Genomic DNA, 55565 nt, shown 5'->3' with positions numbered 1-55565 from the left:
AAAAGCGGTGCAGGCGGTGGCCTCGGGCGCGGTGACGTTCGTGCCGGAAAACTGGGTCAACACCTACAACCAGTGGATGAACAACCTGCAAGACTGGTGCATCAGCCGCCAGCTCTGGTGGGGTCATCAAATTCCGGCCTGGTACGACGAAGACGGTCGCGTTTACGTCGCGCGCAGCCAAGCGCAGGCGCAGGAACAGGCCCCCGGGCGGGAGCTTCGGCGCGACCCGGACGTGCTCGACACCTGGTACTCGTCGGCGCTGGTACCCTTCTCCACCATGGGCTGGCCGCAAGCTGCAGAAGCGGCGCAAGCCGCCACCAGCGCGCCGGGCTTGAGCGACTACGATCTCTACCTGCCATCGAGCGTGCTGGTGACCGGCTACGACATCATCTTCTTCTGGGTTGCGCGCATGATCATGATGACGACCCACTTCACCGGTCGCGTGCCTTTCAAGCAGGTCTACATCCACGGCCTGGTGCTCGACGCGCAGGGCAAGAAAATGAGCAAAAGCGAAGGCAATGTGCTCGACCCGGTGGATCTGATCGACGGCATCGCCCTGCCCGCTCTGCTGGACAAGCGCAGTGCCGGGCTGCGCAAACCAGAGACCGCGCCCCGGGTGCGGCGCGAGACCGAGAAAGAGTTCCCGAACGGCATACCCGCTTACGGCGCGGACGCGCTGCGCCTGACCTTTGCCGCGCTGGCTTCGCTCGGCCGCAGCATCAATTTCGACAGCAAGCGCTGCGAGGGCTACCGCAATTTCTGCAACAAGCTCTGGAACGCCACCCGCTTCACGCTGATGAATTGCGAAGGGCAGGACTGCGGCTTGCAAGAGCACGCCAGCGAGTCCTGCCTGCCCGGCGGCTATCTGGAATTCAGCCAGCCCGACCGCTGGATCGTCTCGCGCCTGCAGCGCGTCGAAACCGCCGTGGCGCAGGGTTTTGCCGACTACCGGCTCGACCTGGTGGCCAACGCCATTTACGACTTGGTCTGGAACGAGTTCTGCGACTGGTACCTGGAAATCGCCAAGGTGCAAATCAACCAAGGCAACGCAGCGCAGCAGCGTGGCACGCGCCGCACCCTGATTCGCACCCTGGAGACGCTGCTGCGGCTGGCGCATCCCCTCATTCCGTTCATCACCGAAGAGCTTTGGCAGAAGGTGGCCCCGGTTGCCGGGCGCAGCGGCACGCTGATTGGCGTGGCCGCCTACCCGCAGGCACAGACCGAACGCCTGGACCCTGGCGCTGAAACGTACATGGCCCAGCTCAAGGCCGTGGTAGACGCCTGCCGCAACCTGCGCGGCGAAATGGGCGTCTCACCGGCCACCCGGCTGCCGCTCTATGTGCTGGGTGATGCCGCCTTCCTGCAAGCCAGCGCGCCGGTGTTGCAGTCGCTGGCCAAACTGAGCGAAGTCAGGCTGTTCGACGACGAAGCGATCTGGGCCAGCGCGGCGCAGGCGGCACCGGTGGCGCTGGTTGGCAGCGGTTCCCAAGCCATTCGGCTGTGCTTGTTCATGCAGATCGACCTGGCGGCCGAGCAAGCACGCCTGTCCAAAGAGGCAGCGCGCCTGGCGGGTGAAATCAGCAAGGCGCGCGCCAAGCTGGACAACCCGGCCTTTGTGGCCAAGGCGCCGGCCAGCGTGCTCGAGCAGGAGCACAAGCGTCTGAATGACTTCAGCGCCACGCTGGCCAAGCTGCACGAACAACAGGCGCGGCTGGGCTGAGAGGCCTCCTCAACGCCGCTTGAGCACGCTGATGTGCTCGCCGGCGGCGCTGCTTTGCTCTATCAGTTCGTTGCCGGTTTGCCTGGCAAAAGCCTGAAAGTCGCGCATAGACCCGGCGTCGGTGCAAACCACGCGCAGGGTCTGGCCGCTGTGCATATCAGCCAGCGCTTTCTTGGCTTTCAAAATGGGCAGCGGACAATTCAGACCGCGGGCATCGAGTTCTTTGTCGGCATTCATGAGGGGAAGGGGTGGAACATCCTGGGCAGGCGCCGATTGTAAGCCGCGCTGCGCCGCACGACCGATGACCGCTCCATGGGCGCTTGGCCTTCAGACCGGGAACACGCCTGTCGAAAGGTAGCGGTCGCCGCGGTCGCAAACGACAAAAACGATGGTGGCGTTTTCCACCTCGCGCGCAATCTGCAGCGCCACCCAGCAAGCGCCTGCGGCCGAGATGCCAGCAAAAATGCCTTCTTCGCGCGCCAGCCGGCGGCACAGGTGTTCGGCGTCGGCCTGGCTGACGTAGCGCAGCTCATCAACCGCCGCCGGATCGTAGATTTTCGGCAGGTATTCGACGGGCCACTTGCGAATGCCCGCAATGCGCGAACCTTCGCTGGGCTGGACGCCGATGATGCGCAACGCCGGGTTTTTTTCCTTCAAAAAACGCGAGACGCCGGTGATGGTGCCGGTGGTTCCCATGGCGCTGACAAAGTGGCTGATGCGTCCGCCGGTCTGCTGCCACAGCTCGGGGCCGGTGGTCTCGAAGTGAATGCGCGGGTTGTCGGCGTTGGCAAACTGATCCAGCACGCGCCCCTTGCCCTCGGCCTGCATTTTTTCTGCCAGATCGCGCGCCGACTCCATGCCGCCGCTCTTGGGCGTGAGAATGAGTTCAGCGCCAAAAGCCTTCATGGTCTGGGCGCGCTCGATCGACAGGTCTTCCGGCATGATGAGCAGCAGCCGGTAGCCCTTGATGGCCGCCGCCATCGCCAGCGCAATGCCGGTATTGCCCGAAGTGGCCTCGATCAAGGTGTCGCCGGGGCGGATCTCGCCGCGCTCTTCGGCGCGCCGAATCATGGACAGCGCCGGTCTGTCCTTGACCGATCCGGCCGGGTTGTTGCCTTCGAGCTTGCCCAGAATCACATTGCCGCGCGCGGCGCATTCCTCTGCACCGATGCGCTGCAGCGCCACCAGCGGCGTCTGCCCAATCGTGTCTTCGATGGTCGGATAGTTCATGGGCCACACTGTGCCATAATTTGCCGCTTGCCGACCCTGCCCGGGTGGTGAAATTGGTAGACGCAGGGGACTCAAAATCCCCCGCCAGAGATGGCGTGCCGGTTCGATTCCGGCCCCGGGCACCAGACCGATCATCAGATCGAACTGCCGCGCGATGCCAGCCCCGCCTACCCAGCCTGCCGCTCAAGACCGACATGCTTTTTCCATCTCTAGCCATTTTGCTTGGCTTGGCCTTGCTGGTCTGGAGCGCCGACCGCTTCGTCGACAGCGCCGCCGCCGTGGCGCGGCACTTCTCGGTTCCCCCGCTGCTGGTGGGCATGGTGATCATCGGTTTTGGCACCTCAGCGCCCGAAATGGTGGTTTCGGCCATGGCCGCCGGACAGGGCAACCCGGGCTTGGCGCTGGGCAACGCCTGGGGCTCCAACATCGTCAACATCGCCCTGATCTTGGGCATCACGGCGCTGATCAACCCGATCACGGTGCACTCGCTGGTGCTGCGCAAGGAATTGCCGCTGCTGGCGGTCATCACGGCCTTGGCGGGTTATCTGGCCTGGGACGGCCTGATCAGCCGCGGCAACGCCGGTCTGCTGCTGGTGGTGTTTGCCCTCATCATGGTCTGGTCGATCGTGCAAGGCATGCGCAACAAGGCCGACGCCCTCGGCCTGGATGTCACCGCCGACCAGCCCGTCGAAGTCATGCCGCTGCGCAGCGCCTACCTGGGGCTGGCGCTTGGCCTGCTGGTGCTGGTGGGCGCTTCGCGCCTGCTGGTCTGGGGCGCGGTGGCGCTGGCTCAGTCGCTGGGCGTGAGCGACCTCGTGATCGGGCTGACGATTGTCGCCATCGGCACCTCGCTGCCCGAGCTGGCCTCCTGCGTGGCAGCGGCGCGCAAGCGTGAGCACGACCTGGCACTGGGAAACATCCTGGGCTCCAACCTGTTCAACACCCTGGCCGTGGTCGGCATTGCCGGCCTGATCGCGCCCATCTCGGTGGCCGCTGAAGTGCTGACGCGCGACTTTGCCGTCATGGCCGGCTTGACGCTGCTGCTGTTCTTCATGGGCTGGGGTTTTCGCGCGCCTGGGCGCATCAACCGCTTCGAGGGCGCAGCCCTGCTGATGGCCTACCTGGCCTACACCTTGCTTCTGATGCGCTCGATCGACCTGATCTGAAACGCCGGGCGGCTCAGCCCCTCAGGCCGACGACGCACCCGCACATAAACCATCGGCAACGGTGGGGTAGCGCAACACCAGGCGCAGCTCGCGCTTCATGCGCCGGTTGTGCAGCCGGCGCGACTCGCTCATGAAGCTCAGTTGCAGCGCCGACAACTGCGTCGCCGCCGCCGCGCGCTCGATGCGCGGCGCGCGCGCCAAGCCGTAGCTATCGGCCGCGAAGTCGAAATAGTCGCCCATTTTGAGTTGCGTGTCGTCGCACACGTTAATTTTGCGCTGGGCCCGGCCGCGCCACAGCGCCAGCACGCAGGCGCGCGCCAAGTCATCAGCGTGAATGTGGTTGGTGTAGACGTCGTCTTCGTCGCGCAGCACCGGCGTGCCGCGCAGCAGACGCTGCCGTGGCGTGCCGCCTGCGCGGTCGGGGGCGTAAATGCCGGGAATGCGCAGCACCGTGCTGCGCACGCCGCTGATCCGGCCCAGGCGCAGCAGCGCCATTTCCGCATCCAGCCGACGCCAGGCGCGCGCCGTGCCAGGCCGCGCCGCCGTGACTTCGCTTACCCAGCGGCCTTGGCAGTCGCCATACACCCCGCTGGTCGATCCATAGACCAGCGCGGCTGCTGGCGTGCGCCGCACCAGCGCCTGCACCAGGGCGCGGCTGCGCGGATCGGTTCGCGCAGCAGCCGCCCCGCACGACGGCGGTGGTGCCAGGTGCAGCACGCGCGTGGCCAAACCAGCCAGACGACGCAGGCTGTGGGACTGATCCAGGTTGCCCTGCAGCGGCAGCACACCCTGGGCACGCAGCTCGGGCACACGCTGCGGGGTCGATGTAAGCGCCAGCACGCGCACGCGCGACCCGCCCGCCAGCAAGCGCGCCGCACGCAGACCCACGTCACCACAACCGACGATCAAGACCCGCTCACGCCTGAAACGGGCCGGCAAAGCACCCAACAGGTTCATGCGAAATTTTAATTTGAGAGAATCGACAAACGCTTCGACAAACGCTTCGACAAACGCTTCGACAAACGCTTCGACAAACGCTTGCAACCAAGCCTAACAGCCTGCAACTTCTGCGCTTCTGTTTTTTTGATTATGACATTCACCATCACCGTCTTGCCCAGCGGGCGCAGCTTCAACGCCGAGCCCGAAGAAACCCTGCTCGCTGCCGGCATCCGCCAGGGCGTCGGCCTGCCCTACGGCTGCAAAGACGGCGCCTGTGGCTCATGCAAATGCAAGCTGCTCAGCGGCCGGGTGCTGCACGGCCCGCACCAGAGCAAGGCGCTGAGTGCCGAGGAAGAAGCCAAGGGCTGGGTGCTGACTTGCAGCGCGCTGGCGCACAGCGACCTGGTGATCGAGGCACGCCAGGTCAGCCAGGCGGGTGCCTTGCCGATCAAGAAAATGCCGGTGCGCGTGAGCGCGATCGAGCGCGCCGCCAGCGACGTGCTGCTGCTGCGCCTGCAACTGCCGGCGGCCGAACGCTTTCAGTATCTGGCCGGCCAGTACGTCGATTTTCTGCTGCGCGACGGTGTGCGTCGCAGCTACTCGATCGCCAACGCGCCGCACACCCAGGAGCTGCAACCCAGCATCGAGCTGCACCTGCGCCACATGCCCGGCGGCCTGTTTACCGAGCACGCCTTCAATGCGCTGAAAGAGAAAGACATACTTCGCATCGAAGGCCCTTACGGCAGTTTTTTTCTGCGCGAAGACAGCGACAAGCCAGTGATTTTGCTCGCCTCTGGCACCGGTTTTGCACCGATGAAGGCCATTGTGCAGCACCTGCTGCACCTGGGCAGCCGCCGCCCGGTGACGCTGTACTGGGGCGCACGCCGCCCGGCCGATCTGTATCAGAGCGACTGGGTACGCGAGCAGCAGGCCTTGCTGCCCAGCCTGAAATTCGTACCGGTGGTGTCAGACGCGCTGCCAGAGGACGGCTGGGACGGGCGCAGCGGCTTCGTGCATCACGCCGTGCTGCAAGACTTCCCCGACCTCAGCGGCCACCAGGTCTACGCCTGCGGTGCGCCTATCGTGGTCGATTCGGCGCGCACCGACTTCGTGGCCCAAGCCGGCCTGCCCAAAGACGATTTCTTTGCCGACGCCTTCACCAGCGCGGCGGATCAGAAATAATCGGAATCTGACCCCAATTACGCCGGATCAGCGGCGCCAGAACTGGGTGGTGAACAGCACCAGCACCGCCAGCAGCTCCAGCCGTCCGAGCAACATGGCAAAGCTGAGCACCCAGAGCTGAAAGTGGCTCAGCACGCCGTAGTTACTGGCCGGGCCCACCAGACCCAGGCCGGGGCCGATGTTGTTGAGCGTGGCCACCACGGCCGAAAAAGCGGTCACGATGTCCAAGCCGGTGAACAGCAGCAGCATGGTCAGGCCCATGGTGGCCGCACCGTAGATCAGCATGAAACCAAAGGTGGCGGTCATGACCGACATCGGCAGCACGCCGCCCCCCAGCGTGACCGGATTGACCACGCGCGGATGGACGATGCGCACCAGTTCGCGCCGCGCCTGCTTGACCAACAACACCATGCGCACCATCTTGATGCCGCCGCCGGTGGAGCCGGCGCAGGAAACGAAACAGCCCAGAAACATCAGCAGCACCGGGGCAAATACCGGCCACGCGGCGTAGTCGGTGGACGAGTAGCCGGTGGTGGTGGCCAAGGAGACGACGTGAAAGGCGCTGGTGAGCAAACCATCGGCAAAGCTGTCGTAAATGCCGTGTGTGGCCAACATGCCCGATACCAGCACAATGGCGACCAGCAGCACCAGCGCGTAGCTGCGGATTTCGCGGTCGTTGAGCAGGGGGCCCAGCGAGCGGCTGCGCAGCACGATGAAGTAGCGCATGAAGCTGACACCCGCCAGTACCATGAAAAGGGTCGCCACCAGTTCCACCTGGGCCGACTCGAAGTGACCAATGCTGGCGTCGTAAGGCGAAAACCCGCCCAGACCCATGGTGGTGCACATGTGCATGAAGGCGTCGGCCCAGCTCATGCCAGCCCAGCGGTAAGCCAGCAGACAAGCGACCGAAAAGCCCGCGTAAACCACCCACAGACCACGCGCCGTCTCGGCAATGCGCGGCGTGAACTTGGCATCTTTCATCGGGCCTGGTGTCTCGGCCCGATAAAGCTGCACGCCGCCCAGACCGAGCATGGGCAGTATCGCCACCACCAGCAGCATGATGCCCAGGCCGCCCACCAGTTGCAAAAAACAGCGCCAGATGTTGACCGACAGCGGCAAATAATCCAGACCGGACAAGGCGGTGGCGCCGGTGGCGGTGAGCGCGCTCATGGACTCGAAGTAGGCCACGGTCCAACTGATGTCGGGCACGCTGAACATCAGGGGCACGGCGGCGTAGGCCGGCAGCACGGTCCAGACCAGGTTGACCAGCAAGAAGCCGTCGCGCGCCTGCAACTCGCGCTGGTAGCGGCGGGTGGCGGCCAGCAGCACCAGCCCGCTGACGGCCGCCAAAACGAACGCGCCCCCCCAGATGAGACGCAAATACTCGTGGTCGGCGCCCCAGGCCCAGGCCAGCGGCACCAAAAAGGCAAAGGCAAAGGCCAGCAGGATGCGCGAAAAAACGTTCAGAACCGGCAACAGGGTCAGCATGAAAATTTCAGCGCCAAGGCGATGGATCAACCGGACAATCAACCAAAAAAGGTCGCACCGACCTGAAACAGCTTTTCCACCTCGCGCACCAGGCGCTTGTTGGGAATGAAGATGATGACGCGATCATCGACCTTGATCAGCGTATCGTGGTGCGGCATCAGGACTTCGGCGCTGCGGCCCTCGCCGCGCACGATGGCGCCAATGCGCGCGCCCTGCGGCAGCTTGATCTGCTCGACCCGCCGCCCCACCAGCTTGCTGGTTTTGACGTCGCCGCGTGCAATGCCTTCCAGCGCCTCGGCTGCGCCGCGGCGCAGGCTGTGCACCGCCACCACGTCGCCGCGCCGCAAATGCGTCAGCAACTCGCCGATGACGGTTTGCGCCGGCGAAATGGCGATGTCGATCGCGCTGCCCTGCATCATGTCGGCGTAGGCGCGGCGGTTGATCAGCGCCATCACACGCCCGGCGCCCAGGCGCTTGGCCAGCATGGACGACATGATGTTGTCCTCGTCGTCATTGGTCAGCGCCAGAAACAAGTCCATCTGGCCGACGTTTTCCTCCAGCAGCAAATCTTCGTCGGCACCGTCGCCGTGCAGCACCAGCATGTCCGACGGCAACTGACTGGCCAGGTACTCGCAACGTTTTTTGTCCTGCTCGATGATCTTGACCGCGCACTGCCCGACCAGGCTGCGCGCCAGCCGCAGGCCGACCTTGCCGCCGCCGGCAATCATCAGGCGCTGCACCGGTTTGTCGATGTTGTGGATCGCCCCCAGCACGTAGCGGATTTTTTGCACATCGGCCAGCACGAACACCTCGTCGCCGGCCAGAATGCGGGTCTGGCGGGTGGCCTCCATCTCGGTGTCGAGCCGGTACAGCGCCACCACCCGCATTTCGGCGTGCGGAAAGCGCTCGCGGAATTCGCCAATGGTGTGACCCACCAGCGGCCCGCCGTAGACGGCACGCATGGCGATCAGGGCGGCGCGTCCTTCGGCAAACTCCAGCACCTGCAGCGCTTCCGGGTAGCTGATGAGCTGGTGAATGTGGCGCGTGACCGATTCTTCCGGGCAGATCACGTGATCGACCGCAAAGCCGTTCTTGCCCAACAACTCGTCGCCCTCTTTGAACTCGGGCGAGCGCAGCCGCGCAATGGTGCTGGGGACGTTGAAGATGTCGTGCGCCACCTTGCAAATGACCAGATTCGATTCGTCGCTGGCGGCGCAGGCAATCACCATGTCGGCGTCTTTGGCGCCGGCCTCGCGCAGCACCGATGGCTGGATGCCGTTGCCGACCACACAGCGCAGATCGAGCCGCTCTTGCAGCAGGCGAACACGCTCCGGGTCCTGGTCGATGATGGTGATGTCGTTCTGCTCCGACAGCAGACTCTCGGCCACGCTCTCGCCGACGCGACCAGCCCCCAGAATGATGATTTTCATGACCGGCGATCTTACGCCTGCGCGCTCGGCCCGGCGCCGCCGCACGCAGCGCTCAAGCCAGGGCGCGCCGGATGATGATTTTCTGCACCTCGGAGCTGCCCTCGCAAAGCTGGCAGACGCGCACGATCTGGGTTGAACAACACGGTCAGAGCAGCTCCAGCGCCAGCGCGGTGGCTTCGCCGCCGCCAATGCACAGCGCGGCCACGCCACGCGCCAGGCCGCGCGCGCGCAGCGCGTGCAGCAATGTGACCAGAATGCGCGCGCCGCTGGCGCCAATCGGATGCCCGAGCGCGCAGGCACCCCCATTGACGTTGACCCGCTCGTGCGGGATCGACAGCTCGGTCATCAGCGCCATCGGCACCACGGCAAAGGCTTCGTTGATCTCCCACAGATCGACATCACCCGTGGCCCAGCCGGTTTTTTCCAGCAACTTTTGCGTCGCGCCCACCGGCGCGGTGGTAAAGCGGCTGGGGTGCTGGGCATGCGTTGCATGTGCGACGATGCGCGCCAGTGCTGTCAGGCCCTGCGCCTGCGCGCTCGACTGGCGCATCAGCAGCAGCGCGGCCGCGCCGTCGTTGATCGACGACGACGAAGCCGCGGTGATGGTGCCGTCCTTTTTGAACGCCGGCTTGAGCAAACCGATCTGGTCGAGTCTGGCCTTGCCCGGGCCTTCGTCGACGCCGATCAAGCGCTCGCCGCTGCGCTCTTGCACCGCCACCGGCGCGATCTCCTGGGAAAACGCGCCGCTGTCGATAGCTGCCCTGGCGCGTGTTACCGATGCAAGGGCAAACGCATCTTGCTGCTCGCGCGTAAAGCCGTACTGGGCGGCGCAGTCTTCGCCAAAAGTACCCATCGAGCGGCCCGGCTCGTAAGCGTCTTCCAGGCCATCAAGCATCATGTGGTCGTAAATTTTGTCGTGTCCCATGCGATAGCCGCCGCGGCCCTTGAGCATCAGGTAGGGTGCGTTGCTCATGCTCTCCATGCCGCCGGCCACCAGCACACGGGCGCTGCCAGCCAGCAGCATGTCGTGCGCCAGCATGGCGGCCTTCATGCCCGAGCCGCACATTTTGGACAGCGTGACCGCGCCGGCCGACAAGGGCAGCCCGGCTTTGAGCGCGGCCTGGCGAGCCGGCGCCTGGCCCTGGCCAGCCAGCAAGCAGTTGCCCAGCAGCACCTCGTCGATCAGCGCGGCGTCGACGCCGCTGCGCTCGACCGCGGCCCGGATCGCCACGCCGCCGAGGTCGTGCGCGGACAGGGCGGCGAAATCGCCCTGGAATGATCCCATGGGGGTGCGGGCGGCGCCGACGACGACGACCGGATCAGACCGATTGAGCATGGCGAGTCTCCTGAGAGTCAGTGAATATTGATTGATGGCCCCAGCTTCATCTTGCCGTATCGGCACCGCCTGCGGCCGTCGCGCGTTCGTGCTGTGCGATGTGCCGAATATAGGCCTGAAAGTCGGGGTCTTCACCGCGCAGCAACTGGGGCAGCGCAGCGTGGAAGTCATCGCGGCGGCACCATTCGCGCATGTAGTCGTCCCAACTGTTCCAGCGCCGCGCCTCGGTTTCGCTCATGCGCGGCTTGTAGGCCACCAGATAGGCGCGCTCAAACAGTGAAATCAGCAAGTCAAAAATCACCAGCATGCGTTCGCGCTGCTCGCTGCTGGGGCTGTGCAGGGGTTCGTTGCTGCGCAGGCGCAGGTCCGGGTTGTCGAGCACCAGGCGCAGGAAATCGATGTAAGCGTCCGACAGCAATTGGTACGCCTCTTCCTCCTCGTTGTCGCGCTGCTTGCGCTGCTCCCAGATGAAAAAGGCAATCGCCACCGGCAGCCCGAGCGCGGTCACCACGTAGCTGGCCAGCGCCCAGAATTCAAGCATGGCCACCGAGTGCGTCGGCGCTCTGCGCGATGCGGTGCGCAAAACGCCGCTCGCGTTCATATGGAAACACGTCGTGCACGTGACCCGCGGCAATGCGTTCCTTGTTCAACTGCCAAAACTCCGGCTCCAGCAAATCGGCATGGTGCTTCATGAATTCATCGCGCACCAGCGGGTTGGACAGCAAGAAGGGGCCAAAGGTTTGCGGAAACACGTCGTGCTTGCCGACGCTGTACCAGACCTCGCCCGACATCTCGTCTTCCTCGTTGCGCGGCACGGGCACGCGGCGGAAGTTGCAATCGGTGATGTACTCGATTTCGTCGTAGTCGTAAAACACCACCTTGCCGTGGCGCGTGATGCCAAAGTTCTTCCACAGCATGTCGCCGGGAAAGATATTGGCCGCCACCAAGTCCTTGATGGCGTTGCCGTATTCGAACACCGCGCGCGCGAGTTGGGCGCGCGCGGTGCTGAGCGCCAAATCGGACACGCTGTGCGCGGCATACAGCGTGTCGAACGCTTCTTGCAGGTAGATGTTGAGCGGGATCATGCGCCGCTCGATGTAGACGTGTTTCAAAATCACTTCGGTGTTGCCATCGCCGTCACGGTCGCTGATCTCCAGCAGGCTGGGGGCAAACTTCTGAATTTCGGCGATCAGCTCGTCGGTGAAACGCACGCGCGGAAAACCCACGTCGGAAAATTCCAGCGTATCGGCCATGCGGCCAGCCCGGTCGTGCTGCTTGACCAACTGGTATTTGCCGCGAATCTGCTCGCGCGTGGTGTCTTTTTGCGGCGGGTAGTAGTCCTTGATGAGCTTGAAGACGAACGGAAAGCTCGGCAGATCAAACACCAGCATGACCATGCCCTTGATGCCGGGCGCGATGCGGAATTTGTCGGTTGAATGCCGCAGGTGAAACAGAAAGTCGCGGTAAAACAGCGTCTTGCCCTGTTTGGCCAGACCGAGCGCGTTGTAAAACTCGGCGCGCGGCTTTCTCGGCATCATGCTGCGCAAGAACTGCACGTAGGCGCTCGGAATCTCCATGTCGACCATGAAGTAGGCGCGCGCAAAGCTGAACAGAATCAGCAAATCGTCTTCGCCGAACAGCGCAGCGTCGACCACCAGGCGGCCATTGTCGTGATGCAGAATCGGCAGCGCGAACGGCACCTCCTGGAATCCGTTGATGATCTTGCCGACCACGTAGGCGCCCTTGTTGCGTAAAAACAAACCGGAGAGCACCTGAAACTGAAAATTGGCGCGCAGCTTGACGTGGTCAAAGTGCAGCTTCATGGCCGCCAGCACCAAGGCGGCGTCGCGCTCTTGGTCTTCAAACGGCACGCGCAGGTCAAAGTCGGCAATCATGCGCAGCACCTCGGCCTGCATGTTCTGCGCCGTCGGGTAATAACAGCGGTAGGTCGGCCTGGCTTGGGGCTCCTCGTTTTCGATGTACTCGGTCGAGACCGCCGGACGCACGAAAATGAAGTCGTTCTGGAAGTAGGCGCGCTGCAGAATTTTGGTACTGACCGAGTTAAAGAAGGTCTCGGCCAGCTCGGGCTGGTGGTGGTTGACCAGCAGGCCGATGTAGTGCAGCTTGACCTGCTCCCAAACCTCCATCGGCTGGCGTTCGGCGTGAAATTCTTTCATCAGCCGCAGCACGCATTCGTTGACGCGCAGGTCGTAGAACTCGATGCGCTCGCGCTGCGCGCGCTGCTGGCCGCGCCAGTCGCAGGTCTCGAAGCGGTGTTTGGCGCGCGCCGATTCGCTGCGAAACAAGCGGTAGTGGCGGTTGAATCCGTCCATCATGGCCTTGGCAATGTCGTAGGCCACGCTGGAGTCGAGTCGCTGGGGAAACATGGGGCCGGCGTCCTTGGGTTGTGAGTGGCCACATTATCGCCAGCAATCCGGGCTCGCCTCAACCCAACCGCTCGCCCTGAGCAAACCGCTCGCCCTGAGCAAACCGCTCGCCCTGAGCAAACCGTTCGCCCTGAGCTTGTCGAAGGGAGGCGCGTGCGATCTGGACTTCGACAGGCTCAGTCCGAACGGGAACGAGAGTTGCTCTGACCAACCGCTCGCCCTGAGCTTGTCGAAGGGCCTGTCCTGAGCCTGTCGAAGGGCCTGTCCTGAGCCTGTCGAAGGGAGCCTGTCGAAGGGAGCCTGTCGAAGGGAGCCTGCGGGCGCACCAGCAGGCAGCCGCATCAGGCGTCGGGGTGGACCCAGTGGCGCGCGGCGGCGTAAACCGCGTTGGGGTAGACATCGCGGCCGCGGCTGCCGTTGTAGCGGCCCAGCGCCATGAAGGTGTTGCCGCGCTCGCGGTCTAGGTAGTGGCGCAGAATGACGCAGCCAAAACGCAAATTGATCTGGGTGTTGAACAATCCCCCCACATCTCCGTCGCCGATCAGCCGCGACCAAAACGGCATGATTTGCATATAGCCGCGCGCGCCCACGCGCGAGATGGCAAATTTGCGAAACGCGCTCTCGACCTGTATCAGCCCCATCACCAAGGTGGTGTCGAGCCCGGCGCGACGGGTTTCATACCAGACGGTTTGCAAAAACTCGATCCGGCTGCGAAAGTCGGGCTTGCGGCGGCGCAAACGATCGCTCATGTCAGTCAGCCAGCGCAGATAGGCCAGGCGCGCTGCGGTACTGCTGAAGACCGGCAGCGGTGGCTCGCTGCTGGCAATCGCCGCCCGCAGCGCCAGCCGCACCGGGTCGGCCAGTGGCTCTTCCAACTGGCCGGCGCGTGCGGCCAGCGGCCAGCCGCAAAAGCCAAGGCCCAGACCGGCTGCGCCAGCAGCCAGCAGCCAGGCACGGCGGGTCGGATCGCTTGCGCGCGACGTCTGTGCTGACGCCAGGCAAGACCGCGTCATCCTCAAAGCACCCGTCTGGCGCGCAGGAATTCGAGCACATCAGTCGCCGCCAGCGCGGTCGCGGCCGCATCGCGCCGGTGCTGGTATTCGATCTGGCCCGTCTTGAGGCCGCGTTCGCCTAGGGTCAGGCGGTGTGGTACGCCAATCAGCTCCCAGTCTGCAAACATGGCGCCCGGGCGTTCGCCCCGGTCGTCCAGAATGACGTCGACGCCGGCTGCCAGCAGTTGCTGGTACAAGTGCTCGGCCGCCTCGCGCACCAGCGCGCTGCGCTCGCTGCCGATCGGGCAAATCACCAGCGTGAACGGCGCCAGCGCGTCGGGCCAGATGATGCCGCGTTCGTCGTGGTTTTGCTCGATGGCGGCCGCCGGCAGCCGTGTGATGCCGATGCCGTAGCAACCCATCTCGAAATGCGCCGGTTTGCCGTCTTCAGCCAAGAAAGTAGCACCCATGGCGCGGCTGTACTTGCGGCCCAGATAGAACACATGGCCGACCTCGATGCCGCGCTCTATCGCCAGCACGCCCTGGCCGTCGGGCGAGGCGTCGCCCTCGACCACATTGCGCAAATCGGCCACCAGATCGGGCTCGGGCAAGTCACGCCCCCAGTTCACCCCGGTGAGGTGAAAGTCGGGTTGGTTGGCGCCACAAATCCAGTCGGCCATCGCCGCCACCTCGCGGTCGGCAATCACGTGGACCGGCATTTTCAAGCCCACCGGCCCCAGGTAGCCCGGCTTGCAGCCGAAGTGGGTTTCAATTTCGGCCACAGTGGCAAAACGAAAGCCCAGATTCAGATCGGTCAGCTTGCCGACCTTGACCTCGTTCATGTCGTGGTCGCCGCGCAGCAGCAGCAGCCAGATGCGGGTTTTGACGATTTCGTCGCGCTCGTTGATTTCATCGCTGGCCAGCACCAGCGACTTGACCGTGCGGGCCAGTGGCACGCCCAGCAGCGCGGCCACGTCGGCGCAGGTGCTCTGGCCCGGCGTTGGCGTCACAGTCAGGACGCTGGCGGCCGTGGGCCTGGCAGCAGCGGGGGCCAGCGCCTGCGCTTTTTCCAGGTTGGCGGCGTAGTCGCTGCTCGGGCAGTAGACGATGGCGTCTTCGCCGGTGGCGGCAATCACCTGAAACTCCTCGCTCAGCTCACCGCCAATCGCCCCGCTGTCGGCCGCCACCGCCCGGTAGCGCAAACCGAAGCGGTCAAAAATGCGCCGGTAGGTTGCGGCCATGAGCTGGTAGCTGGCTTTGGCAGCAACTTCGTCGCGATCGAAGCTGTAGGCGTCTTTCATGATGAACTCGCGCCCGCGCATCAGGCCAAAGCGCGGCCGGCGCTCGTCACGAAACTTGGTCTGAATTTGGTAGAAGTTCTTTGGCAACTGCTTGTAGCTGCGCAGTTCCTGGCGCGCAATGTCGGTCACCACTTCTTCGCTGGTGGGCTGCAGCACGAAATCGCGCTCGTGCCGGTCTTTGATGCGCAGCAACTCCGGGCCCATTTTGGCAAAGCGTCCGCTCTCTTGCCAGAGTTCGGCCGGTTGAATCAGCGGCATGTTCAGCTCCAGCGCGCCAGCGCGGTTCATTTCCTCGCGCACGATGGCCTCGACCTTGCGGATCACGCGCAGCCCCAGGGGCAGGTAGCTGTAAATGCCGGCCCCGAGCTTTTTGATCATGCCCGCGCGCGTCATGAGCCGATGGCTGAGCACCTCTGCGTCGGCCGGGGCTTCTTTTTGGGTGACAATAAAAAACTGGGAAGCTTTCATGGGGCAGGCGTGCCGCTGGGGCATAGGGGAGAGGCCGGGGGGCGGGGAACGAGGCAAAAAATGCAGCTTTGACGTCTGATTGGCAGCAGATCGCACGCAAGCTGACATGAACGATGCATAATCGAGACAGTTTAAAAATTTGGGGTCGATTATGCTTGACAGGGAAGGCTTCAGGCCCAATGTCGGCATCATTCTGCTCAACCAGAGAAACCAAGTGTTCTGGGGCAAACGGGTGCGCTCGCATTCGTGGCAGTTTCCGCAAGGTGGCATCGACCGGGGTGAGACGCCCGAGCAAGCGATGTACCGCGAACTGCACGAAGAGGTCGGCCTGATGCCCGAGCACGTGGGTATTGTGGCCCGCACGCGGGACTGGTTGCGCTACGAGGTGCCAGACCGTTTCATCCGCCGCGATGCGCGCGGCCACTACAAAGGTCAGAAACAGATCTGGTTCCTGCTGCGCCTGCTGGCGCAGGACTGGAACCTGAATCTGCGCGCCACCGACCACCCCGAGTTCGACGCCTGGCGCTGGCACGACTACTGGGTGCCGCTGGACGTGGTGGTTGAATTCAAGCGCGGCGTTTATGAATTGGCGCTGACCGAACTCGCGCGCCACCTGCCGCGGCCACCCCCGCAGCGCAACCGCTTTTTGCGCACCGACCTGCGCTGCGACGCAGACCGACCAGACCAGCCATCGCACGCCCCGGTGAGCGCGCCGCACGGGCTGGAACTGCCTCCCGGCGGCAGCTTCGACCCCGATCCGAATACCGACTGCCGCGTCGCATCAGCCCCACGCCAGCCCGCGTCTTAAGCATCCCAGGCGCTGGCTCGGCGAACGGGCTGCTTGCCCTCAAGCTCTCAGCCACGCGCCAGCACCAGGTTGTCGCGGTGGATCATTTCCGGCTCGCCGGCGTAGCCCAGCAAGCGCTCAAAATCACCCGAGGACTTGCGGCAAATCAGTCGCGCTTCGGAACTGGCGTAATTGGCCAGACCGCGGGCAATCTCCAGCCCGCACGGGTCACGCACGGCGATCACGTCGCCGCGCGAGAAATCGCCCTCGACCGCCGTCATGCCAATCGGCAGCAGGCTTTTGCCCTGGCCGACAATTTTCTCCAGCGCGCCGTCGTCCACCCGCACCGAGCCGCGCAACTGCAAATGGTCGGAAATCCAGCGCTTGCGCGCCTGGCTCTTGGGCGTTTGGGCCAGCAGGCACGTGCCAATGGGCTCGCCCGCGCACAGGCGCAACAGCACCTGTGGCTCGCGCCCCCAGGCAATCACGGTGGAGGCACCGGAACCAGCGGCGCGTTTGGCGGCCAGAATTTTGGTGATCATGCCGCCCCTGCCAATGCCAGAGCCGGCACCGCCGGCCATCGCCTCCAGCTCGGCATCGCCGGCACGCGCCAAATGCACGAAACGCGCCGTCGGTTCACGCCTGGGGTCGGCGCTGTAGAGGCCTTTTTGATCGGTCAGAATCACCAGCAAGTCGGCCTCGATCAGGTTGGCCACCAGCGCACCGAGGGTATCGTTATCGCCGAACTTGATTTCGTCGTTGACCACCGTGTCGTTTTCGTTGATGACCGGCACCACGCCCAGGCGCAGCAGCGTCAGCAGCGTCGAGCGGGCGTTGAGGTAGCGTTCGCGGTCGGCCAGATCGGCGTGCGTCAGCAGCACCTGTGCGCTGCCTACACCGTACTGCCGCAGTCGGGTTTCGTAGACCTGCACCAGCCCCATCTGGCCCACGGCCGCTGCCGCTTGCAACTCGTTGATCTCGTGCGGCCGCACGCTCCAGCCCAGGCGCTTCATGCCTTCGGCCACCGCACCACTGCTGACCATGATGAGCTCGCGGCCCTGCTGCACCAGCGCGGCCAGTTGCTGGCTCCACTGGTCAATGGCCGCCTCGTCAAGCCCACGGCCTTCATTCGTCACCAGGCTGGAGCCGACCTTGACCACGATGCGGCGTGCCGGCTTGAGAACGGCTGCGACGGCGGCAACTTCCGCAGCATTCATGGAAACGTGCATCGGATCAGACGACATGGCTCAAACACCTTGGGTTGAACGGTTGGCGCAGCTATGCGCCGCTGGACTCAGGCGGCGTCGGCAGGCGGGGCAAAGCGCGGGTCGATCTGCTCGGGCGGCTGCTGCGCCTGATGCACCTGCGCGATATGCTGATAGACCTTTTGCACCAACAGTTCGCAACCTTCGCGCGTGAGGGCTGAAATCTCGAACACCGGGCCTTTGTAGCGCAGCCGCCTCACCAAGGCTTGCACGCGCGCAGCTCGCTCGTCGGCCGGCACCATGTCAAGCTTGTTGAGCACCAGCCAGCGCGGCTTGGCGTGCAAGGCCGGGTCAAATTTTTTCAGCTCGGCCACAATCGCCCGCGCCTGCGCCACCGGATCGACTTCTGCGTCAAACGGCGCCAGATCGACAATGTGCAACAGCAAGCGGGTGCGCTGCAAATGGCGCAGGAACTGATGCCCCAGGCCGGCGCCTTCGGACGCCCCTTCGATCAAGCCCGGCAGATCGGCCACCACGAAACTCTTTTCCGGCCCGACCCGAACCACGCCCAGGTTGGGGTACAAGGTGGTGAACGGGTAGTCGGCAATTTTGGGGCGCGCGTTTGATATCGCCGCAATCAGGGTTGACTTGCCCGCGTTGGGCATGCCCAGCAAACCCACGTCGGCCAGCACCTTGAGTTCGAGTTTGAGGCTTTTGCGCTGACCGGCCCAGCCCGGCGTTTTCTGCCGGGGCGAACGGTTGGTCGAGCTTTTGTAATGCATATTGCCAAAGCCACCGTCGCCGCCCTTGGCAATCAAAATCTGCTCACCGGCTTGCAACAGCTCGTGCAGCACAGCACCGGTTTCGGCGTCGCTGATGATGGTGCCGACCGGCATTTTGAGCACGATGTCGTCGCCCTTGACGCCAAACATGTCTGAGCCCTTGCCGTGCTCGCCACGCTCGGCTGCAAAGTGGCGCGTGTAGCGAAAATCGACCAGCGTGTTCAGACTGGCGTCGGCCAGCGCGTAGACGTGTCCGCCGCGACCGCCGTCGCCGCCGTCAGGGCCGCCAAATTCCTTGTATTTCTCGTGCCGGAACGACGCGCACCCGTTGCCTCCATCGCCCGCAGCGACCTCGATCGTGGTTTCGTCGACAAATTTCATCAGCTACTCTCTCGCACCAAACGGGCATGACTTTGAAAGGCGCCCCAAAAAATGAAAGTCCTGCCCGTTCTCCCTCACCCCCAACCCCTCTCCCGCGCACGGGAGAGGGGAGCGAAGTGAGTCGCGGCCCGACTTTCACGTTAGACAAAACTCAGCAAACCAAAAAGCCCGCGCAGGCGGGCTTTTTGTCTGCTCGACCAGATCGACGCTCAGGCCATGCGCGGGCCCGCTCGAGCCAGCGCAAGACCCCAGGCGAGCCGCCTCAGAGCGGCGTGATACTCACCACCTGGCGGTTGAATTCACCCTTGACGGCAAAACCGACCCGACCATCGGCGGTGGCAAACAAGGTGTGGTCTTTGCCCAATCCGACATTCAAGCCGGGGTGAAATTTGGTGCCGCGCTGGCGCACGATGATGGAGCCCGCGTTGACCACCTCACCGCCAAACACCTTCACACCGAGCATTTTCGGCTTGGAATCGCGCCCGTTTCGCGTTGAGCCGCCGCCTTTTTTCTGTGCCATGTTGAGCTAACTCCTCAGACTGTGATCGACGCAATTTGCAATTCGGTGAAATTTTGCCGGTGACCCTGGCGCTTTTGGTAGTGCTTGCGACGGCGCATCTTGAAGATGCGAACCTTGTCGTGCCTGCCATGAGCCAACACCGTGACCGTGACCGTTGCGCCGTCAACCAAGGGCGTGCCGACCTTGATCTCGCTGCCGTTGCCGACCGCCAGAACCTGATCCAACACAATCTCTTGGCCCACGTCCGCAGCAATCTGTTCTACTTTAATTTTTTCGCCAGCAGCAACGCGATATTGCTTGCCACCGGTTTTTATGACCGCGTACATATGAACCTCTTGTAAAAACCCACGCAAGAATACCCGGCAGACGCAATTCCGCCAAGCCCAACATTCTAGCATGCTAAGTCCACCCATTCAAGGGTGCCTGGCCGGGGCCGGCATCGTTTCTATAATCAGGCTCGGTTTTCCCGACCCACACGACCGCCCCACCCTGCTGCAACTCATCTTGACTGCCACCTCCAGCCCCTGCACCAGCCCGATGGACCTGATTTTGACCGATATGCAACGGGTCGATCAGGTCATTGGCGAGCGCCTGGACTCCGAAGCCCCGCTGGTGCCGGAAGTCGCGCGCTACATCATTTTCGCCGGCGGAAAACGGCTGCGACCGGGCTTGTTGCTGCTGGTCTGCGGCGCCCTGGGCAGTCTGCACCCGCAACGCCACACGCTGGCCGCCGTGATCGAATTCATTCACACCGCCACCTTGTTGCACGACGACGTGGTCGACGAATCGACACTGCGGCGCGGCCGCACCACCGCCAACCAGCGCTTCGGCAACGCCACCAGCGTGCTGGTGGGCGATTTTCTCCACTCGCGCGCGTTTCAAATGATGGTTGACATCAACGACATGCGCATCATGCAAGTGCTCTCCGACGCCACCAACGTGATTGCCGAGGGCGAGGTGCTGCAGTTGATGAACACGCACGACGCGTCGCTGAGCGAAGCCGCCTACCTGCGCGTGATCCGCTCCAAAACCGCCAAGCTGTTTGAGGCCAGCACCCGGCTGGCGGCAATACTGGCACAGGCATCGCCGCAGGTCGAGGCCTTGTGCGCCGACTACGGCCAAGCGCTAGGGACCGCGTTTCAGGTGATCGACGACATTCTGGACTACGAAGGAAGCGCGCAGGAGTTGGGGAAAAACCTGGGCGACGACCTGCGCGAAGGCAAAGTCACGCTGCCCGTGATCTGCGCGCTCAAAACCGCCAGCCCGGCGCAACAGGCCCTGATTCGCCACGCCATCGAACACGGCGAGGCGGCACATTGGGATCAGATTTTGGCCATCATTCAAGAAACCGGTGCACTGGATGTGGCCCGCGCGAGCGCCCGCGTCGAAGCGCAGCGGGCCATCGACGCCGCCCGCCAGTTGCCGCAAAATCCCTACAGCGCCGCTTTGCTACAATTGGCGGTTGAGCTTGTGAATCGCCGCTCCTGAAGCAACCGGCACGCCCTGCGTCCACATACACCGAGCACGACGGTTCATCGGGGTGTAGCTTAGCCTGGTAGAGCGCTACGTTCGGGACGTAGAGGCCGGAGGTTCGAATCCTCTCACCCCGACCAGGAATTCCTTGTGCATCAAAGACTTAAAACAGCCGCCGCGACGCGGCTGTTTTGCTTTCTGGCGCTCTCACCGTGTCGTCAGGGACTTCGGTTCTGGCCATTTGCACATGGTAGCCAGGCTCGTCCGAGTGCGATAGCGACTCGCGTTTTCTCATCCAAGGCCTCGTGCGCTCGCCAGGACGCAGACGAATCGGCCGCAAGGGCAATCGGACTCAAGCAGCGGGCCAAACTCCCTTACCCCTCATCTGCGGCGCCCGGCATCTATCCAACGCTGCGTCATGCCTCGAGCAAGGTTGTAGCGGGCGCAGTTGTGCTGCTCCAGTTGGTCGAGTTCGGAGTTCGCGATAAGGCGCAGCGCCGCGCTGTCAGCGGCATCGACGTGCAGCTCGGCGAATGCGGCATCCAACGTTCGACCATGGAGGACAACGAACTGCATCAGCTCGTTCAAGGCCTGCCGGTACCTGGTCCGAATCGGGTCGGGCGCTGACAGAGAGGCGCGCAGTACGCTGTACTTCTGAATCGAGCGGCGGTAGATGAACTCGAACAAGTCCAGCGCCGCAGCCACCTTGCGCTGCTCGTAGACGCCGAAACGGGAAGGGGGACGGCGCCGGCAGGTACCGGACAAGCGGCGCGATTGACTCCATACAATACTGTACACATAATCAGTATTCGTGGACCGCTCACCATGCCCGCCTCATCCGACCTCACCCTGCCAGCGCCGCCGCTGCGGCTGATCTTGCACCGCGTGCAGGCTGGTTTTCCGTCGCCGGCGGCCGACCACATCGAAGAAGGTCTCGATCTGAACCACTATCTGGTGCGCCACCGTGCCGCCAGTTTCCTGTTCACCGTGCAGGGCGATTCGATGCAAGGGGCGGCCATTGTCGATGGCGACAAAGTGGTCGTGGATCGGTCCATCGAGCCCCGGCACAATCACATCGTGATTGCGGTGCTGGACGGCGAATACACCATCAAGCGCTTGTACCGGCACGCTGGCCGCGTGGAGCTGCGCCCCGAGAACCCGGCGTTCGAGCCGATCCGGCTGGCCGATGACAGCCAGCTTGAAGTTTGGGGCGTTGTGGTCGGCGTGGTGCGTCGCTGCCTGGCTTGATTGCCCCATGAGACTGGCCCGCTGGAGCCCGTGCGCATGAGCACCGACATCAGCCTGAGCCCTCCGCCGCGCCGACCGCTGTTCGGTCTGGTGGACGTGAACAACTTCTACGTCAGTTGCGAGCGCGCCTTCAATCCCCGGTTGGCGAATGTCCCGGTGGTGGTGCTGTCCAACAACGACGGGTGTGCGGTGGCCCGCAGCAACGAAGTCAAAGCACTGGGCATCAAGATGGGCGCACCCTGGTTCCAAATGAAAACCCTGGCGCGCCAACATGGCATCGTGGCTTTGTCATCCAACTACGCACTGTATGGCGACATGAGCAACCGGGTGATGTCGATTTTGCGCGGGTTCTCGCCAGACATCGAGGTCTACAGCATCGATGAAAGCTTTTTGCGGGTAGAAACGGTAGCCCACCTGCATGGAGGGGCTGGCGCAATGGGGCATGCCATGCGCCAGCGCATCCGGCAGTGGACCAGCCTGCCGGTGTGCGCGGGATTTGGAGGGTCCAAGACACTGGCCAAGTTTGCCAACCACTTGGCCAAGAAGAACCCGCTGTTCGATGGCGTGTGCGACCTTGCAGCCTTGAGCGCGGCCGAACGCCAGCACTGGATGGAAAAATACGCCGTGAGTGAAGTCTGGGGTGTGGGCCACCGCCTGGCCGCACGGCTGCAGAGCATCGGCATCCGCTCGGTATTCGATCTGGCGAGCGCCCATCACCCCCTGATCCGGCGCTCATTTGGCGTGCTGCTGGAGCGCACCGTCGCTGAGTTGCAATGCACGCCCTGCCTCGACCTGGAGGACCTGGCTGACCCGAAGCAACAAATCATGGTTTCGCGCAGCTTTGGCTCAATGGTGCAAGACGTGGCGCAACTGGGCGAGGCTGTTGCATGGCACATCGACCGTGCCGCTGAAAAACTCAGGGCCCAGCGCTCGGTTGCCGCTGCCGTATACGTATTCCTCCAGACCAACCGTTTTCGACCCGCAGACCCGCAACACAACCCCGGCATGCTGGTGCCGCTGAGCGATCCATCCGATGACACCCGCGTGCTGACCCAGACGGCGTTACACGGTCTGCGGCAGATCCACCGGTGCGACTGCTGGTACAAAAAATGCGGGGTCATGCTGCTGGAATTGACGCTCAAACGACAGCGCCAGGAAACGCTGTTTGACGAACCGGTGGCCCGCGCCCCATCCAGCCAGTTGATGACCGCCGTAGATGCGATCAACCGCGTGTGGGGGCGCGGCACCTTGCGCACCGGCGCAGCCGGAATGTCCAGTCGTTCAGAGATGCACGCGCAGCACCGCTCACCGAGGTACACGACCCGATGGGATGAACTGCCTGTGGCGCGCTGACCCGCAAGCGCCGACGCGGCCTCATGTGGGATGATCCCAAAAACTGCAGTTGACCGCTCATTTCCGCTTGGAATGCCACAGGGGCGCTCACTTCTGTGGCCTTAGAGCAGGCGGCCTGTCTGGCACGCGAGCACCCTGAGCATCTCCAGCGGCAGCCGCTGGCGAGCCCTGCAATACCTGCCGGGACCAGCGCGCCGAATCGAACATCAGACGCTGACCTCCTCAACCCGCTGTGTGGTCGGCACGGGCTGTCGCATCAGGTGGTCAAAGGCGCTCAGCGCGGCCTTGGCCCCTTCGCCGGCGGCGATCACGATCTGCTTGTACGGCACCGTGGTGCAGTCGCCGGCGGCAAACACGCCGGGTACGTTGGTGCGGCCCTTGGCGTCGATTTCGATCTCGCCAAAACGGCTGAGCCCGACCACGCCCTGGAGCCACTCGGTATTGGGCACCAGACCAATCTGCACGAACACGCCCTCCAGCGGCAGCAGATGCGCAGCACCGCTGGCGCGGTCTTGGTACTTCAGGCCGCTGACCTTGCCGTCCTCGCCGCAAATCTCGCGGGTCTGCGCGTTGACGTGAATGCTGACGTTGCGCAGGCTCTTGAGCTTGCTCACCAGCACCGCGTCGGCTTTGAGTTGGTCGGCGAATTCGAGCAAGCTCACGTGCTGCACGATGCCGGCCAGATCGATCGCCGCTTCCACGCCTGAGTTGCCGCCGCCGATCACCGCCACCCGCTTGCCTTTGAACAAGGGGCCGTCGCAGTGCGGGCAAAAAGCCACGCCTTGGTTTTTGTATTCTTGCTCGCCCGGCACGTTGACGTTGCGCCAGCGCGCGCCAGTGGACAAAATCACGCTGCGCGCTCGCAAGGTGGCGCCGTTGGCCATTTGCACACCGATCAGGCCGCCAGGCGCGGACGCTGGAATGAGCCGCTCGGCGCGCTGCAGTTGCATGATGTCGACCTCAAGCTGCCGCACCTGCGCCTGCAGCGCGGCGGCGAATGTCGGGCCGTCGGTCTTCAGCACCGAAATGTAGTTCTCGATCGACAAGGTGTCGTTGACTTGGCCGCCAAAGCGCTCGGCCGCCACGCCCACGCGAATGCCTTTGCGTGCGGCGTACACGGCGGCGGCGGCACCGGCCGGCCCGGCACCGACCACCAACACGTCAAACGGCTCCATGGCGTCGAGACGGGCCGCCTCGCGCGCGATCGAACGGGTGTCGAGCCTGGCCACGATTTCTTCCAACGTCATGCGACCGGAGGCAAACACCTGCCCGTTCAAAAACACCATCGGGACGGCCATGATCGAGCGCGCGCTGATCTCGTGCGGAAAAGCGCCGCCTTCGATCACCACCGTTTTGATCTTCGGGTTGACGATCGCCATGAGCGCAAGCGCCTGCACCACGTCGGGGCAATTGTGGCAACTCAAGGACATGTAGACCTCGAAGTCGTATTCGCCGTCCAGCGCCCGAATAGCCTCCAGCACCTCTGGCGCCTCTTTGGGCGGGTGCGCACCGGTCCACAGCAGCGCCAACACCAGCGAGGTAAATTCGTGCCCCAGGGGCAGGCCGGCAAAGCGCACCCCGGTGTTTTCGCCTGCACGGGCGATCACAAAAGAGGGCTTGCGGGCATCGGTGCCGCTGGTGTCGAGCGACACCTTGTCCGACAAGCTGCCTATGGTCTCCAGTAGGCTGCGCATCTCGGCAGCGCTGGCGCTGTCGTCCAGCGAAGCAATCAGCCGGATCGGCTGACGCAGCAGGGCCAAATAGGTTTTCAACTGGGATTTGAGGGTGTCGTCGAGCATGCTGAACTCCTGCCTTGAAAAAGATACGTGCGGGCCATGCCGCTGCTGGCGCACCAACGCACGGCGCCGGGCGTTGGTGCGTCGGGCGGGCTTAGATCTTGCCCACCAAGTCCAGCGAGGGCACCAGCGTCGCGTCGCCTTCGTTCCACTTGGCCGGACAGACTTGGCCCGGGTGGGCGGCGGTGTACTGGGCCGCCTTGAGCTTGCGCAGCGTCTCCTGCACGTCACGCGCAATCTCGTTGGAGTGCACTTCCATGGTTTTGATGATGCCGTCCGGGTTCACCACGAAAGTACCGCGCAGGGCCAGGCCTTCTTCTTCGATGTGCACACCGAACGCCCGGGTCAGTTGGTGCGTTGGGTCGCCCACCAGCGGGAACTTGGCCTTGCCCACGGCCGGGCTGGTTTCATGCCAGACTTTGTGTGAAAAATGGGTGTCGGTGGTGACGATGTACACCTCGGTACCGGCCTTCTGAAACTCGGTGTAGTAGTCGGCTGCGTCTTCGATCTCGGTGGGGCAGTTGAAAGTGAAAGCGGCCGGCATGAAGATCAGAACCGACCATTTGCCCTTGAGCGACTGCTCGCTGAGCTGAATGAACTCGCCTTTGCCGCTGCGATTGACGAAGGCGGTGGTTTTGAACGGCTGGACCGGGGTGTTGATCAGAGACATGGTGTTGCCTTGCAAAGAAATGGATTTCGGTGGCCGTTGCAGCACAGAGGTGTTGCAACGACGTCGATCATAGCTGAGAACTATTTAAATTTTTTTACGATAGTCTCTATCGCTGAGATAGCTTTTGCCGCAATGCAGCACGCCGGCCCCGCGGCAGACTTTTGATACGAAAAATTTTGCAAATGGGACTCATTATCATTTAAAATCTGGCTTCCACCCCGCATCCTGATACCTCATGAGCTTGCTCTACAGCCTCTTGATCTTGTTCGGCAGCCTGTGGCTGGTGCTGGCAGCGCTCTGGTGGGCGCTCCAGCGGCCAGGCAGCGGCCAGCCGACCCCTGCAGCCGCACGGCGCCAGCAACTCAAGCGCCCAGACGCGACATCTCGATCTTCGCCTGCACAATGCAAACCCGGCCCACTGCGCCCTTGCTGCTTCTGATCGCATGCAGGCTTTGAACCTCCTTTGCGCATGAACCGCCACCTGCCCGTCGTCACTGCCGTGCTCGGCTTGCACGCGCTTGCCCTGTGGGCGCTTGACAGCGGCCTGCTGCGCACGGCCGGGCCCGTCGTCGTGCTGCCGGCGCGTCTGCTGACCGAGCCCCTGGCGCCACCCGCGGCGCCGGTCGCGCCGCCTGTGCCCGTGACCCAAGCCCGGCCCAGCCCGACAACCCAGGCATCCAATCAGGCTCAGCCGCAAACGCGCGCTTCTGCCCAGCCGACGCTGCCGACGCCGACCATGGCGCCGACGCCCGCCACCGTCCCGCACCCGAATCCAGCGGCGCCCCCGCTGGCGCTGCCAGGGGCAAGCGCCCACATCGCCGCAACCGCCAGCGCAGCGAATGACGCAGCGCAACCTGCACGTGTTGAGCTTGCGGGCAGCAGCGCGGGCGCCGCAATCGCCAGCGCAACCGCTGCGGCAGCGGCAGCAATCGAACTGCCGTCGGGCAGCGCGGACGATTTCGACAACCCCATTCCGCCCTACCCGGCGCTGTCGCGCCGACTCGGCGAGCAAGGCCGGGTGCTGGTGCGCGCGCTGGTGCAGACTGATGGCACGGCTGCACGGGCCGAAATTTACCGCTCCAGCGGCCATGCACGGCTCGACCAGAGCGCGCTGAAAACCGTGCTGACCTGGCGCTTTCGGCCAGGTCAGCGCGCCGGCGTTCCCGAAACCATGTGGGTCGTGGTGCCGATCCGCTTTGTTCTCGAATAAACCCTCGCACCGCGAAAGACTGCACACATGGAATCCCCGTTTGGTTTGGCCCAGGTCTGGATTTACGGCGACTGGGTGATCCGATCCACCGCACTGGTGCTGCTGGCGATGTCGCTGGCCACGTGGTGCATCATCGCAATCAAGGCGCTCGATCAGCGCACGCAGCGCCAGCAGGCGCGGCGCGTGGAAGGCTTTTGGCACAGCGCCGACTTCAGCGCCGGTCTGCATCGGCTGGGCAGCGCCGCCGGCAACCCGTTTCACGTCCTGGCGCTGCAAGGCCTGGAGGCGGCAAGCCACCTGCAACGAACCGATGCGCACGCCAGCCAGCAAACGTTCGAGCGTCAGTTGCACGACAGCCTGGACCTGAGCGACTGGGTCGAGCGCAGTCTGCGCAAGAGCGTCGATGACTTTCTGGTGCGCGCACAAAGCGGCCTGCCGGTGCTGGCCTCGGTGGCATCGACCGCGCCGTTCGTCGGCCTGTTCGGTACCGTCTGGGGCATTTATCACGCGCTGCTCGGCATTGGCGCAGCGGGTCAGGCCAGCATTGGCCAAGTGGCCGGCCCGATCGGCGAAGCGCTGATCATGACCGCGCTCGGCCTGCTGGTGGCGATACCGGCCGTGCTGGGCTACAACACACTGGTGCGCGGCAACAAGACCATCCACCATCAGCTCAACCGCTTTGCGCACGACCTGCACGCCTACTTCGTGACCGGCGCGCGGGTTTCGGCGGCTGGCAACGGCAAGGTCCGGCTCATGAAACGGGGCTAAGACATGGCGCTCGAAACCCAGGACGACAACGAGCACATGCTCAGCGAGATCAACATGATCCCGTTCATCGACGTGATGCTGGTGCTGCTGATCGTCTTCATCGTCACCGTGCCGGTGCTCAACCATGCGGTCAGCCTGGAGCTGCCGCGCGCCAGCGTGCAGGCACTGCAGCAGCAGCCCTCAGCCATCCGTCTGTCGATCGACGAAAACGGCGCGTACTTCTGGAACGATGAGTCGGTCTCGGATGCCGACTTTGCCACCCGCCTGGGTGCGGCGGCAGCGCAGCAGCCGCCGCCCGAGCTGCAGATTCGGGCCGACCGCGCCGTGCGCTACGAGCGCGTGGCGCAGGCGCTGGCCGCAGCCCAGCGCGCCGGGCTGCGCCAAATCGGCTTTGTGACCGAACCCATCCCCCTCATGACCGAGCGCGCAGCCGCACACTGAAAGCCCCGCATGACGACCAGCCCGCCCTTGCCGCTGCCGAACGAGCAGCGCCACCCGTTTCAAGCCCAGCCGCAGCCGCACAGCGCCGTACCCATGGTGTCGAGTCAGGTCTTGTTGTGCGGCCAGAAAACGCTTGCCATCGAACACAACGGCGGCGTCTACCTACTGCAATGCACACGCGCAGGCAAGCTCATCCTGACCAAGTAAGTACACCCGGCATTCTTCGTGGGGCGCTGCCGCCAAGGCAGCGTTTTTGGCCAGCCAGGACAGTCCGCTCGTCGCGGCTTTCATTAGCCAGGCTTTTTTTCTCAAGTGCCGAGTGCCGCAATGCCAGCGCGCGCGACCTGCGCGTCTTCGTTCGACTTGACACCGCTGACGCCGACGGCGCCCAGGCATTGCCCGTCTTTCAAAATGGGCACACCGCCTTCGAGCATACCGGCCAGCACGGGCGCACTCAGAAACGAGATGCGACCCTGATTGATCACGTCTTCGTAAATCTTGCTGTCGCGCCGGCCCAGGGCCGCCGTCTGCGCCTTGGCGCCCGCCAGGTGCGCAGAGATCGGCGGCGCACCGTCGATCCGTTGTAAAAACAACAGGTGGCCGCCGTCGTCGACAATGGCCACCGTGACTGCCCAACGGTTTTTCAAAGCCTCGGCTTCGGCCGCCGCAGCGATCAATTTGACGTCGGCGAGTTCGAGAACGGATTTGGTTTTCATGAACTTTTCCCCGAATTGGGGTATCCTAGCAGGCATTCGCTCGTCCGTCCGTAACCGCATTGAAGGAAGCCTTGGCCATGAACAACCCCCTGCAATCGAGCAATCACTTCGGCAACGCCGTTGCCTACGGTGCGCGGCGCAACGCCGTGCTGCGCAACACCTACTGGCTGCTGGCGCTGTCTATGCTGCCCACCGTGCTGGGCGCCTGGATCGGCGTGCAGACCGGCATCACCGCCAGCCTGAGCGGCGGCCTGGGCCTGATGGTTTTCCTCGGCGGCGCCTTTGCCTTCATTTACGCCATCGAGCGCACCAAGAATTCGGCCATGGGCGTTCCGGTGCTGCTGGCCTTTACCTTCTTCATGGGGCTGATGCTCTCGCGCCTGCTGGGCGCCGTGCTGGGCCTGAGCAACGGCGCCAGCCTGGTCATGACGGCCTTTGGCGGCACTGCGGGCGTCTTCCTCATCATGGCCAACCTGTCGACCGTCATCAAACGCGACCTCTCCGGCCTGGGCAAGTGGCTGTTCGTCGGTGCGCTGGCTATCATGGCTGGCGCCATCATCAACGTGTTTGTCGGCAGCACGGCCGCCATGGCTGCCATTGCCACCCTGGCCATTCTGGTGTTCAGCCTGTACCTGCTGTACGACCTCAAGCGCATCGTCGACGGCGGCGAGACCAACTACATCAGCGCCACGCTGGGCTTGTACCTGAGCGTGTTCAACATCTTCCAGGGCCTGCTGATCATGCTCGGCCTGATGAGCGGCGACGACTGAAGCCGCTTGACGGCCGCTCAAAAAAGGGTCTTCGGACCCTTTTTTTATGCAGCTCAAACCAGGCCGCACAGACGGTCTGTAGACCGTCGCTTCAAGTCGCAGCCAAAATAGCCGAAGTACGATGCAAGCCACCGGCCACCACCATGCGACGCATCGTTTTCACCCTTTGTCTGCTCGGCGCCACCAGCCTGCTGGTCGGCTGCGACGCACTGGGCATTGAAACCGCCACCCAGATCAAGGCCCAGCGCGAAGCCGAAGCACGTGCCATTGGTGGTGCCTGCCGCCACGCGGTGCGCAGCATCGAAGACTGCTTCAATGGCAACCCCAGGGCCAGCCGAGCAGCCGTGTTCGCCGGCTGGAGGGAAATGGATCAGTACATGCGCGAAAACGAAGTCGTCGGCATGCCCGGCAAGCCCACACCGGCTGCGAGCGTGCCAAACGGGGTCGATGAGACCCAAACGCCTCCCGAAGGCGCTGCGGGTCGCCGCTCCTGAATCGGCGCCTGCGCAAACAGATTCAGCTTGGTGCTGTTGCGGCGCTGCGCTCGAACACCGCCAGGCTCTCGACGTGGGCGGTGTGGGCAAACATGTTCACCACCCCGGCGCCAACGCAGTTGTAGCCGGCCTGGTGCACCAGCAAGCCGGCGTCGCGCGCCAGCGTGGCCGGGTTGCAACTGACGTAAACAATGCGCTGCGGCGCTTGCCAGTCGCCGCGCAGTTCAGGCTGCTGGTGCAACTCGGCCAGCGCTTTGACGAGTGCAAACGCGCCTTCGCGCGGCGGATCGACCAACCATTTGTGCGCCACACCGTCGGCGCGCAACTGAGCCGCTGTGATGTCGAACAGGTTGCGCGCAGCGAACTGCGTGCCACACAAGGGATCAGGCCGTACGGTCTGATTCAGGCTGTAGTTCTCGCGCGCACGCGCCACCAGCGCTTCGCTGCCCTCGATGCCCAGCACCGCGCCGGCCTGGGTGGCCAGCGGCAGGGTGAAATTGCCCAAGCCGCAAAACCAGTCGATCACGCGCTCGGTTTTTTGCGCGCCCAGCAGGCGCAGCGCACGCGCGACCAGCACGCGGTTGATGTAGGGGTTGACCTGGGTGAAGTCGGTCGGTCGAAACGGCATCTGGATGCCGAACTCCGGCAGCGTGTAGGACAATGAAGCGCCGCCCTGATCAAGCAGTCTGACCGTCTGCGGCCCCTGCGCCTGCAACCACCACTGCACCTCGTGTTGAACGGCGAAAGCGCGCAAACGGGCCAGATCGTCGTCAGACAAGGGTTCGAGATGGCGCAGCACCAAGGCAATGAGCGCGTCACCGCAAGCGAGTTCGATCTGCGGACAGGTGGCGCGCGCGTCCATGCTGTGCACGAGGGCGCGCAAGGGCAGCAACAGCGCGCTGACCTGCGGCGGCAGTACCGGGCAGGCCCGTATATCGGCCACGTAGCGGCTCTTGCGCTCATGAAAACCGATCAACACCTCGCCCTTCTTGTGCACGTGACGCACCGACAGGCGTGCGCGGTAGCGGTAGCCCCAGACCGGCCCCTCGATCGGTCGCAACACGGTCTCGGCCTTGACCTTGGCCAGGTGCCAGAGATTGTCTTCCAGCACGCGCTGTTTCACCGCCACCTGGGCAGTGGCGTCGAGGTGCTGCATTTTGCAGCCGCCACAGGCACCGACATGCAGGCCAAAGTGCGCGCAGCCGGGCTGTACGCGCTGCGCCGAAGCGCGGTGAATCGCGCTCACGGTGCCGGCTTCCCAGTTGTTCTTCTTGCGCTGCACCTGCACGCTGACCCACTCGGACGGCAGCGCGCCTTCGATGAACACCACCTTGCCGTCGGGTCGGCGTGCAATGCCCTGGGCGTCGATGTCAAGCGACTGCACCACCAGCCAGTCACTGGATACAGGGCTGCAAAGGCTGTCGGCGGGTGCCGTGGCGCAAGCGCTGGTGAGCAGGCTGTTTTCGTGCGATGAAGATGCGGTCATGTCCGGATTGTCTCAGCCCGGCCCGCGTGGTTCAGGCCCATGCGCGCAAGTATTCATCCCAGTGCGCTTCATCCGCTGCCCATTGACCCAAGGTGGATCTGACCAGGTCGATTTCCTGCGCGTACTCGGCCTCGGACAAACCGCCGCGCATGCGCTGAAAGCGGCAGTACAGCAAGTAGGTGTTCATCACGTCGGTCTCGCAGTAGCGGCGAATGTCCTCCAACTGCCCGGCCTGATACTGGGCAAAGACCTGCGCGCCGTCCATGCCGAGTTTGCCGGGAAAACCGCACAGCTTGGCCAGGGCGTCGAGCGGGGCGTTGTTCTTCGGGCTGTACAAGGCCAGCAAGTCCATCAAGTCCAGATGGCGCGTGTGGTAGCGGCCGATGTAATTGTTCCACTTGAAGTCGCGGTTGTCCTCGCCCATGTCCCAGTAGGTGCTGGCCTGCACGCCGTGGCGCAGGCCGCGGTAGTGCAGCACCGGCAGGTCAAAGCCGCTGCCGTTCCAGCTCACCAGTTGCGGCGTGTGTTTTTCCACCGCCTGAAAGAAAGACTGCACCACCTTGCCTTCACTGCGGCCGTCGCGGTCGACGAAGGAGTGCACGCGCAGGCCATCGGCGCTGCGAAACGCGCAACTGATGACCAGCACGCGCTGCAGGTGCAGCGGCATGAAGTCACTCTGGCCTTTGGCCTGGCGCTCGCTCAACCAGTCTTGATAGACCTGGGCGTCGGAACACTCGGGCGCCGCGCCGCGCACGGCGCGCAGGCCGGCGATGTCGGGGATCGACTCGAGGTCAAAAACCAGGACGGCAGCCATGGTGCCGGTGCTTGGACAAGTCTTGTCGCGTGGGCCGCTGCTCGCTCGCGGGTGCTGCGGCTTCAGCGCCGCGGCAGGAAAGCAAGCGGATCGACCGGTCGGCCCTGGCGGCGCAGCTCGAAATGCAGCTTGACCCGGTCTGCGTCGCTGCTGCCCATTTCAGCAATGCGCTGCCCCTGACGCACCACCTGGTCTTCGCGCACCAGCAGCGCCTGGTTGTGCGCGTAGGCGGTCAAGAAGGTGTTGTCGTGCTTGAGGATGATCAGGTTGCCGTAGCCGCGCAGTCCGGCCCCGGCGTACACCACCCGCCCGGCGGCGGCGGCCAACACCGGCTCACCCAGGCGCCCGGCGATCGCAATGCCCTTGTTCCTGACCTCGTCAAAAACCGAGATCACCTCGCCCTGCGCCGGCCAGATCAGGTTGATTTCATCTGCCGCGGCAGGCGTGGCTGCTGCGGCTGCTGTGGGTGTGGCAGGTGTGGCCGGCGCCGGGGCGCCCGTCTGGGCCAAGGGCCGCGGCGTGGCAGCCGGCGGCAGCACCGGGCTGGGGCTGGCAGCGCCAGCCGGAGGTGGCGCAGCAGCGGTCACGAACACCGGCACCAGCGGCGGCACGACGCGCAGCACCTGGCCGACTTCGATCAGATTCGGGTTGCCCAGGTTGTTCCAGGCCTGCAGGTCGCGCCAGCTCTGGCCGGTCTCGAGCCCGATGCGAATCAGGGTATCGCCTGGACGCACGGTGTAGTAACCGGGTCGGCCCTCGTTTTCCGCTCCAGGCAGTGCTCTGGCCTCAGCCCCGGGCTGCGCCCGGGCCTCGGCCGGGCGCGGGGCCGATCGGTCTTCCACCGGAGCCGGCGCCGCCACGCGCCGGGTTGAGCAGCCCGCCGTGAGCAGCAAAGCCCCGAGCAGCAGCAAGACCAGGGGGCCGCGTCCAGCGGCGACGCGCACACCCGCGCTCAAGCGTTGCGGCAAGACGTTCGAATCAACACGCATCAAAAAATCCCAGTGTGTTTCAAGGCCAGGAACGGCGCCGATATGCCCCCGATTATGAAGCAGCAGGGAGCGCGCAGCGCCTTACTCGACGCCCGATTTTATCGGAACGAACAGCACCGCTTCGAGTTCGGTGCGGCGCACGCCGCTGGCGGTTTTGTCTATCACCACCAGCCGCTGGCGCTGCGCCTGACCCTCCAGCGGCGCCACCAGCCGACCACCCGGCGCCAACTGGTCGATCCAGGCCGGCGCCAGCTCAGGACCGCCGGCGGCAACGATGATGGCGGCGTAAGGCGCACCTGCCGCATAGCCCAGCAGTCCGTCGCCCAGCAGCAGGTGCAAGTTGGGCCGGCGCAATGCGCGCAGGTTGTGGCGCGCACGCTCATGCAGTGCGCGCAGCCGCTCGATGCTGTAGACCTCTTGCGCCAAATGACTCAACAGCGCAGCCTGGTAGCCGCACCCGGTGCCCACCTCCAGCACGCGACCCAGCGGTCGGTTGCCGCCCTGGCACAGCAGCGCCAGCATGCGCGCCACCACATTCGGCTTGGAGATGGTCTGCCCCAGACCCAGCGGCAAACTGGTGTCCTCGTAGGCTTGGTTGGCCAGCGCCGAATCGACGAAGCGGTGCCGTGGCACGCTTTGCAAGGCCGCGATCAGCGCCGCGTCGCTCAGGCCCTGGGCCTGGAGTTTGTCCACCATCGCCATGCGCGCTGCGCGGCCTTCGTCGGCGCCAACGGCCACCACCGGCGCTGACCGCAGCGCGGGCGCGCTGGCGGGCTGTTTGACCGATGCGTTACTGCTCATGGGCGCCAGCCGCACCGGGAAAGTCGGTCGCGCCCGCGTCGGCTCAGAACTGCTGGCGGGTGGCGCGATGCCGCGCTTCATTTATCGACCTCGTTCGTCCACGGCGACGCACGAGCCGCGACGCTGGCCGCCGAGAGCTGCGCTGCCGTCGGCGCCCAGTACGGCAGCCGCTCATGGTCGGTCAGGTCGACCTGCAGCGGCGTGATCGAGGCATAGCCAAGCGCGGTGGCGTGAAAGTCGGTGCCGTCGGCGTCGTCCTTGACCGGCCCGGCGCCGCCAATCCAGTACATGGTGTCGCCGCGCGGGTTGACCTGCGCGATCACCTGCTCGGCCGCGTGGCGCCGCCCCAGACGAGCCACTTTGAAGCCGCGAATCTCGCTGTGCGGCCGGTTCGGAATATTGACGTTGAGCAGCCAGGGCGCGCTGCGCTGCGCCGCCTCGGGCAGCGCAGGCAGCAACTGGGCCACCAACTGAGCGGCTTTTTCGGCCGCGACATCCAGGTGTTGCCAGCCTTTTTCGGTCTGGGAAAAGGCAATGGCTGGAATGCCGAACAAATAACCCTCCATCGCCGCCCCCACGGTGCCGGAGTAAATCGTGTCGTCGCCCATATTGGCGCCGTTGTTGATGCCCGAGACCACCAGATCGGGGCGGTAACCCAGCAGACCGGTCAGCGCAATATGAACGCAGTCGGCCGGGGTGCCGTTGATGTAGCGAAAACCGTTCTGCGCGGTATGGACGTAGAGCGGCGAATACAGGGTGAGTGCGTTCGATTTGGCGCTGTTGTTGTGTTCGGGCGCCACCACCTCGGCGCTGACGCCGGGCAGCACGCGAATGGCATCGAACAGTGCCTGGATGCCGGCCGCCTGGTATCCGTCGTCGTTGCAGATCAGGATTTTCATGCGAGCGATTCTAGGCCGTTCGCGTGCCAGACCCGTTGCGCTTGCACCGATCATTCCCGGTCCGTCGGACTCAACCGTAGCGCACCAGCACGATTTCCAGTCGGCGCAGGCCGCCCGGAGCCTGCACCTCGGTCAGGTCGCCTTCTTCCTTGCCGATCAGGGCGCGCGCCAGCGGGCTGCCGATGTTGACCAGACCGAGCTTGATGTCGGCCTCGTCCTCGCCGACGATCTGATAGGTCACGGTGATACCGCTGTCTTGGTCGACCAACTCCACCGTGGCACCAAACACCACCCGGCCAACGACTTCGATGAGCACCGGATCGATGACCTGGGCCGCCGAGAGCTTGCTCTCGATTTCGGCGATGCGGCCCTCGATAAAACCTTGACGGTCTTTGGCGGCGTCGTATTCGGCGTTCTCGCTCAGGTCGCCCTGGGCGCGGGCTTCGGCAATCGCGTTGATGACCCAGGGGCGGTCGACGGATTTCAGGCGCTTGAGTTCTGCTTTAAGCTTCTCGGCGCCACGCAAGGTAATGGGCAAGGTGGTCATGGCGGTGCTCCACGCATCTGGGTCAGCAGATCAGGGTTCTGCCGGGGTACAAAAGGAAACCGCCGAACGTTGCCGAACGGCGGTGTGAGGGTGAGCCTGATTATGCCCCTAGCAGCCTGTCGACGGACGCCCCAGGGTGCTCAGGCCCGCAGTTGGGCATGCATCTCCTGCACCGAAATAACGTCCAGGCGGTCGATGTACTTCATGCCTTCGACCGCTGCTTGCGCGCCGGCGATGGTGGTGAAGGTGCTCACCCGCGCTTGCAGCGCCGATGTGCGAATGGCGCGCGAATCGGCAATTGCGTTGCGGCGCTCTTCCACCGTGTTGATGACCAGCGCGATCTCGCCATTTTTGAGCATATCGACGATGTGCGGCCGGCCTTCAGCGACCTTGTTGACGGTCTGCACCGGCACGCCGGCAGCGGCAATGGCTGCTGCGCTGCCGCGCGTGGCCACCAGCTCAAAGCCCAGTTCGACCAACTCGCGCGCCAGCGCCACCGCCATAGGTTTGTCGCTGTTTTTCACCGTCAGAAACACCTTGCCAGACGGACTGCCGTCGGGCTTGAAGGGCTTGGGCAGGCGCGTGCCGGCGCCGATCTGGCTTTTCACGAAGGCCTCGCCAAAAGTCTTTCCTACGCCCATGACTTCACCGGTGGACTTCATCTCGGGGCCGAGAATGGTGTCCACGCCGGGAAATTTGACGAACGGGAACACCGCTTCCTTGACGCTGAAATACGGCGGCGTGATTTCGGCGCCTATGCCCTGCTGGTCCAGCGTTTGGCCGACCATGCAGCGCGCGGCCACCTTGGCCAGTTGAATGCCGGTGGCCTTGGAGACGAAGGGCACGGTGCGCGAAGCACGCGGGTTGACTTCGAGCACGTAGATCACGTCCTTGCCATCGACTTCCTGAATGGCGAACTGCACGTTCATCAAACCGACCACGTTCAGACCCTGGGCCATGGCGGCGGTCTGGCGCTTGATCTCATTCACCGTGGTCTGACCCAGGTAGTAAGGCGGCAGCGAACAGGCCGAGTCGCCGCTGTGCACGCCGGCTTGCTCGATGTGCTCCATCACGCCGCCAATGAAGACCCGAGCGCTGGTGTCGCGCACCGCGTCTACGTCGCATTCAATCGCGTCGTTCAAAAACCGATCGAGCAGCACCGGCGCATCGTGGCTGACCTTGACCGCTTCGCGCATGTAGCGCTCGAGGTCGCGCTGCTCGTGCACGATCTCCATCGCACGCCCGCCCAGCACGTAGCTCGGGCGCACCACCAGCGGGTAACCCAGGCTGGCGGCTTTTTCCAGCGCTTCGGGCTCGGTGCGGGCGCTGGCGTTGGGCGGCTGGCGCAAACCGAGTTGGTGCAGCAACCGCGCAAAGCGTTCGCGGTCTTCGGCGGCGTCTATCATGTCCGGGCTGGTGCCTATGATGGGCACGCCGGCCGCCTCCAGTCCGAGCGCGAGCTTCAAAGGCGTCTGGCCACCGTACTGCACGATCACGCCGAGCGGCTTTTCCTTGTCGACGATCTCCAGCACGTCTTCCAGCGTCAGCGGCTCGAAGTACAGGCGGTCTGAGGTGTCGTAGTCGGTGGAGACGGTCTCCGGGTTGCAGTTGACCATGATGGTCTCAAAACCGTCTTCGCGCAGCGCCAGCGCGGCGTGTACGCAGCAGTAGTCGAACTCGATGCCCTGGCCAATGCGGTTCGGCCCGCCACCGAGCACCATGATTTTTTTCTTCGCCGTCGGTTCGGCCTCGCACTCGCCGTCGCCGTCACCTTCGTAAGTCGAATACAGGTAGGCGGTGTCGGTGGCGAACTCGGCCGCGCAGGTGTCGACGCGCTTGTAGACCGGGCGGATATTTTGCGCGATTCGGCGCGCGCGCACGGCAGCGTCGCTGGTCTTGAGCAGCTTGGCCAGGCGACGATCAGAAAAACCCTTTTGCTTGAGGCCACGCAAGCTCGCTGCGTCGAGCGCATCCAAACTGGTCTTCTCCAGTTGCAATTCGATTTTGACGATCTCTTCGATCTGCGCCAGAAACCAGGGATCGATCTTGGTGAGCTGGTGCACCTCGGCCAGCGTCCAGCCGGCAGCAAACGCATCGCCCACGTACCAGATGCGTTCCGGTCCGGGCTCGCCGAGTTCGCGCTCCAGGATTTCGCGGTCCTGGGTTTTCTCGTTCATGCCGTCCACACCCACTTCCAGTCCGCGCAGCGCTTTCTGAAAGCTTTCCTGGAAGTTGCGGCCCATTGCCATCACCTCGCCCACGCTTTTCATCTGCGTCGTCAGGCGGCTGTCGGCGGTGGGAAATTTCTCGAACGCGAAACGCGGAATCTTGGTCACCACGTAGTCGATGCTGGGCTCGAACGACGCGGGCGTGGCGCCACCGGTGATCTCGTTGCGCAGCTCGTCCAGCGTGTAGCCCACCGCCAGCTTGGCCGCCACCTTGGCAATCGGAAAACCGGTGGCCTTGGAGGCCAGCGCCGAGGAGCGCGAGACGCGCGGGTTCATCTCGATCACCACCATGCGGCCATCGGCCGGGTTGATGGCGAACTGCACGTTGGAGCCGCCGGTGTCGACCCCGATCTCGCGCAGCACCGCCAGGCTGGCGTTGCGCAGAATCTGGTATTCCTTGTCGGTCAGCGTCTGCGCCGGCGCCACCGTGATGGAATCCCCGGTGTGCACCCCCATGGGGTCCAGGTTTTCGATCGAGCACACGATGATGCAGTTGTCGGCCTGGTCGCGCACCACCTCCATTTCGTACTCTTTCCAGCCCAGCAGCGATTCTTCGATCAGCAGCTCGTGGGTGGGCGAGGCTTCCAGGCCGCGCCGGCAAATGGTCTCGAACTCTTCCGGGTTGTAGGCAATGCCGCCACCGCTACCGCCCAGCGTGAAGCTGGGCCGAATGACGACCGGGAAACCCACCGTTTTCTGCACCACCCAGGCCTGCTCCAGGCTGTGCGCAATGCCCGAGCGCGCCGAACCCAGACCAATTTTGGTCATGGCGTCTTTGAACTTGAGCCGGTCTTCGGCCTTGTCGATGGCCTGCGGCGTGGCGCCGATCAGCTCGACCTTGTACTTGTCCAGCACGCCGTGGCGCCAGAGGTCGAGCGCGCAGTTGAGTGCCGTTTGCCCGCCCATGGTCGGCAAAATGGCAAAGCCGCCGGCCGTACGCGGACGCTCCTTGGCGATGATTTTCTCCACCGTCTGCCAGGTGATCGGCTCGATGTAGGTGACGTCGGCGGTGGCCGGGTCGGTCATGATGGTGGCCGGGTTGCTGTTGATCAGCACCACCTGGTAGCCTTCTGCGCGCAGCGCCTTGCAGGCCTGCACGCCGGAGTAATCGAACTCGCAGGCCTGACCGATGATGATAGGGCCGGCGCCGATGATGAGCACGGTCTGGATGTCGGTTCTTTTGGGCATGATTATTTCGCCTCCATCAGGTGCACGAAGCGGTCGAACAAATAGCCGATATCGTGCGGGCCGGGCGCGGCCTCGGGATGGCCTTGAAAGCAAAACGCCGGCCGGTCGGTGCGCTCCAGGCCTTGCAGCGTGCCGTCAAACAGGCTGACGTGGGTGGCACGCAGGTTGGCCGGCAGGGTTTTTTCGTCTACTGCAAAGCCGTGGTTCTGGCTGGTGATGCTGACGCGGCCACTGCCCAGCTCTTGCACCGGGTGGTTGGCGCCGTGATGGCCAAATTTCATCTTGAAGGTCTGGGCGCCACTGGCCAGCGCCATGATCTGGTGTCCCAGGCAGATGCCAAAGGTCGGCAGACCGGCGTCGATCAGCGTGCGCGTCGCGGCAATGGCGTAGTCGCAGGGCTGCGGGTCGCCCGGGCCGTTGGAGAGAAAAATACCATCGGGATTGAGCTCCAGCACCTCGGCGGCCGGCGTTTGCGCCGGCACCACGCTGACCTTGCAGCCGCGCTGGGCCAGCATGCGCAAGATGTTGCGTTTGACGCCAAAGTCATAGGCCACCACATGAAAGCGCGGTGCGCGCTGCTCACCGTAACCGGTGCCGAGTTGCCACTCGGTCTGGCTCCAGGCGTAGGGCGCAGCGGCCGACACCAGCCGGGCCAGGTCTTGCCCGGCCATGCTGGGCGCAGCCTGCGCGGCGGCCAGGGCGCGCTCGCGCAGCGCCGCGTCCAGGTCTTGCCCGGCGGGCAGTGCAAGAATGCAGCCGTTTTGCGCCCCGAAGCGGCGCAGGCGGCGCGTCAGCGCGCGCGTGTCCAGACCGGCCATGGCCACCGTGCCTTCGCGCTGCAAGTAGGCCGACAGCGTCTCTTCGGAACGGAAATTGGACGCCAGCAGCGGCAGGTCTTTGATAATGAGGCCAGCCGCCTGCACGCGGGCGGACTCGGTGTCTTCGCGGTTGACGCCGGTGTTGCCGATGTGCGGGTAGGTCAGGGTGACGATTTGCCGGCAGTAGCTCGGGTCAGTGAGAATTTCCTGATAGCCGGTCATGGCGGTGTTGAACACCAGCTCGCCGCAGGTCTGACCCGCAGCACCGATGGAAATGCCTGTCATGACCGTGCCGTCGGCAAGCGCGAGCAGGGCTTTCGGGTAAACGGGAAGCACGGTTTTCTCCAGAGAAATGTGGGCGCACCACGCCATGTGACAAAACCGGGGTGGATTCGGGCCAGATCGCAGCCTGCTGGGCGTGCCGCGCAGGTCCGCTACCGGTCGGTCAACTCGGGGGAAAGCCGAGGCGGGCGCAGTGGGTGCGCCGATTGCGGGTAAACCTTGGCATTGTAGCCGCCCGGCCTTGTTCTACCCTGTTTTCTCGACCCGGAACGAGCGCGGCAGCGGGTCGGTCAGGCCACGCCACGCTCAGCGCAAGTCGCGTGCGCTGGCACTGGCGTACAGGCAGATCGCGGCGGCGGCGGCCACATTGAGTGACTCCTGGCCGCCCGGCTGGGCAATGCGCAGCGACTGCGCCGCCAGCGCCGCCAGCGCCGGACTCGCCCCCTGGCCTTCGTGACCAAAGACCCAGGCGCAGGGCCAGGGCAACTGCGCCTGGTGCAGCCACTCGCCCTGGTGTACGCAAGTCACCAGCAGCGGCAGCGCCAGCCGACCCAGGTCGGTCAGCGCCAGCCCTTCGACCAGGTGCAGCGCAAAATGCGCGCCCATGCCGGCGCGCAGCACCTTGGGCGACCACAAGGCCGCCGTGCCCTTGAGCGCGAGCACCTGCTCAAACCCCATCGCCGCTGCGCTGCGCAAGATGGAGCCCACGTTGCCGGCGTCTTGCAAGCGGTCGAGCAGCACCGCCGGGCGGCCCGGCAAAAGCCTGTCGGCCTGCGGCAGCTTGCACACAAAACCGAGTGCCGCCGCCGACTCCAGCCCGCTGATGGCAGTCAACAAAGCATCCGATAAGAGCAGGTTTTGCTGCGCCGCCTGCCGCAGCTCGACCGGCGCCTGCGGCCAGTAGCTCTGGCTGAACACCGCCAGCGCCGGACGTTGGCCGTGCGCCAACAAGGCACGGCACAAATGATCGCCTTCGATCCAGACCTGCCCGGCGTCGCGGTAAGCGGTGTTGTCCTGTGCCAGCAGGCGCAAGCGCTTGAACACCGGGTTCTCGCGCGAGCTGATCAGCGTCGGCGGCTTCATGGCGCGGCCGGGTCGTCGGTGCAGGCGGGCGCTGCGTGTGCCAGTACCCGGGCCACCGGGGCAAAGGAGCGCCGGTGCCAGTCCAGCACGCCGTGCAAGCGCAAGGCCTGCAGGTGGTGTGCAGTGCCATAGCCTTTGTGGCGATCAAAACCGTAGCTCGGGTGTTGCTGGTGGTAGTCGAGCAGCAAATGGTCGCGCGTGACCTTGGCGACGATGGAGGCGGCCGCAATCGCCGCCACCGTCGCGTCGCCTCTGACAACCGCTTGCACCTGCATGCGCAGCACCGGGCAGCGATTGCCGTCGACCAGCACCAGCCTGGGCAGCAGCCGCAAGCCTTGTACCGCGCGCTGCATCGCCAGCAGCGTGGCCTGCAAAATGTTGAGCTGGTCGATCTCGGCCACCGAAGCCTGCGCCACGCTGCAGCACAGGGCCTTGGCGCGAATCTCGTCGTACAGCCGCGCGCGCGCGCGCGCGCCGAGCTGCTTGGAGTCTGCCAGGCCGCGAATCGGCGCTTGCTCGTTCAATATCACCGCCGCCGCCACCACTGGGCCGGCCAGCGGGCCACGGCCAGCTTCGTCAACGCCAGCGAGCAAACCCGGCACGCCCCAGGCGTGGCCGGTCTGCTCATTGGGCAAGCATTTTTTCGATCGCATCGGTGGCGAGTGAAGCAGTGTTGCGGCGCAGTTCGTGATGCAACCGGATAAAGCGCTGTTGCAGCGCCAGGATGCGCTCAGGCGCCTCGAGCCAGCCCAGCAGCGCTTGCGCCAAGGCCTGCGGGCTGGCCGCGTCCTGCACCCGCTCCGGCACCACGAAGTCCTGACACAAAATATTGGGCAAGCCGATCCAGGGCTGCAACTGCTTGCCGCGCATGAGCAACCAGGACAGCCCGTTCATGCGGTAGGCGATCACCATCGGGCGCTTGAACAACGCCGCTTCCAGCGTGGCGGTGCCGCTGGCGACCAAGGCCAGGTCGCAGGCCGCCAGCACGCGGTGCGACTGGCCCGACAACAGCAGCAGTGGCGCGCTGACGCCGGCGGCACGCGCGGCGGCTTCGACTCTGTCTCGCAACGCAGGCAAGGTCGGCACCACCAGTCGCAGCGCCGGACGCTGGCGCAACAGCAGCGCGGCGGCCGCAAAAAACAGCGGCGTCAGATAGCGCACCTCGGAGGCCCGGCTGCCGGGCAGGATGGCCAGCACGGTTTCATGCTCGCCCAAACCGAGCGCGCGCCGCGCCGCAGCGCGGTCGGGCTCGATCGGTATCACGCTGGCCAGCGGGTGGCCGACATAGGTGGCGGCCACGCCGTGGCGCGCCAGCAAATCGGGCTCGAAGGGAAACACGCACAGCACATGGTCCACGCTGCGGCGAATTTTCTCTATCCGCTTGGCGCGCCAGGCCCAGACCGCCGGGCAGATGAACTGCACGGTACGAATCCCGGCCGCCCTCAGATCGGCTTGCAAGTCCAGGTTGAAGTCGGGCGCGTCGACGCCGATGAACAAGTCGGGCCGCTCGGCGCCCAGCAGGCGCTGCTTCAACTGCGCCCGGATGGAGACGATTTCGCGGTAGTGGCGCAAGGCCTCGACGTAGCCGTGCACCGCCAGTTTGTCGCTCGGCCACCAGGCTTGAAAACCCTGCTCGGCCATGCGCGGCCCGCCGATACCGAGCGCGCGCAGATCGGGCCAGCGCTGGCGCATACCGCCCAACAGCAGTCCGGCCAGCAGATCGCCCGAGGCCTCACCCGCCACCAAGGCCAAGTGCGGTGCAGTGTTCAACGCACGATGCCGCGTTGGGGCGGCACCTGCTGCAAAAAGTCCAGCATCAAGGCCACATCGGAGGCGACGGCTGAAGGGTCTGGCGCAGAGCCGGCCAACAGGCCAATGCGCTGCGTGGCCTGCTCCAGCGTCAGCTCGTCGCGGTAGAGCGCTTTGTACATGGCCTTGACGGCGGCAATGCGCTCGGGCGAGAAACCGCGCCGACGCAAGCCTTCAAAGTTCATCGAACGCGGCTGCGCTGGTTGGCCCTGGCACAGCACGAACGGTGGCAAATCAGCAAACAGCAGCGAACACATCGCGCTCATCGCGTGCGCGCCTATGCGCACAAACTGGTGTACCACGGTGAAGCCACCCAGAATCGCCCAGTCAGCGACCGACACGTGACCGGCCAGTTGCGTGTTATTGGCAAAAATGGTGTGGTTGCCAACCGCGCAGTCGTGCGCCAGATGGACGTAGGCCATGATCCAGTTGTCGTCGCCGAGACGGGTCAAGCCGCCGCCGCCGGGTGAGCCGATGTTGAAGGTGCAGAACTCGCGCACCGTGTTGCGGTCCCCGATCTGCAGTTCGCACGGCTCGCCGGCGTATTTCTTGTCCTGCGGAACCGCGCCCAGCGAATTGAACTGAAAGATGCGGTTGTCGCACCCGATGGTGGTGCGGCCCTCGAGCACACAATGCGCGCCTATGGACGTGCCGGCGCCCACCCTGACCTGAGGACCGATCACCGTGTAAGGGCCGACCGTGACGCTGGATTCCAGCTCGGCGGCCGGGTCCACCAGGGCGGTAGGATGAATGTTTGCCATCGAAACGAACCACCTGGCCAATCAGGCGATGGTGCGCATGGTGCACATCAGTTCGGCCTCGCAGGCCAGCTCAGTGCCGACACGGGCACAGCCCTTGAACTTGAAGATGCCGGACTTCATGCGCTCTAGCGCCACGTCCATGACGAGCTGGTCGCCCGGCTCGACCGGGCGCTTGAAGCGCGCGCCGTCGATGCCGGCGAAGTAGTACACCGTTTTGTCGTCCAGCGCCACCCCCACGGTATCAAACGCCAGCAGCGCGGCGGCCTGTGCCATGGCTTCGAGCATGAGCACGCCCGGCATCACCGGCCGGTGCGGAAAATGGCCGCCAAAAAAAGGCTCGTTGATGCTGACGTTTTTCAGCGCCTTGATGCTTTTGCCTTTGTCCAACTCAAGCACCCGATCGACCAAAAGGAACGGATAGCGGTGCGGCAACTGCTTGAGAATCTGGTGAATGTCCATCATGCTTCGGGTGTTTTTGACAGGTCTGGTTCGAGCGCGCGCTCCAGCGCCTTGAGCCGCTCGCGCAGGCGATTGAGCTGTTTGAGCGAGGCCGCATTTTTTTCCCAACTCGCATTGTCGTCGATGGGAAACAGGCCGGTGTAGTGACCCGGTTTGGTGATCGATCGGGTCACGACCGATGCGGCCGAAATGTGCACGCCGTCGGCCAGACTCAGGTGACCGAGCACCACCGCGCCGCCGCCAATGCTGCAGTGCGCGCCGATGTCGGCGCTGCCGGCCACGCCGACGCAGCCGGCCATGGCGCTGTGCGCCCCGACACGCACGTTGTGCCCGATCTGAACCAGGTTGTCGAGCTTGACGCCGTCTTCGATCACGGTGTCGTCGAGCGCGCCGCGGTCTATGCAACTGTTGGCACCTATTTCCACCTCGTCGCCAATGCGCACCGCGCCGAGCTGCTCGATCTTGACCCAGCGGCCTTGCTGCGGCGCAAAACCGAAACCGTCGCCACCGATCACCACGCCGGGGTGCAGCACGCAGCGCGCGCCGACCACGCAGCGCGTGCCAATGCTGACGCGCGGATGCAGCACGGTGTGCGCGCCGATCTGGGCGAGCGCGCCAATTACCGCATGGGCACCGATGCGGGCTCCGCGGCCGATGCGCACCGCCGGGCCGATGACGGCAAAGGGGCCGACGTCGACCTCGGGTTCGAGCTGCGCGCTCGGGTCTATGCTGGCTTGCGGGTCCAGCCTGGGTGCGGGCAGCGGCTCGTGCTCGCGCCGCCACCACTGGGTCAGGCGGGCGAAGTAGAGGTAGGGGTCGTCGCAGACGATGCAGGGCGCACGCGCTGCGGCGGCGTCTTGCAGTGCCGGAGCCACGATCAGGGCGCCGGCCTGCGTCTGCTGCAACTGCTTGGCATAGCGCGCCTGGGCGATGAAAGCGAGTTCGCCCGCCTGGGCCCGCGCCAGCGGTGCCAGCCGCTCGATCACGAGATCAGACGAACCCCTGAGATCGCCGCCCAGGGCAGCGACGATAGCACCCAGCGTCTTGGCCACGCCAGCACCTCAATCTCAGCGGGCGTTGTTCAAGCTGTTGAGCACCTTGTCGGTGATGTCGTGCCGCGGGTGGATATAGACCGCCTCCTGAATCACCAAGTCGTATTTCTCGGCCTCGGCAATCTGTCGGATGACCCGGTTGGCGCGCTCCAGCACGGCTTGCAGCTCCTCGTTGCGGCGCAGGTTCAGGTCTTCCTGGAACTCGCGCTGCTTGCGCTGAAAGTCACGGTCTTGTTCGACCAACTGGCGCTGTCTGGCCACGCGCTGCGCCTCTGACAGTGTGGGCAGCTCGCGCTCGAAGCGCTCGGAAGCGGCCCTGAGCTGGACGCCCTGGGCCTGGATTTCGCGCTCGCGGCGCGAGAACTCCTGCTCCAGCTTGGCCTGCGCCGCTTTGGCCAGGTTGGCCTCGCGGAAAATGCGCTCGGTGTTGACAAAGCCGACCCGAAAGTCTTGCGCAACCGCACTGGCAGCCGCCAGACACAGCACCAGGGCAAGGAAAAAGGAACGGCTGAACAAATGGGGCGTGTGCTTCATCAAAACGAGGTTCCGATCTGGAATTGGAATCTCTGGATTTTATCGCCATCGAAGTGGCGCACCGGCGTGGCGTAGGCAAAGCGCAGTGGCCCAATCGGCGAAATCCAGCTCAGGCCGACGCCGACCGAGGCGCGCAGGTCGTTCGCATTCGGGCGCGGGTCGTTGTCGCCAAACACGTTGCCGGCGTCGGCGAAGGCGAACACGCGCAGCGTGCGGTCGGTGCCGGCGCCGGGGAAAGGTGCTATGAATTCGGCGTTCAGCGCCACGCTGCGGCTGCCGCCGATGTTGACCGGCTGCGCCGCCGGCGCGCCGACGATGCCCGAGCGCGGCCCCAGGGTGCCTTGCTGGAAACCCCGCACCGAACCCAGGCCGCCGCCAAAGAAGTTCTTGAACACCGGGAACGGACGCCCGCCCATGCCCCGGCCATAACCCAATTCGGTGTTGAATGCCAGCGTGTACTGCGTACCCAGAGGAATGTATTGCTGGAACTGATAGCTCGCGCGCAGGTAGCGGGTGTCGCCAGCCACACCCAGCTCGGCGTTGACGCGCTGCAGCCGGCCTTCGTTGGGCACCAAGGCGCTGTCGCGGGTGTCGCGCGTCCAGCCCAGGGTCAGGGGAACCGACAGGCTGCTGGCGCCAAAAATGTTGCTGTGCTCCTGATAGGCCAGCGGCAAGCCGGTGCCGGCCTCGATCCGCGTCTGTTCGGCGTTGAGGCCGAAAAAGACCGTGTCGCGCTCGGTGAACGGCACGCCAAAGCGCAGCCCGCCGCCGGCGCGAACCAAGCGGTAGTCGCCGCCTTGGGCGGTGAACGGCGAGCTGGTTCGGTGATAGATGTCCCAGGTGCGCGAAACGCCGTCTGGGGTGAAGTACGGGTTGGTGGTGCTGAGCGAGAACTGGCGGTTGAAATCGCTGGTGTTGAGGTTGAAGCTCAGCGAGTTACCGGTGCCAAACACGTTGTCCTGGTCGATGCCAGCCACCAAAGAAAGGCGCTCGGCCTGGGAAAAACCCGCTCCCAGCGTCAGGCTGCCGGTCGGTTTTTCGACCACCGAGACCAGCAGATCGACCTGATCAGGAGCGCCCGGCACCGGCTGCGTTTCAATGCCGACCTGGGTGAAAAAGCCCAACCGATCGACCCGATTGCGCGACAAGCGGATGCGCTCACCGTCGTACCAGGCGGCTTCGAGCTGGCGAAATTCGCGCCGTATCACCTGGTCGCGGGTGCGGTTGTTGCCTTCGATGTTGATGCGCCGCACATAGACCCGGCGCTGCGGCTGCGCGTTCAGCACAAAGGTGACGCGGTTGTTCACCCGGTCGATCTCGGGCTGCGCCTGAACCTGGGCAAAGGCGTAGCCGAACACGCCGAAATGGTCGGTGAACGCCGCTACAGTTTGCGCCACTTCTTCGGTGTTGAAGGCCTGTCCGACGCGGATCCGAACCAGGGACTCGAACTCAGCCTGGCGCCCCAGGTATTCGCCCTCCAGCCGGACCGCCGAAACCACGAAGCGATTGCCTTCGGTGATGTTGATGGTCAGGGAAATGCTGTCTTTTTCAGGAGAAATCGCCACCTGGGTCGAATCGATGCGAAAGTCGAGGAAGCCGCGCGTGAGGTAGTGCGAACGCAGCCGCTCCAAGTCGGCGCTGAGCTTGGCGCTGGTGTAGCGGTCGGCGCGCGTGTACCAGCTCAACCAGCCGCTGGTGTCCAGGGCAAACAGGCTGCGCAGCGTGGATTCGGAAAAAGCCTGATTGCCGACGATACGAATCTCGCCGATGCGCGCCACGTCACCCTCGGTCACATGAAAATTCAGATTGACCCGGTTGCGCTCGGCCGGCGTCACGGTGGTGAGCACCTGCGCGGCGTACATGCCGCGGTTGATGTACTGGCGCTTGAGCTCTTGCTCGGCGCGGTCGGCCAGCGCCTTGTCAAACGGCCGGCCATCGGCCAGTCCGATGTCGCGCAAGGCGTTCCTGAGCATATCGGCTTCGAATTCGCGCCCACCGGTGAAGCTGATGGCAGCGATGATGGGGCGTTCCTCGACGATCACCACCAGCACGCCGTCTTGCACTTGCAAGCGCACGTCGCTAAACAGCCCCAGACCGAACAGGGATCGAATGGCGGCCGAACCCTGGTCGTCGCTGTAGATGTCACCGACGCGAAACGGCAGGGATGCAAACACGGTTCCCGGCTCGACGCGCTGCAAGCCCTCGACCCGAATGTCGCGCAGGGTGAAAGGCTCGACCGCCCAAGCCGGCAAGGCGCCCAACAAGGAAGCTGCCAGCACAGAAAGCGTCAGGCCACGCAGGCCCGGTTTGGTTTTTTTCATGAAAAAGATGCTCAGCCAGCCAAGCGGGCCACGTCATTGAACAAGGCGATCGCCATCAAAGTAATCAGTATCGCCAGCCCCACACGCTGCAGCCGCTCCATCCACAGATCCGAGACGCTGCGGCCCGTGACCGCTTCGTAAAGATAATACATCAGGTGGCCACCATCGAGCAGCGGCAGCGGTAACAGGTTGAGCACGCCCAGGCTGACGCTGATGAGCGCCAGAAACAACAGATAGGACGACAGGCCCAGACCGGCCGATTGACCGGCGTAGTCGGCAATCGTGATCGGGCCGCTCAGGTTGGCCAGCGAAGCCTGGCCGGTCAGCATGCGCCCAATCATCTTGAGCGTCAGCCAGGACACCTCGGCGGTTTTTTCCACCCCTTGCAGCAGGCCGTCGACCGCCCCGAAGCGCACCGTCACCATCGCGGGGGCGGCACCGATGAAGGCACCGACACGACCGACCCAGACGCCGTCTTGCAACTCGGGCCGCGGCTGCACGCTCAGGCTCAGCAAGTGCCCATCGCGCTCGATATCCCAGCGCTGCGCCAGCGGCTGCCCGGTCGGCCCCACCGCCTGCCGGATCAAAGCGCGCAGATGCTGGCCATCGTTGACCGCTTGGCCGTCCACCCGATGCACCAGATCGCCAGCGCGCAGGCCGGCAGCGGCGGCGGCCCCGTCGGCGCTGACCTCACCCACTTGCGGCGCGCTCCAGGGCGCGACGATGCCCATGCGCTGAAACAACTGGCGATCGATCTCGCGCACGTCGAGCTCGCTCAGCGGCAAGACCAACTCTCGCAACTCGCCGCCCTCTTGCTGAGCCACCCACAGCCGCAGATCGCGGCCGGCCAGCGCCGCTTGAGTGAGCTGCCAGCGCAAGGCCACGAACGATGGCACGGCCTGCGGCTGCTCGTCGGCCAGCGCCACTTGTGCCACCCACTCGCCGCCGCGCAGACCGGCGCGTTCGGCCAGCGATGCCGCCGCCGGACTCGACAACACGGGTTTGGGCTCCTGGATCCCGATCCAATTGACCAGCGCGTACAACAAAACCGCTAGCAACAAGTTGGCGGCCGGGCCGGCAGCGACGATGAGTGCGCGCGCGCGCAGCGGCTGGGTGTTGAAGGCCAGGTGCTTGAGCGCCGGGTCGACCGGGGCCTCGCGCTCGTCGAGCATGCGCACGTAGCCGCCCAGCGGCAAGGCGCAGATGACGAACTCGGTCGGATTGCCTGGGCGTCGCCACGACAGCAGCGGCTTGCCAAAGCCGATGGAAAAGCGCTGCACCCGCACGCCGCAGGCCAGCGCGGCACGGTAATGACCGTATTCGTGCACCGCGATCAACAGCCCCAGGGCCAGCACAAAGGCAAGCAGTGTCAGCATGAGCAACTGTGCGCCTCAGCAGCGCAGAAAGAACCAGCAAGCGGACGCGGCGCCGGCCGAAAAAGAGCCTGGACGCGCGCCATCAAACCGCAAAGCCTTGCACCAGCGACTGCGCCAGCGCGCGTGCCTGCGCATCAATCGCCAGCAAATCCGCCAGCGACCCAGGCTTGGAGGTGTGCAGCGCCGTCATAGTTGCACGGTTGACGGCATGAATCTGGTCAAAGCGCAGGCGCTGCTCCAAAAACGCCTCCACCGCCACTTCGTTGGCGGCGTTGAGTACGGCGGTGCTGCCGCTGGGGCCAGCCAGCGCCTCCCAGGCCAACTGCAGGCCTGGGAAGCGCTGCGCATCGGGTGGCTCGAAGGTCAGCGCCCCCAGGCGGGCAAAGTCGAGTGCGTTGGCACCCGATGCGATGCGCTCGGGCCAAGACAAGCCATAAGCAATCGATACCCGCATGTCGGGTGTGCCCAATTGCGCCAGCACCGACGTGTCGGTGTACTGCACCATGGAGTGAATCACGCTTTGCGGATGAATCACCACCTCGATCTGGTCCGGGCGCAGACCAAACAGGTAGCAGGCCTCGATGACTTCCAGCGCCTTGTTCATCATGGTGGCCGAATCGACCGAGATTTTTCGCCCCATGACCCAGTTCGGGTGCGCGCAGGCCTGCTGCGGCGTGACCTCGGCCAGGGTGCTAGGGTCGCGGCTGCGAAACGGACCGCCCGAGGCCGTGAGAACGATTTTCTGCACCCGCCGCGCCCAGGTGGCCGGGTCTTCGGGCAGCGACTGGAAAATGGCCGAATGTTCGCTGTCGATCGGCAGCAGCGTGGCGCCACCGGCGCGCACCGCGTCCATGAACAGCGCGCCGCCGACCACCAGCGCCTCCTTGTTGGCCAGCAGCAATTTCTTGCCGGCGCGCGCCGCCGCCAGACAAGGCGCCAGGCCGGCCGCGCCGACAATGGCAGCCATGACGGCGTCGACCTCGGGCGCGGCGCTGACATCGCACAAAGCCTGCTCCCCCGCCAACACCTGCACCGGCAGCCCCAGGGCCTGCACGCGCTGGCGCAACTGCTCGGCGTGGGGCGCGCTGGCCATGACCGCCCAGCGCGGCAAGAAACGCCTACACTGGGCCAACAGCAGGTCCACCTGGGTCGCGGCCGTGAGGGCAAAGACGGAAAAACGCTCCGGGTGGCGTGCCATCACGTCCAGTGTGCTGGTGCCGATCGAACCAGTCGAGCCCAGGATGGTGACGAATTGCGCTGTGCTCATGGTCTCAGAGGGTGGCGATCAGCATCGCCAGCGGCAACACCGGCAGCAAGGAATCAAATCGGTCCAGCACTCCGCCGTGGCCGGGCAACAAGCGACTGGAATCTTTTACCCCGGCGCTGCGCTTGACCAGCGACTCCAGCAAATCGCCGACCACGCTCATGCCAAACAAGAACAGCAAGACCAGCACCGCCGGCGCCGGCCCCAGCGCCCACAGGTGCGTGTACAGGCTGCTGCGGTCCCCCAGGCCGGCCACATCGGCCCAGAGCCAGACGGCGGCGAGCAAAAAAACCGCCAGCAAGCCACTGAATACGCCCTCCCAGCTCTTGCCCGGGCTGATGCAAGGGGCCAGCTTGCGCCGACCAAAGGTCTTGCCGCCAGCGAAAGCGGCAATGTCGGCAACCCAGACCAGCGCCAGCACCGAGAGCAAGAAACCGAATCCAAGCTGCTGCGCCTGCACCAGCGCCAGCCAGACCAAGGCCAGCAGGAACAAACCACCCACCAAGCGCGGCAGCAGGGGCCAGACCGCCCAGCCACCCACGCCGCGCCAGAGCATCACCCCGCCCAGCACCAGCCACAGCACGGCGCCCAGCCACCACAGCGGACGCAATGAAGCGCTCAGGCCGCCGAAAAACCAGAACAGCGCCAACAGCAGCACCAGACCCAGGCCCAGACCCGCCGCCGTCGCTGAGCGGCAGCCATTCAGGCGCCCCCACTCCCAGGCAGCCAGCCCGGTCAGCAGCAGCGTGATCCAGCTAAAAATGTAGCTCGACGAATGCAGCAGCGCAGGCAGCACCAGAAGCAGCAGCAGCAAGGCCGTGACGATGCGCCGCTTAAGCATGGACCGACCCGGCCGGAATCGACGGCGCTGCGCCAGCGCACTGCTCGGCGGTCTGACCAAAGCGGCGCTGCCGGCGGGCATAGTCTTGCAGCGCCAGGTCCAGCTCGGCGGCACCGAAGTCGGGCCACAGGCAGTCGGTGAAATACAGCTCGGTGTAGGCCGACTGCCAGAGCAAGAAGTTGCTCAGGCGCTGCTCACCGCCGGTGCGAATGAGCAGGTCGGGGTCGCCCACGTGGGCCAGGGCGCTGGCCTGTGACAGGCTGTGCTCGCTGATCGGCAGACCCTGCTGCACCAGCCATTGAGCGGCCTGCGCAATGTCCCAGCGCCCACCGTAGTTGAAACAGACGTTGAGCGCCAGCCGCCGGCAGCCGGCGGTTTCCTGTTCGGCAGCTTGCAGCTTCTGCACCAGTTGCGGCGACAGCTTGTGGCGTTCACCGACAACGTACAGGCGAACGCCGTTGGCTTTGAGTTCGGACACCTCGCGCCCGAGCGCCAGCAGCAGCAGACTCATCAGGCCGGAGACCTCCTCCTCGGGCCGGCGCCAGTTTTCGGAGGAAAAAGCGAACACGGTGAGCACCGCCACGCCGCGCTCCAGGCAGGCCCGCACCAGCCGGCGCAAACTGGCGACGCCCTCTTTGTGCCCGGCCACGCGCGGCAACCAGCGCTGCTGCGCCCAGCGGCCGTTGCCGTCCATGATGAGCGCCAGGTGCGCGGGCACGCCGGCGGCGGGCGTTTGCAAGGGCAAGAAGGGTTCGCGCATGGTGCACAAGGTTGGCGGCTGCGATGCAAGAGCGGCGAGCGCCTCAAACCGCCATGATGTCGTGCTCTTTCGACGCCACCAGGCGATCGACCTCAACGATCATGCGGTCGGTCAGTTTTTGAATGTCGTCCTGCGAGCGGCGGTCGTCGTCTTCCGAGGCCAGTTTGTCTTTGACCAGCTTTTTCATCGTCTCATTGGCGTCGCGGCGCAGATTTCGGATCGCGATCTTGGCTGCCTCGCCCTCGCCGCGCACCACCTTGCTCAACTCTTTGCGGCGCTCCTCGGTCATGGGCGGCATGGGGACGCGAATCAGGTCGCCCTGGCTCGACGGATTCAGGCCCAGGTCAGACTCACGAATGGCTTTTTCAATCTTCGCTCCCATGCCTTTTTCCCACGGCGCCACGCCAATCGTGCGCGCATCCAGCAGCGACAAATTGGCCACCTGCGACAGCGGCAGCAGGGAGCCGTAGTAGTCCACGTGTACGGTGTCCAGCAGTTGCGGGTTCGGCCGTCCGGTGCGAATCTTGATCAGATTGTTCTTGAACGACTCCACCGACTGCTGCATCTTGCTCTCGGCGGTTTGTCGAATTTCAGCAATGCTCATGAATACTCCTCAGCAACAAGACGTGCGGGCTTGACACAGCCCGGCGGTATCACACGTGAACCAGGGTGCCTTCGTCGCCGCCCAGCACCACCTGGAGCAGCGCACCCGGCTTGACGATGGAAAACACCTTCACCGGCAGCTTCTGGTCGCGGCACAGGGCGAACGCAGTGGCGTCCATCACCTGCAGGTTTTTTGCCATCGCTTCGTCGAAGCTGATGCTGGTGTAGCGGGTGGCATCAGCCACCTTGTTCGGATCGGCGCTGTAGACGCCGTCGACCTTGGTCGCCTTGAGAACGATCTCGGCGCCGATTTCCGCTCCGCGCAGCGCGGCGGCGGTGTCGGTGGTGAAAAACGGGTTACCGGTGCCAGCGGCAAATACCACCACCTTGCCTTCTTCCAGATACTGCAAGGCCTTGGGTCGCACGTAGGGCTCGACCACCTGCTCGATCGAGATGGCCGACATCACGCGCGCAATTGCGCCGGCCTTGCTCAGCGCATCGGCCAGCGCAAGCGAATTCATGACGGTGGCAAGCATACCCATGTAGTCGGCGGTGGCGCGCTCCATGCCGACCGCGCCGCCGGCCACGCCACGAAAAATGTTCCCCCCCCCGATCACGATCGCCACCTGCACCCCCAGGCGCGTGACCTCGGCGATTTCTTCCACCATGCGAACGATGGTGGCCCGGTTGATGCCGTAGGCATCATCTCCCATCAGGGCTTCGCCGGACAGTTTGAGCAAAATGCGTTTGTAGGCTGGCATGGGGCGCTTTCTGTGCGGAAAAACAAAATTTCCCAGGAGTCTGTCGGCGAGTGTAGCGATGCCAGTCCTTGCAGCGCCGGCTGGAGCACCCCGCGTGGCCCACAGCCACACAAGCGCACGGGCCTTGCGGCCCGTGCTCTGAGTCAGGGTAAATGCCCAGGCATCAAGCGCCCTGGGCAGCAGCCACCTGTGCGGCCACTTCGGCCGCAAAGTCGTCCACTTTCTTCTCTATGCCCTCACCCACCACATAAAGCGTGAAGCCTTTGACGCTGGTGGCGCTGGCCTTGAGCATCTGCTCGACGGTCTGTTTGTCGTTCTTGACAAAAGCCTGGTTGAACAGCGACACCTCTTTCAGGTACTTTTGCACCCCGCCTTCGATGCGCTTGGCGACGATTTCGGCCGACTGCACCGATTTTCCAGCGGCTTCGGCAAGCTTGCGATCTTCCTCGGCCTTGGCGCTGGCAACCGAACGCTCTTTTTCGATCAATGCTTGCGGCACTTCGGCGCTGGTCAGCGCCACTGGCTTCATGGCAGCAATGTGCATCGCCGTGTCTTTGGCTGCGACCTCATTGCCGGTGTATTCAACCAGCACACCGATACGGGTGCCGTGCAGGTAGCCCGCGACCTGGCTCGTGCCGTCGCAGCGCTTGAAACGGCGAAAACTCATGTTTTCACCGATCTTGCCAATCAAGCCCTTGCGCACATCTTCCAACGTGGGGCCAAAGCCGTCCTGGCTGTGCGCCAGCGCACCCAGGGCGCTCAAGTCGGCCGGGTTGTGACGCGCCACCAGCACAGCGGCGGCCTGGGCCAGCGCCAGGAAGCTGTCGTTCTTGGTGACAAAGTCAGTTTCGCAGTTGACTTCTACCATGGCCGCGCCACCCGCTTCGATACAACTGGCGATCACGCCTTCGGCGGTGACGCGGCCAGCGGCCTTGCCGGCCTTGGTGCCGAGCTTGACGCGCAGCAACTCCTCGGCCTTGACCATGTCGCCAGCGGCCTCGGTCAGAGCCTTCTTGCACTCCATCATGGGGGCGTCGGTCTTGGCGCGCAGTTCGCCCACCATGCTTGCGGTAATAGTCATTTACAGTTCTCCATGAACCGCTGCAGCCCACAGCGGGCTGCGCGAACGGGTCAACGATGCAATAGGGTTATGAAAAATGGCTTGGCACAGCCCCGCCTTGGCGGGCTGCGCCGCCGCAGTTCAGGCGGCAGCGCTTTCCTGCACCTCGACAAACTCGTCGCTGCTTTCGAGCGCCACCGCCTTGACCCCTTCGCGGCTGGCGTTGTCGCGTCCTTCGATGATCGCGTCCGCGATGCCGCGGGCGTACAGCGCCACGGCACGGGCGGAGTCGTCATTGCCCGGGATGACGTGGTCGATGCCGATCGGCGAGTGGTTGGTGTCAACCACGCCAACCAGCGGAATACCGAGCTTTTGCGCTTCGAGCACAGCGATTTTGTGGAAGCCGACGTCGATCACGAAGATGGCGTCGGGCAAGGCGCCCATATCCTGAATGCCGCCAATGTCTTTCTCCAGCTTTTGCATCTCGCGCATGAAGGTCAGCTGTTCTTTCTTCGTCAGGGCGTCGAGCCCGGCTTCTTTTTGCGCCTGCATGTCTTTGAGGCGCTTGATCGAGGT

The 55565-nt window shown here is 64.4% G+C and carries 55 protein-coding genes and 2 tRNA genes (2 of these 57 only partly in view); 15 read left to right on the top strand and 42 right to left on the bottom strand.

Annotation, left to right across the window (positions count from 1 at the left end):
* Nucleotides 1-1720, top strand: partial view of a valine--tRNA ligase gene (locus tag EST26_RS02720; RefSeq protein ID WP_291065198.1) — the 3' portion only. 1187 nt of this gene lie to the left of the window's left edge; only the last 1720 of its 2907 coding nucleotides appear in the window; its start codon lies beyond the left edge, outside the window; the stop codon is at nucleotides 1718-1720.
* Between the two features lie 9 nt (nucleotides 1721-1729).
* On the opposite strand, the gene EST26_RS02715 is transcribed toward EST26_RS02720, so the two are convergent.
* On the bottom strand, nucleotides 1730-1957 hold the full coding sequence (locus EST26_RS02715) for a sulfurtransferase TusA family protein (RefSeq protein WP_291065196.1): 228 nt from the start codon (nucleotides 1955-1957) through the stop codon (nucleotides 1730-1732).
* Nucleotides 1958-2047: 90 nt separating this feature from the next.
* Nucleotides 2048-2950, bottom strand: a complete 903-nt coding sequence (gene cysM / locus EST26_RS02710; RefSeq protein WP_291065195.1) for a cysteine synthase CysM — start codon at nucleotides 2948-2950, stop codon at nucleotides 2048-2050.
* 38 nt (nucleotides 2951-2988) lie between these two features.
* On the opposite strand from cysM, the gene EST26_RS02705 reads away from it, so the two are divergent.
* Nucleotides 2989-3075: transfer RNA gene (locus EST26_RS02705), tRNA-Leu, on the top strand.
* Between the two features lie 69 nt (nucleotides 3076-3144).
* The gene (locus EST26_RS02700) at nucleotides 3145-4116 is read left to right on the top strand and encodes a calcium/sodium antiporter (protein WP_291065194.1); all 972 of its coding nucleotides are present in this window, start codon (nucleotides 3145-3147) and stop codon (nucleotides 4114-4116) included.
* Between the two features lie 21 nt (nucleotides 4117-4137).
* Here the strand turns inward: EST26_RS02700 and EST26_RS02695 are convergent, their stop codons facing one another.
* Complete coding sequence (locus EST26_RS02695; RefSeq protein ID WP_291065193.1) at nucleotides 4138-5073, bottom strand: SDR family oxidoreductase; 936 nt, start codon at nucleotides 5071-5073, stop codon at nucleotides 4138-4140.
* 132 nt (nucleotides 5074-5205) lie between these two features.
* Here EST26_RS02695 and EST26_RS02690 point away from each other — a divergent pair, with 132 nt between their 5' ends.
* On the top strand, nucleotides 5206-6237 hold the full coding sequence (locus tag EST26_RS02690) for a CDP-6-deoxy-delta-3,4-glucoseen reductase (RefSeq protein WP_291065191.1): 1032 nt from the start codon (nucleotides 5206-5208) through the stop codon (nucleotides 6235-6237).
* Between the two features lie 27 nt (nucleotides 6238-6264).
* On the opposite strand, the gene EST26_RS02685 is transcribed toward EST26_RS02690, so the two are convergent.
* From EST26_RS02685 to EST26_RS02655, 7 genes are all read right to left on the bottom strand, one after another.
* Nucleotides 6265-7725, bottom strand: coding sequence for a potassium transporter TrkG (locus EST26_RS02685; RefSeq protein WP_291065189.1), 1461 nt, complete (start codon nucleotides 7723-7725; stop codon nucleotides 6265-6267).
* Nucleotides 7726-7763: 38 nt separating this feature from the next.
* The gene (trkA, locus tag EST26_RS02680; RefSeq protein WP_291065187.1) at nucleotides 7764-9155 is read right to left on the bottom strand and encodes a Trk system potassium transporter TrkA; all 1392 of its coding nucleotides are present in this window, start codon (nucleotides 9153-9155) and stop codon (nucleotides 7764-7766) included.
* A 145-nt stretch (nucleotides 9156-9300) separates the two neighbouring features.
* A complete protein-coding gene (locus EST26_RS02675; protein ID WP_291065185.1) occupies nucleotides 9301-10491 on the bottom strand; it encodes an acetyl-CoA C-acyltransferase in 1191 nt (396 codons plus the stop codon).
* 46 nt (nucleotides 10492-10537) lie between these two features.
* Complete coding sequence (locus EST26_RS02670) at nucleotides 10538-11032, bottom strand: hypothetical protein (RefSeq protein WP_291065183.1); 495 nt, start codon at nucleotides 11030-11032, stop codon at nucleotides 10538-10540.
* Nucleotides 11025-12878, bottom strand: a complete 1854-nt coding sequence (aceK, locus tag EST26_RS02665; protein WP_291065181.1) for a bifunctional isocitrate dehydrogenase kinase/phosphatase — start codon at nucleotides 12876-12878, stop codon at nucleotides 11025-11027. Before aceK ends, EST26_RS02670 begins: the two co-directional genes overlap by 8 nt.
* A gap of 341 nt (nucleotides 12879-13219) precedes the next feature.
* A complete protein-coding gene (locus EST26_RS02660) occupies nucleotides 13220-13891 on the bottom strand; it encodes a lytic transglycosylase domain-containing protein (RefSeq protein ID WP_291065178.1) in 672 nt (223 codons plus the stop codon).
* 2 nt (nucleotides 13892-13893) lie between these two features.
* Entirely contained in the window at nucleotides 13894-15639 is a 1746-nt protein-coding gene (locus EST26_RS02655) for a proline--tRNA ligase (protein WP_291065177.1), read from the bottom strand.
* Nucleotides 15640-15790: 151 nt separating this feature from the next.
* On the opposite strand from EST26_RS02655, the gene EST26_RS02650 reads away from it, so the two are divergent.
* Nucleotides 15791-16447: an RNA pyrophosphohydrolase gene (locus tag EST26_RS02650; protein ID WP_291065175.1), complete on the top strand. Its 657-nt coding sequence runs from the start codon at nucleotides 15791-15793 to the stop codon at nucleotides 16445-16447.
* Nucleotides 16448-16494: 47 nt separating this feature from the next.
* Here the strand turns inward: EST26_RS02650 and proB are convergent, their stop codons facing one another.
* The 4 genes from proB to rplU all read right to left on the bottom strand — a co-directional run bounded on the left by proB (nucleotide 16495) and on the right by rplU (nucleotide 19640).
* Entirely contained in the window at nucleotides 16495-17643 is a 1149-nt protein-coding gene (gene proB / locus EST26_RS02645; protein WP_291065173.1) for a glutamate 5-kinase, read from the bottom strand.
* Nucleotides 17644-17720: 77 nt separating this feature from the next.
* Nucleotides 17721-18794, bottom strand: a complete 1074-nt coding sequence (gene cgtA / locus EST26_RS02640; RefSeq protein ID WP_291065172.1) for an Obg family GTPase CgtA — start codon at nucleotides 18792-18794, stop codon at nucleotides 17721-17723.
* A 262-nt stretch (nucleotides 18795-19056) separates the two neighbouring features.
* Nucleotides 19057-19314 (bottom strand): 50S ribosomal protein L27, encoded by a 258-nt coding sequence (gene rpmA / locus EST26_RS02635; RefSeq protein ID WP_291065170.1) that lies wholly within the window; start codon nucleotides 19312-19314, stop codon nucleotides 19057-19059.
* A 14-nt stretch (nucleotides 19315-19328) separates the two neighbouring features.
* Complete coding sequence (gene rplU, locus EST26_RS02630) at nucleotides 19329-19640, bottom strand: 50S ribosomal protein L21 (protein ID WP_291065169.1); 312 nt, start codon at nucleotides 19638-19640, stop codon at nucleotides 19329-19331.
* A 211-nt stretch (nucleotides 19641-19851) separates the two neighbouring features.
* Between rplU and EST26_RS02625 the strand changes: the two genes are divergently transcribed.
* Nucleotides 19852-20802, top strand: a complete 951-nt coding sequence (locus EST26_RS02625) for a polyprenyl synthetase family protein (protein WP_291065275.1) — start codon at nucleotides 19852-19854, stop codon at nucleotides 20800-20802.
* A gap of 48 nt (nucleotides 20803-20850) precedes the next feature.
* Nucleotides 20851-20927: transfer RNA gene (locus EST26_RS02620), tRNA-Pro, on the top strand.
* Between the two features lie 241 nt (nucleotides 20928-21168).
* Here EST26_RS02620 and EST26_RS02615 read toward each other — a convergent pair.
* On the bottom strand, nucleotides 21169-21552 hold the full coding sequence (locus tag EST26_RS02615; RefSeq protein WP_291065167.1) for a hypothetical protein: 384 nt from the start codon (nucleotides 21550-21552) through the stop codon (nucleotides 21169-21171).
* 60 nt (nucleotides 21553-21612) lie between these two features.
* On the opposite strand from EST26_RS02615, the gene umuD reads away from it, so the two are divergent.
* Both umuD and EST26_RS02605 read left to right on the top strand, forming a co-directional pair.
* Entirely contained in the window at nucleotides 21613-22035 is a 423-nt protein-coding gene (gene umuD / locus EST26_RS02610; protein ID WP_291065165.1) for a translesion error-prone DNA polymerase V autoproteolytic subunit, read from the top strand.
* Between the two features lie 36 nt (nucleotides 22036-22071).
* Nucleotides 22072-23388 carry a Y-family DNA polymerase gene (locus tag EST26_RS02605; protein ID WP_291065163.1) on the top strand — a complete coding sequence of 439 codons (1317 nt, stop codon included), beginning with the start codon at nucleotides 22072-22074 and terminating at the stop codon, nucleotides 23386-23388.
* Nucleotides 23389-23594: 206 nt separating this feature from the next.
* On the opposite strand, the gene ahpF is transcribed toward EST26_RS02605, so the two are convergent.
* Together ahpF and ahpC are read right to left on the bottom strand one after the other, a co-directional pair.
* Nucleotides 23595-25187 (bottom strand): alkyl hydroperoxide reductase subunit F, encoded by a 1593-nt coding sequence (ahpF, locus tag EST26_RS02600; protein ID WP_291065161.1) that lies wholly within the window; start codon nucleotides 25185-25187, stop codon nucleotides 23595-23597.
* 91 nt (nucleotides 25188-25278) lie between these two features.
* Nucleotides 25279-25854: an alkyl hydroperoxide reductase subunit C gene (ahpC, locus tag EST26_RS02595; RefSeq protein WP_291065159.1), complete on the bottom strand. Its 576-nt coding sequence runs from the start codon at nucleotides 25852-25854 to the stop codon at nucleotides 25279-25281.
* Between the two features lie 469 nt (nucleotides 25855-26323).
* Between ahpC and EST26_RS02590 the strand changes: the two genes are divergently transcribed.
* The 4 genes from EST26_RS02590 to EST26_RS02575 are packed head-to-tail and all read left to right on the top strand — an operon-like array spanning nucleotide 26324 to nucleotide 28480.
* On the top strand, nucleotides 26324-27064 hold the full coding sequence (locus EST26_RS02590; protein ID WP_291065157.1) for a TonB family protein: 741 nt from the start codon (nucleotides 26324-26326) through the stop codon (nucleotides 27062-27064).
* 27 nt (nucleotides 27065-27091) lie between these two features.
* On the top strand, nucleotides 27092-27832 hold the full coding sequence (locus tag EST26_RS02585; protein WP_291065155.1) for a MotA/TolQ/ExbB proton channel family protein: 741 nt from the start codon (nucleotides 27092-27094) through the stop codon (nucleotides 27830-27832).
* A 3-nt stretch (nucleotides 27833-27835) separates the two neighbouring features.
* A complete protein-coding gene (locus EST26_RS02580) occupies nucleotides 27836-28273 on the top strand; it encodes a biopolymer transporter ExbD (protein WP_291065153.1) in 438 nt (145 codons plus the stop codon).
* A 9-nt stretch (nucleotides 28274-28282) separates the two neighbouring features.
* On the top strand, nucleotides 28283-28480 hold the full coding sequence (locus EST26_RS02575; protein WP_291065151.1) for a hemin uptake protein HemP: 198 nt from the start codon (nucleotides 28283-28285) through the stop codon (nucleotides 28478-28480).
* Between the two features lie 101 nt (nucleotides 28481-28581).
* Here EST26_RS02575 and EST26_RS02570 read toward each other — a convergent pair whose 3' ends face one another.
* Complete coding sequence (locus EST26_RS02570) at nucleotides 28582-28989, bottom strand: heme-binding protein (protein WP_291065149.1); 408 nt, start codon at nucleotides 28987-28989, stop codon at nucleotides 28582-28584.
* A 77-nt stretch (nucleotides 28990-29066) separates the two neighbouring features.
* Between EST26_RS02570 and EST26_RS02565 the strand changes: the two genes are divergently transcribed.
* Entirely contained in the window at nucleotides 29067-29759 is a 693-nt protein-coding gene (locus EST26_RS02565) for a Bax inhibitor-1 family protein (protein WP_291065147.1), read from the top strand.
* Nucleotides 29760-29902: 143 nt separating this feature from the next.
* On the top strand, nucleotides 29903-30253 hold the full coding sequence (locus tag EST26_RS02560; RefSeq protein WP_291065145.1) for a hypothetical protein: 351 nt from the start codon (nucleotides 29903-29905) through the stop codon (nucleotides 30251-30253).
* A 22-nt stretch (nucleotides 30254-30275) separates the two neighbouring features.
* Here EST26_RS02560 and rlmD read toward each other — a convergent pair whose 3' ends face one another.
* The 24 genes from rlmD to rpsB form a co-directional block, all read right to left on the bottom strand.
* Complete coding sequence (gene rlmD / locus EST26_RS02555) at nucleotides 30276-31640, bottom strand: 23S rRNA (uracil(1939)-C(5))-methyltransferase RlmD (RefSeq protein WP_291065273.1); 1365 nt, start codon at nucleotides 31638-31640, stop codon at nucleotides 30276-30278.
* A 130-nt stretch (nucleotides 31641-31770) separates the two neighbouring features.
* Entirely contained in the window at nucleotides 31771-32553 is a 783-nt protein-coding gene (locus EST26_RS02550) for a 3'-5' exonuclease (RefSeq protein ID WP_291065143.1), read from the bottom strand.
* Between the two features lie 62 nt (nucleotides 32554-32615).
* Nucleotides 32616-33542: a peptidoglycan DD-metalloendopeptidase family protein gene (locus EST26_RS02545; RefSeq protein ID WP_291065141.1), complete on the bottom strand. Its 927-nt coding sequence runs from the start codon at nucleotides 33540-33542 to the stop codon at nucleotides 32616-32618.
* Nucleotides 33543-33623: 81 nt separating this feature from the next.
* Nucleotides 33624-34424, bottom strand: coding sequence for a protein-L-isoaspartate(D-aspartate) O-methyltransferase (locus EST26_RS02540; RefSeq protein ID WP_291065138.1), 801 nt, complete (start codon nucleotides 34422-34424; stop codon nucleotides 33624-33626).
* On the bottom strand, nucleotides 34421-35242 hold the full coding sequence (gene surE, locus EST26_RS02535; protein ID WP_291065136.1) for a 5'/3'-nucleotidase SurE: 822 nt from the start codon (nucleotides 35240-35242) through the stop codon (nucleotides 34421-34423). The genes EST26_RS02540 and surE overlap by 4 nt, the downstream gene beginning before the upstream one ends.
* A gap of 70 nt (nucleotides 35243-35312) precedes the next feature.
* Entirely contained in the window at nucleotides 35313-35789 is a 477-nt protein-coding gene (gene greA / locus EST26_RS02530; RefSeq protein ID WP_291065134.1) for a transcription elongation factor GreA, read from the bottom strand.
* Nucleotides 35790-35929: 140 nt separating this feature from the next.
* On the bottom strand, nucleotides 35930-39205 hold the full coding sequence (gene carB / locus EST26_RS02525; protein ID WP_291065132.1) for a carbamoyl-phosphate synthase large subunit: 3276 nt from the start codon (nucleotides 39203-39205) through the stop codon (nucleotides 35930-35932).
* Between the two features lie 2 nt (nucleotides 39206-39207).
* Nucleotides 39208-40359 (bottom strand): glutamine-hydrolyzing carbamoyl-phosphate synthase small subunit, encoded by a 1152-nt coding sequence (gene carA / locus EST26_RS02520; RefSeq protein ID WP_291065130.1) that lies wholly within the window; start codon nucleotides 40357-40359, stop codon nucleotides 39208-39210.
* Between the two features lie 252 nt (nucleotides 40360-40611).
* Nucleotides 40612-41388, bottom strand: coding sequence for an RNA methyltransferase (locus EST26_RS02515; protein ID WP_291065128.1), 777 nt, complete (start codon nucleotides 41386-41388; stop codon nucleotides 40612-40614).
* Nucleotides 41385-42041 carry a ribonuclease HII gene (gene rnhB, locus EST26_RS02510; protein WP_291065127.1) on the bottom strand — a complete coding sequence of 219 codons (657 nt, stop codon included), beginning with the start codon at nucleotides 42039-42041 and terminating at the stop codon, nucleotides 41385-41387. The genes EST26_RS02515 and rnhB overlap by 4 nt, the downstream gene beginning before the upstream one ends.
* On the bottom strand, nucleotides 42013-43158 hold the full coding sequence (lpxB, locus tag EST26_RS02505) for a lipid-A-disaccharide synthase (protein ID WP_291065126.1): 1146 nt from the start codon (nucleotides 43156-43158) through the stop codon (nucleotides 42013-42015). Before lpxB ends, rnhB begins: the two co-directional genes overlap by 29 nt.
* Nucleotides 43155-43958 carry an acyl-ACP--UDP-N-acetylglucosamine O-acyltransferase gene (gene lpxA / locus EST26_RS02500; RefSeq protein WP_291065125.1) on the bottom strand — a complete coding sequence of 268 codons (804 nt, stop codon included), beginning with the start codon at nucleotides 43956-43958 and terminating at the stop codon, nucleotides 43155-43157. Before lpxA ends, lpxB begins: the two co-directional genes overlap by 4 nt.
* A gap of 21 nt (nucleotides 43959-43979) precedes the next feature.
* On the bottom strand, nucleotides 43980-44420 hold the full coding sequence (gene fabZ / locus EST26_RS02495; RefSeq protein ID WP_291065123.1) for a 3-hydroxyacyl-ACP dehydratase FabZ: 441 nt from the start codon (nucleotides 44418-44420) through the stop codon (nucleotides 43980-43982).
* On the bottom strand, nucleotides 44417-45469 hold the full coding sequence (gene lpxD, locus EST26_RS02490; RefSeq protein ID WP_291065121.1) for a UDP-3-O-(3-hydroxymyristoyl)glucosamine N-acyltransferase: 1053 nt from the start codon (nucleotides 45467-45469) through the stop codon (nucleotides 44417-44419). Before lpxD ends, fabZ begins: the two co-directional genes overlap by 4 nt.
* Nucleotides 45470-45484: 15 nt before the next feature.
* Complete coding sequence (locus tag EST26_RS02485) at nucleotides 45485-46003, bottom strand: OmpH family outer membrane protein (RefSeq protein ID WP_291065120.1); 519 nt, start codon at nucleotides 46001-46003, stop codon at nucleotides 45485-45487.
* Complete coding sequence (gene bamA, locus EST26_RS02480) at nucleotides 46003-48324, bottom strand: outer membrane protein assembly factor BamA (RefSeq protein WP_291065118.1); 2322 nt, start codon at nucleotides 48322-48324, stop codon at nucleotides 46003-46005. Before bamA ends, EST26_RS02485 begins: the two co-directional genes overlap by 1 nt.
* Before the next feature lie 11 nt (nucleotides 48325-48335).
* On the bottom strand, nucleotides 48336-49700 hold the full coding sequence (rseP, locus tag EST26_RS02475; RefSeq protein WP_291065116.1) for an RIP metalloprotease RseP: 1365 nt from the start codon (nucleotides 49698-49700) through the stop codon (nucleotides 48336-48338).
* 82 nt (nucleotides 49701-49782) lie between these two features.
* On the bottom strand, nucleotides 49783-50967 hold the full coding sequence (gene ispC, locus EST26_RS02470) for a 1-deoxy-D-xylulose-5-phosphate reductoisomerase (protein ID WP_291065114.1): 1185 nt from the start codon (nucleotides 50965-50967) through the stop codon (nucleotides 49783-49785).
* 4 nt (nucleotides 50968-50971) lie between these two features.
* Entirely contained in the window at nucleotides 50972-51805 is an 834-nt protein-coding gene (locus EST26_RS02465; protein ID WP_291065112.1) for a phosphatidate cytidylyltransferase, read from the bottom strand.
* On the bottom strand, nucleotides 51798-52565 hold the full coding sequence (gene uppS / locus EST26_RS02460; protein ID WP_291065110.1) for a polyprenyl diphosphate synthase: 768 nt from the start codon (nucleotides 52563-52565) through the stop codon (nucleotides 51798-51800). The genes EST26_RS02465 and uppS overlap by 8 nt, the downstream gene beginning before the upstream one ends.
* 43 nt (nucleotides 52566-52608) lie before the next feature.
* Entirely contained in the window at nucleotides 52609-53169 is a 561-nt protein-coding gene (gene frr, locus EST26_RS02455; RefSeq protein WP_291065108.1) for a ribosome recycling factor, read from the bottom strand.
* 49 nt (nucleotides 53170-53218) lie between these two features.
* Complete coding sequence (pyrH, locus tag EST26_RS02450; protein WP_291065106.1) at nucleotides 53219-53929, bottom strand: UMP kinase; 711 nt, start codon at nucleotides 53927-53929, stop codon at nucleotides 53219-53221.
* A 163-nt stretch (nucleotides 53930-54092) separates the two neighbouring features.
* On the bottom strand, nucleotides 54093-55010 hold the full coding sequence (gene tsf, locus EST26_RS02445; RefSeq protein ID WP_291065104.1) for a translation elongation factor Ts: 918 nt from the start codon (nucleotides 55008-55010) through the stop codon (nucleotides 54093-54095).
* Nucleotides 55011-55130: 120 nt separating this feature from the next.
* A protein-coding gene (gene rpsB / locus EST26_RS02440) for a 30S ribosomal protein S2 (RefSeq protein ID WP_291065102.1) crosses the window boundary here: on the bottom strand, nucleotides 55131-55565 show its 3' portion. It continues 321 nt past the right edge of the window; the window shows 435 of its 756 coding nt (coding positions 322-756); the start codon falls outside the window, past its right edge — the gene reads right to left on this strand; its stop codon occupies nucleotides 55131-55133.

Origin of the sequence: Hydrogenophaga sp. (assembly GCF_014773545.1) — a bacterium.
GTDB lineage: Bacteria > Pseudomonadota > Gammaproteobacteria > Burkholderiales > Burkholderiaceae_C > Hydrogenophaga.
Note: the sequence above shows the minus strand (reverse complement) of the source record. Positions and strands in the feature narration are given on the sequence as shown.

Coding starts and splice junctions, on each gene's coding strand:
- EST26_RS02715 (WP_291065196.1), bottom strand. CDS start 1,957: ATGAATGCCGACAAAGAACTCGATGCCCGCGGTCTGAATTGTCCGCTG.
- cysM (WP_291065195.1), bottom strand. CDS start 2,950: ATGAACTATCCGACCATCGAAGACACGATTGGGCAGACGCCGCTGGTG.
- EST26_RS02700 (WP_291065194.1), top strand. CDS start 3,145: ATGCTTTTTCCATCTCTAGCCATTTTGCTTGGCTTGGCCTTGCTGGTC.
- EST26_RS02695 (WP_291065193.1), bottom strand. CDS start 5,073: ATGAACCTGTTGGGTGCTTTGCCGGCCCGTTTCAGGCGTGAGCGGGTC.
- EST26_RS02690 (WP_291065191.1), top strand. CDS start 5,206: ATGACATTCACCATCACCGTCTTGCCCAGCGGGCGCAGCTTCAACGCC.
- EST26_RS02685 (WP_291065189.1), bottom strand. CDS start 7,725: ATGCTGACCCTGTTGCCGGTTCTGAACGTTTTTTCGCGCATCCTGCTG.
- trkA (WP_291065187.1), bottom strand. CDS start 9,155: ATGAAAATCATCATTCTGGGGGCTGGTCGCGTCGGCGAGAGCGTGGCC.
- EST26_RS02675 (WP_291065185.1), bottom strand. CDS start 10,491: ATGCTCAATCGGTCTGATCCGGTCGTCGTCGTCGGCGCCGCCCGCACC.
- EST26_RS02670 (WP_291065183.1), bottom strand. CDS start 11,032: ATGCTTGAATTCTGGGCGCTGGCCAGCTACGTGGTGACCGCGCTCGGG.
- aceK (WP_291065181.1), bottom strand. CDS start 12,878: ATGTTTCCCCAGCGACTCGACTCCAGCGTGGCCTACGACATTGCCAAG.
- EST26_RS02660 (WP_291065178.1), bottom strand. CDS start 13,891: ATGACGCGGTCTTGCCTGGCGTCAGCACAGACGTCGCGCGCAAGCGAT.
- EST26_RS02655 (WP_291065177.1), bottom strand. CDS start 15,639: ATGAAAGCTTCCCAGTTTTTTATTGTCACCCAAAAAGAAGCCCCGGCC.
- EST26_RS02650 (WP_291065175.1), top strand. CDS start 15,791: ATGCTTGACAGGGAAGGCTTCAGGCCCAATGTCGGCATCATTCTGCTC.
- proB (WP_291065173.1), bottom strand. CDS start 17,643: ATGAATGCTGCGGAAGTTGCCGCCGTCGCAGCCGTTCTCAAGCCGGCA.
- cgtA (WP_291065172.1), bottom strand. CDS start 18,794: ATGAAATTTGTCGACGAAACCACGATCGAGGTCGCTGCGGGCGATGGA.
- rpmA (WP_291065170.1), bottom strand. CDS start 19,314: ATGGCACAGAAAAAAGGCGGCGGCTCAACGCGAAACGGGCGCGATTCC.
- rplU (WP_291065169.1), bottom strand. CDS start 19,640: ATGTACGCGGTCATAAAAACCGGTGGCAAGCAATATCGCGTTGCTGCT.
- EST26_RS02625 (WP_291065275.1), top strand. CDS start 19,852: ATGGACCTGATTTTGACCGATATGCAACGGGTCGATCAGGTCATTGGC.
- umuD (WP_291065165.1), top strand. CDS start 21,613: ATGCCCGCCTCATCCGACCTCACCCTGCCAGCGCCGCCGCTGCGGCTG.
- EST26_RS02605 (WP_291065163.1), top strand. CDS start 22,072: ATGAGCACCGACATCAGCCTGAGCCCTCCGCCGCGCCGACCGCTGTTC.
- ahpF (WP_291065161.1), bottom strand. CDS start 25,187: ATGCTCGACGACACCCTCAAATCCCAGTTGAAAACCTATTTGGCCCTG.
- ahpC (WP_291065159.1), bottom strand. CDS start 25,854: ATGTCTCTGATCAACACCCCGGTCCAGCCGTTCAAAACCACCGCCTTC.
- EST26_RS02590 (WP_291065157.1), top strand. CDS start 26,324: ATGAACCGCCACCTGCCCGTCGTCACTGCCGTGCTCGGCTTGCACGCG.
- EST26_RS02585 (WP_291065155.1), top strand. CDS start 27,092: ATGGAATCCCCGTTTGGTTTGGCCCAGGTCTGGATTTACGGCGACTGG.
- EST26_RS02580 (WP_291065153.1), top strand. CDS start 27,836: ATGGCGCTCGAAACCCAGGACGACAACGAGCACATGCTCAGCGAGATC.
- EST26_RS02575 (WP_291065151.1), top strand. CDS start 28,283: ATGACGACCAGCCCGCCCTTGCCGCTGCCGAACGAGCAGCGCCACCCG.
- EST26_RS02570 (WP_291065149.1), bottom strand. CDS start 28,989: ATGAAAACCAAATCCGTTCTCGAACTCGCCGACGTCAAATTGATCGCT.
- EST26_RS02565 (WP_291065147.1), top strand. CDS start 29,067: ATGAACAACCCCCTGCAATCGAGCAATCACTTCGGCAACGCCGTTGCC.
- EST26_RS02560 (WP_291065145.1), top strand. CDS start 29,903: ATGCGACGCATCGTTTTCACCCTTTGTCTGCTCGGCGCCACCAGCCTG.
- EST26_RS02550 (WP_291065143.1), bottom strand. CDS start 32,553: ATGGCTGCCGTCCTGGTTTTTGACCTCGAGTCGATCCCCGACATCGCC.
- EST26_RS02545 (WP_291065141.1), bottom strand. CDS start 33,542: ATGCGTGTTGATTCGAACGTCTTGCCGCAACGCTTGAGCGCGGGTGTG.
- EST26_RS02540 (WP_291065138.1), bottom strand. CDS start 34,424: ATGAAGCGCGGCATCGCGCCACCCGCCAGCAGTTCTGAGCCGACGCGG.
- surE (WP_291065136.1), bottom strand. CDS start 35,242: ATGAAAATCCTGATCTGCAACGACGACGGATACCAGGCGGCCGGCATC.
- greA (WP_291065134.1), bottom strand. CDS start 35,789: ATGACCACCTTGCCCATTACCTTGCGTGGCGCCGAGAAGCTTAAAGCA.
- carB (WP_291065132.1), bottom strand. CDS start 39,205: ATGCCCAAAAGAACCGACATCCAGACCGTGCTCATCATCGGCGCCGGC.
- EST26_RS02515 (WP_291065128.1), bottom strand. CDS start 41,388: ATGAAGCCGCCGACGCTGATCAGCTCGCGCGAGAACCCGGTGTTCAAG.
- rnhB (WP_291065127.1), bottom strand. CDS start 42,041: ATGCGATCGAAAAAATGCTTGCCCAATGAGCAGACCGGCCACGCCTGG.
- lpxA (WP_291065125.1), bottom strand. CDS start 43,958: ATGGCAAACATTCATCCTACCGCCCTGGTGGACCCGGCCGCCGAGCTG.
- fabZ (WP_291065123.1), bottom strand. CDS start 44,420: ATGATGGACATTCACCAGATTCTCAAGCAGTTGCCGCACCGCTATCCG.
- EST26_RS02485 (WP_291065120.1), bottom strand. CDS start 46,003: ATGAAGCACACGCCCCATTTGTTCAGCCGTTCCTTTTTCCTTGCCCTG.
- bamA (WP_291065118.1), bottom strand. CDS start 48,324: ATGAAAAAAACCAAACCGGGCCTGCGTGGCCTGACGCTTTCTGTGCTG.
- rseP (WP_291065116.1), bottom strand. CDS start 49,700: ATGCTGACACTGCTTGCCTTTGTGCTGGCCCTGGGGCTGTTGATCGCG.
- ispC (WP_291065114.1), bottom strand. CDS start 50,967: ATGAGCACAGCGCAATTCGTCACCATCCTGGGCTCGACTGGTTCGATC.
- EST26_RS02465 (WP_291065112.1), bottom strand. CDS start 51,805: ATGCTTAAGCGGCGCATCGTCACGGCCTTGCTGCTGCTGCTTCTGGTG.
- uppS (WP_291065110.1), bottom strand. CDS start 52,565: ATGCGCGAACCCTTCTTGCCCTTGCAAACGCCCGCCGCCGGCGTGCCC.
- frr (WP_291065108.1), bottom strand. CDS start 53,169: ATGAGCATTGCTGAAATTCGACAAACCGCCGAGAGCAAGATGCAGCAG.
- pyrH (WP_291065106.1), bottom strand. CDS start 53,929: ATGCCAGCCTACAAACGCATTTTGCTCAAACTGTCCGGCGAAGCCCTG.
- tsf (WP_291065104.1), bottom strand. CDS start 55,010: ATGACTATTACCGCAAGCATGGTGGGCGAACTGCGCGCCAAGACCGAC.